The organism is Kitasatospora sp. NPDC088264 (assembly GCF_040685715.1).
Classification (GTDB): domain Bacteria; phylum Actinomycetota; class Actinomycetes; order Streptomycetales; family Streptomycetaceae; genus Kitasatospora.
Window position 1 is genome coordinate 1 of record NZ_JBFBIR010000056.1, and the last position, 54,614, is coordinate 54,614.

46 protein-coding genes, 1 tRNA gene, 1 other RNA gene, 2 pseudogenes and 1 riboswitch are annotated in these 54,614 nt (G+C 73.2%); of the genes and pseudogenes, 13 read left to right on the forward strand and 37 right to left on the reverse strand.

The features are described from left to right. Positions 1–126: 126 nt before the first annotated feature. The 4 genes from AB0O82_RS30695 to clpS all read right to left on the reverse strand — a co-directional run bounded on the left by AB0O82_RS30695 (position 127) and on the right by clpS (position 3,278). Positions 127–558 carry a M67 family metallopeptidase gene (locus AB0O82_RS30695; protein ID WP_363587180.1) on the reverse strand — a complete coding sequence of 144 codons (432 nt, stop codon included), beginning with the start codon at positions 556–558 and terminating at the stop codon, positions 127–129. Positions 559–658: 100 nt separating this feature from the next. After that, positions 659–2,101, reverse strand: a complete 1,443-nt coding sequence (locus AB0O82_RS30700) for an amino acid permease (RefSeq protein ID WP_363587181.1) — start codon at positions 2,099–2,101, stop codon at positions 659–661. A 187-nt stretch (positions 2,102–2,288) separates the two neighbouring features. Further along, positions 2,289–2,861: a DUF2017 domain-containing protein gene (locus AB0O82_RS30705; RefSeq protein ID WP_363587182.1), complete on the reverse strand. Its 573-nt coding sequence runs from the start codon at positions 2,859–2,861 to the stop codon at positions 2,289–2,291. Positions 2,862–2,984: 123 nt separating this feature from the next. After that, positions 2,985–3,278, reverse strand: coding sequence for an ATP-dependent Clp protease adapter ClpS (gene clpS / locus AB0O82_RS30710; protein WP_063351371.1), 294 nt, complete (start codon positions 3,276–3,278; stop codon positions 2,985–2,987). Positions 3,279–3,419: 141 nt separating this feature from the next. On the opposite strand from clpS, the gene AB0O82_RS30715 reads away from it, so the two are divergent. Both AB0O82_RS30715 and AB0O82_RS30720 read left to right on the forward strand, forming a co-directional pair. Then, positions 3,420–4,736 carry a nicotinate phosphoribosyltransferase gene (locus AB0O82_RS30715; protein ID WP_363587183.1) on the forward strand — a complete coding sequence of 439 codons (1,317 nt, stop codon included), beginning with the start codon at positions 3,420–3,422 and terminating at the stop codon, positions 4,734–4,736. 284 nt (positions 4,737–5,020) lie between these two features. Further along, positions 5,021–5,611, forward strand: a complete 591-nt coding sequence (locus tag AB0O82_RS30720) for an isochorismatase family protein (protein ID WP_363587184.1) — start codon at positions 5,021–5,023, stop codon at positions 5,609–5,611. Between the two features lie 81 nt (positions 5,612–5,692). Here the strand turns inward: AB0O82_RS30720 and AB0O82_RS30725 are convergent, their stop codons facing one another. Then, entirely contained in the window at positions 5,693–6,700 is a 1,008-nt protein-coding gene (locus AB0O82_RS30725; RefSeq protein ID WP_363587185.1) for a hypothetical protein, read from the reverse strand. 256 nt (positions 6,701–6,956) lie between these two features. Between AB0O82_RS30725 and AB0O82_RS30730 the strand changes: the two genes are divergently transcribed. Together AB0O82_RS30730 and AB0O82_RS30735 are read left to right on the forward strand one after the other, a co-directional pair. Continuing rightward, positions 6,957–7,553, forward strand: coding sequence for a hypothetical protein (locus AB0O82_RS30730; RefSeq protein ID WP_363587186.1), 597 nt, complete (start codon positions 6,957–6,959; stop codon positions 7,551–7,553). A 714-nt stretch (positions 7,554–8,267) separates the two neighbouring features. Further along, positions 8,268–8,708 carry a hypothetical protein gene (locus tag AB0O82_RS30735; protein ID WP_063349204.1) on the forward strand — a complete coding sequence of 147 codons (441 nt, stop codon included), beginning with the start codon at positions 8,268–8,270 and terminating at the stop codon, positions 8,706–8,708. Positions 8,709–8,714: 6 nt separating this feature from the next. Here AB0O82_RS30735 and AB0O82_RS30740 read toward each other — a convergent pair whose 3' ends face one another. The 5 genes from AB0O82_RS30740 to AB0O82_RS30760 form a co-directional block, all read right to left on the reverse strand. Beyond that, on the reverse strand, positions 8,715–9,281 hold the full coding sequence (locus tag AB0O82_RS30740; RefSeq protein WP_363587187.1) for a DinB family protein: 567 nt from the start codon (positions 9,279–9,281) through the stop codon (positions 8,715–8,717). An 87-nt stretch (positions 9,282–9,368) separates the two neighbouring features. After that, positions 9,369–10,646, reverse strand: a complete 1,278-nt coding sequence (locus tag AB0O82_RS30745; protein WP_363587188.1) for a S8 family serine peptidase — start codon at positions 10,644–10,646, stop codon at positions 9,369–9,371. 13 nt (positions 10,647–10,659) lie between these two features. Continuing rightward, positions 10,660–12,099 (reverse strand): hypothetical protein, encoded by a 1,440-nt coding sequence (locus AB0O82_RS30750; RefSeq protein WP_363587189.1) that lies wholly within the window; start codon positions 12,097–12,099, stop codon positions 10,660–10,662. Positions 12,100–12,143: 44 nt separating this feature from the next. Further along, positions 12,144–12,569, reverse strand: coding sequence for a hypothetical protein (locus tag AB0O82_RS30755; RefSeq protein WP_363587190.1), 426 nt, complete (start codon positions 12,567–12,569; stop codon positions 12,144–12,146). A gap of 97 nt (positions 12,570–12,666) precedes the next feature. Next, positions 12,667–13,413, reverse strand: coding sequence for an endonuclease V (locus AB0O82_RS30760; RefSeq protein ID WP_363587191.1), 747 nt, complete (start codon positions 13,411–13,413; stop codon positions 12,667–12,669). Between the two features lie 202 nt (positions 13,414–13,615). Between AB0O82_RS30760 and AB0O82_RS30765 the strand changes: the two genes are divergently transcribed. Then, a complete protein-coding gene (locus AB0O82_RS30765) occupies positions 13,616–13,858 on the forward strand; it encodes a hypothetical protein (RefSeq protein ID WP_363587192.1) in 243 nt (80 codons plus the stop codon). 42 nt (positions 13,859–13,900) lie between these two features. Here AB0O82_RS30765 and AB0O82_RS30770 read toward each other — a convergent pair whose 3' ends face one another. Then, positions 13,901–14,656, reverse strand: a complete 756-nt coding sequence (locus AB0O82_RS30770; RefSeq protein WP_363587193.1) for an RDD family protein — start codon at positions 14,654–14,656, stop codon at positions 13,901–13,903. A 128-nt stretch (positions 14,657–14,784) separates the two neighbouring features. Continuing rightward, positions 14,785–16,431: an RDD family protein gene (locus tag AB0O82_RS30775; RefSeq protein WP_363587194.1), complete on the reverse strand. Its 1,647-nt coding sequence runs from the start codon at positions 16,429–16,431 to the stop codon at positions 14,785–14,787. A 446-nt stretch (positions 16,432–16,877) separates the two neighbouring features. Between AB0O82_RS30775 and AB0O82_RS30780 the strand changes: the two genes are divergently transcribed. Next, positions 16,878–17,294 carry an SsgA family sporulation/cell division regulator gene (locus tag AB0O82_RS30780; RefSeq protein WP_063349195.1) on the forward strand — a complete coding sequence of 139 codons (417 nt, stop codon included), beginning with the start codon at positions 16,878–16,880 and terminating at the stop codon, positions 17,292–17,294. A gap of 107 nt (positions 17,295–17,401) precedes the next feature. Here the strand turns inward: AB0O82_RS30780 and AB0O82_RS30785 are convergent, their stop codons facing one another. The 4 genes from AB0O82_RS30785 to AB0O82_RS30800 all read right to left on the reverse strand — a co-directional run bounded on the left by AB0O82_RS30785 (position 17,402) and on the right by AB0O82_RS30800 (position 23,158). Beyond that, complete coding sequence (locus tag AB0O82_RS30785) at positions 17,402–18,802, reverse strand: glycosyltransferase 87 family protein (RefSeq protein WP_363587195.1); 1,401 nt, start codon at positions 18,800–18,802, stop codon at positions 17,402–17,404. Positions 18,803–19,059: 257 nt separating this feature from the next. After that, positions 19,060–20,685 (reverse strand): cellulose binding domain-containing protein, encoded by a 1,626-nt coding sequence (locus AB0O82_RS30790; RefSeq protein WP_363587196.1) that lies wholly within the window; start codon positions 20,683–20,685, stop codon positions 19,060–19,062. A gap of 335 nt (positions 20,686–21,020) precedes the next feature. Beyond that, a complete protein-coding gene (locus tag AB0O82_RS30795) occupies positions 21,021–22,436 on the reverse strand; it encodes a HAMP domain-containing sensor histidine kinase (RefSeq protein WP_363587209.1) in 1,416 nt (471 codons plus the stop codon). 17 nt (positions 22,437–22,453) lie between these two features. After that, positions 22,454–23,158 (reverse strand): response regulator transcription factor, encoded by a 705-nt coding sequence (locus tag AB0O82_RS30800; RefSeq protein WP_350881149.1) that lies wholly within the window; start codon positions 23,156–23,158, stop codon positions 22,454–22,456. Between the two features lie 133 nt (positions 23,159–23,291). Between AB0O82_RS30800 and AB0O82_RS30805 the strand changes: the two genes are divergently transcribed. Further along, positions 23,292–23,849, forward strand: a complete 558-nt coding sequence (locus AB0O82_RS30805) for a hypothetical protein (protein ID WP_363587197.1) — start codon at positions 23,292–23,294, stop codon at positions 23,847–23,849. Positions 23,850–23,856: 7 nt separating this feature from the next. Here AB0O82_RS30805 and AB0O82_RS30810 read toward each other — a convergent pair whose 3' ends face one another. Then, positions 23,857–24,387: a VOC family protein gene (locus AB0O82_RS30810; protein ID WP_363587198.1), complete on the reverse strand. Its 531-nt coding sequence runs from the start codon at positions 24,385–24,387 to the stop codon at positions 23,857–23,859. Between the two features lie 203 nt (positions 24,388–24,590). Here AB0O82_RS30810 and AB0O82_RS30815 point away from each other — a divergent pair, with 203 nt between their 5' ends. Next, a complete protein-coding gene (locus AB0O82_RS30815) occupies positions 24,591–25,151 on the forward strand; it encodes an Lrp/AsnC family transcriptional regulator (RefSeq protein WP_350881144.1) in 561 nt (186 codons plus the stop codon). A 32-nt stretch (positions 25,152–25,183) separates the two neighbouring features. Here AB0O82_RS30815 and AB0O82_RS30820 read toward each other — a convergent pair whose 3' ends face one another. The 3 genes from AB0O82_RS30820 to AB0O82_RS30830 form a co-directional block, all read right to left on the reverse strand. Then, positions 25,184–25,990 carry a S16 family serine protease gene (locus AB0O82_RS30820; RefSeq protein ID WP_363587199.1) on the reverse strand — a complete coding sequence of 269 codons (807 nt, stop codon included), beginning with the start codon at positions 25,988–25,990 and terminating at the stop codon, positions 25,184–25,186. A 35-nt stretch (positions 25,991–26,025) separates the two neighbouring features. After that, entirely contained in the window at positions 26,026–26,676 is a 651-nt protein-coding gene (locus tag AB0O82_RS30825; protein ID WP_350881140.1) for a helix-turn-helix domain-containing protein, read from the reverse strand. Between the two features lie 454 nt (positions 26,677–27,130). Beyond that, positions 27,131–28,963 carry a DEAD/DEAH box helicase gene (locus AB0O82_RS30830; protein WP_363587210.1) on the reverse strand — a complete coding sequence of 611 codons (1,833 nt, stop codon included), beginning with the start codon at positions 28,961–28,963 and terminating at the stop codon, positions 27,131–27,133. Between the two features lie 310 nt (positions 28,964–29,273). Here AB0O82_RS30830 and AB0O82_RS30835 point away from each other — a divergent pair, with 310 nt between their 5' ends. Beyond that, positions 29,274–29,714: an SsgA family sporulation/cell division regulator gene (locus AB0O82_RS30835; RefSeq protein ID WP_350881138.1), complete on the forward strand. Its 441-nt coding sequence runs from the start codon at positions 29,274–29,276 to the stop codon at positions 29,712–29,714. A 74-nt stretch (positions 29,715–29,788) separates the two neighbouring features. Here the strand turns inward: AB0O82_RS30835 and AB0O82_RS30840 are convergent, their stop codons facing one another. From AB0O82_RS30840 to AB0O82_RS30850, 3 genes are read right to left on the reverse strand one after another with little or no spacing between them, the layout of a single operon-like run. Next, entirely contained in the window at positions 29,789–32,329 is a 2,541-nt protein-coding gene (locus AB0O82_RS30840; protein ID WP_363587200.1) for a phosphatidylglycerol lysyltransferase domain-containing protein, read from the reverse strand. Then, a complete protein-coding gene (locus AB0O82_RS30845) occupies positions 32,326–33,642 on the reverse strand; it encodes an alpha/beta hydrolase-fold protein (RefSeq protein WP_363587201.1) in 1,317 nt (438 codons plus the stop codon). Before AB0O82_RS30845 ends, AB0O82_RS30840 begins: the two co-directional genes overlap by 4 nt. Beyond that, positions 33,639–34,283, reverse strand: coding sequence for a class F sortase (locus AB0O82_RS30850; protein WP_363587202.1), 645 nt, complete (start codon positions 34,281–34,283; stop codon positions 33,639–33,641). The genes AB0O82_RS30845 and AB0O82_RS30850 overlap by 4 nt, the downstream gene beginning before the upstream one ends. Positions 34,284–34,687: 404 nt before the next feature. On the opposite strand from AB0O82_RS30850, the gene AB0O82_RS30855 reads away from it, so the two are divergent. Beyond that, positions 34,688–35,980 carry a hypothetical protein gene (locus AB0O82_RS30855; RefSeq protein WP_363587203.1) on the forward strand — a complete coding sequence of 431 codons (1,293 nt, stop codon included), beginning with the start codon at positions 34,688–34,690 and terminating at the stop codon, positions 35,978–35,980. A gap of 3 nt (positions 35,981–35,983) precedes the next feature. On the opposite strand, the gene AB0O82_RS30860 is transcribed toward AB0O82_RS30855, so the two are convergent. Continuing rightward, positions 35,984–37,441, reverse strand: coding sequence for an MFS transporter (locus AB0O82_RS30860; RefSeq protein ID WP_363587204.1), 1,458 nt, complete (start codon positions 37,439–37,441; stop codon positions 35,984–35,986). Positions 37,442–37,557: 116 nt separating this feature from the next. Continuing rightward, positions 37,558–37,872 carry an SMR family transporter gene (locus AB0O82_RS30865; RefSeq protein WP_350881126.1) on the reverse strand — a complete coding sequence of 105 codons (315 nt, stop codon included), beginning with the start codon at positions 37,870–37,872 and terminating at the stop codon, positions 37,558–37,560. 43 nt (positions 37,873–37,915) lie between these two features. Next, a riboswitch (guanidine-III (ykkC-III) riboswitch) is annotated at positions 37,916–37,982 on the reverse strand. A gap of 85 nt (positions 37,983–38,067) precedes the next feature. On the opposite strand from AB0O82_RS30865, the gene AB0O82_RS30870 reads away from it, so the two are divergent. Next, positions 38,068–38,139: transfer RNA gene (locus AB0O82_RS30870), tRNA-Cys, on the forward strand. Positions 38,140–38,235: 96 nt separating this feature from the next. Here the strand turns inward: AB0O82_RS30870 and AB0O82_RS30875 are convergent. The 6 genes and pseudogenes from AB0O82_RS30875 to AB0O82_RS30900 all read right to left on the reverse strand — a co-directional run bounded on the left by AB0O82_RS30875 (position 38,236) and on the right by AB0O82_RS30900 (position 45,570). Further along, positions 38,236–40,563, reverse strand: a complete 2,328-nt coding sequence (locus tag AB0O82_RS30875; RefSeq protein ID WP_079135849.1) for a xanthine dehydrogenase family protein molybdopterin-binding subunit — start codon at positions 40,561–40,563, stop codon at positions 38,236–38,238. 635 nt (positions 40,564–41,198) lie between these two features. Beyond that, positions 41,199–41,645, reverse strand: a pseudogene (locus tag AB0O82_RS30880) ((2Fe-2S)-binding protein); the annotation flags it as partial. A 77-nt stretch (positions 41,646–41,722) separates the two neighbouring features. Further along, a complete protein-coding gene (locus AB0O82_RS30885; RefSeq protein ID WP_363587211.1) occupies positions 41,723–42,589 on the reverse strand; it encodes an FAD binding domain-containing protein in 867 nt (288 codons plus the stop codon). A gap of 310 nt (positions 42,590–42,899) precedes the next feature. Then, positions 42,900–44,510 (reverse strand): beta-N-acetylhexosaminidase, encoded by a 1,611-nt coding sequence (locus AB0O82_RS30890; protein WP_363587205.1) that lies wholly within the window; start codon positions 44,508–44,510, stop codon positions 42,900–42,902. Positions 44,511–44,639: 129 nt separating this feature from the next. Continuing rightward, positions 44,640–44,924, reverse strand: a complete 285-nt coding sequence (locus AB0O82_RS30895) for a DUF3039 domain-containing protein (RefSeq protein ID WP_063349181.1) — start codon at positions 44,922–44,924, stop codon at positions 44,640–44,642. Between the two features lie 61 nt (positions 44,925–44,985). Further along, positions 44,986–45,570 carry a YqgE/AlgH family protein gene (locus tag AB0O82_RS30900; protein WP_063349180.1) on the reverse strand — a complete coding sequence of 195 codons (585 nt, stop codon included), beginning with the start codon at positions 45,568–45,570 and terminating at the stop codon, positions 44,986–44,988. A 299-nt stretch (positions 45,571–45,869) separates the two neighbouring features. Here AB0O82_RS30900 and murA point away from each other — a divergent pair, with 299 nt between their 5' ends. Continuing rightward, entirely contained in the window at positions 45,870–47,210 is a 1,341-nt protein-coding gene (murA, locus tag AB0O82_RS30905) for a UDP-N-acetylglucosamine 1-carboxyvinyltransferase (protein WP_363587206.1), read from the forward strand. A 97-nt stretch (positions 47,211–47,307) separates the two neighbouring features. Here the strand turns inward: murA and AB0O82_RS30910 are convergent, their stop codons facing one another. From AB0O82_RS30910 to AB0O82_RS30935, 6 genes are all read right to left on the reverse strand, one after another. Continuing rightward, the gene (locus tag AB0O82_RS30910) at positions 47,308–47,589 is read right to left on the reverse strand and encodes an HU family DNA-binding protein (protein ID WP_030059737.1); all 282 of its coding nucleotides are present in this window, start codon (positions 47,587–47,589) and stop codon (positions 47,308–47,310) included. Positions 47,590–48,098: 509 nt separating this feature from the next. After that, positions 48,099–49,571, reverse strand: coding sequence for an NAD-dependent malic enzyme (locus AB0O82_RS30915; RefSeq protein WP_063349178.1), 1,473 nt, complete (start codon positions 49,569–49,571; stop codon positions 48,099–48,101). A 323-nt stretch (positions 49,572–49,894) separates the two neighbouring features. Continuing rightward, a complete protein-coding gene (locus AB0O82_RS30920; RefSeq protein WP_363587207.1) occupies positions 49,895–52,198 on the reverse strand; it encodes a UvrD-helicase domain-containing protein in 2,304 nt (767 codons plus the stop codon). A gap of 128 nt (positions 52,199–52,326) precedes the next feature. Further along, positions 52,327–52,708, reverse strand: a transfer-messenger RNA (tmRNA) gene (ssrA, locus tag AB0O82_RS30925). Positions 52,709–52,793: 85 nt separating this feature from the next. Further along, positions 52,794–53,270: an SsrA-binding protein SmpB gene (smpB, locus tag AB0O82_RS30930; protein ID WP_350881115.1), complete on the reverse strand. Its 477-nt coding sequence runs from the start codon at positions 53,268–53,270 to the stop codon at positions 52,794–52,796. A gap of 43 nt (positions 53,271–53,313) precedes the next feature. Further along, on the reverse strand, positions 53,314–54,450 hold the full coding sequence (locus AB0O82_RS30935; protein WP_363587208.1) for a S41 family peptidase: 1,137 nt from the start codon (positions 54,448–54,450) through the stop codon (positions 53,314–53,316). A gap of 72 nt (positions 54,451–54,522) precedes the next feature. On the opposite strand from AB0O82_RS30935, the pseudogene AB0O82_RS30940 reads away from it, so the two are divergent. Next, a pseudogene (locus tag AB0O82_RS30940) lies at positions 54,523–54,614 on the forward strand (AMP-binding protein); the annotation flags it as partial.

A 54,614-nucleotide genomic window follows, 5' to 3' on the forward strand; every position in this document is an offset into this window, starting at 1 on the left:
CGCTCCCGCGGCCCCCCCCCCCGCGCCGGCCTGCGGACCCGGTTGGCGCGGTTACGGGGGGGGGGCCCCCCGGCCCCCCCCCCCCCCCCGGGGGGGGGGGGCGGGCCGCGCCCAGGTGGGTGCTGGTCAGGCCGGGTGGGCCTCGACGACCTGGACGTCTTCCTCTGTGATCTCGCCGTCCACGATGCGGAACGAGCGGAACTGGAACGGGTCGTCCTCGCCGTTGCCGTCGGCGGTGGAGACCAGGACGTAGTGGGCGAACGGCTCGGAGGCGTAGCTCACGTCGGTGCGCGAGGGGTAGGCCTCGGTGGCGGTGTGCGAGTGGTAGACGATCACCGGCTCCTCGTCGCGGTCGTCCATCTCGCGGTAGAGCTTGAGCAGGTCGCCCGAGTCGAACTCGTAGAAGGTGGGCGAGCGGGCCGCGTTGAGCATCGGGACGAACCGCTCGGGCCGTCCGCTGCCGGCCGGTCCGGCGACCACGCCGCAGGCCTCGTCCGGGTGGTCGGCGCGGGCGTGGGCCACGATCCGGTCGCGGAGTTCTCGGGTGATGGTCAGCATGCGGTCAGGATAGCCACGCCCCGGCGGGTGTCCGCCGGGGCGTCCGGAGCGCGGTCACCGGGTGTCCGCCACCTGGGCGCGGCGGCCCGGTCCCGGCGGTTCAGCCGCCGTTGCGCACGTGCAGGTGGTCGTGGGCGACGCCGTGGGCGGCCCTCGGGTTGCGGCGCTTGAGCACCTGGTAGCCGATCACCAGCAGGACGGCCCAGCCCGGGAAGACGTACAGCGAGATCCGGTTGTCCGCGTCGAACGCGATCAGCACCACGACCAGGGCGAGGAAGGCGAGCGCGGTCCAGCTGGTCCAGGCGCCGCCGGGCGCCTTGAAGGTGGGCGGCGGCAGGTGGCCGGCCCGCCAGGCCTTGCGGTAGCGGATCTGGCAGATCAGGATCATCGCCCAGGTCCACAGGCCGCAGACGGTGGCGACGGAGGTGATGTACTCGAACGCCTTGGCCGGGACGAGGTAGTTGAGCACCACGCCGACGCCCATCAGCAGGCAGGAGAGGGTGATCGCGAAGGCCGGGGTGCGGTGGGTGTTGAGCTTGGTGAGCTGCCCCGGGGCCTGGCCGCGCAGGGCGAGGTCGCGCAGCATCCGGCCGGTGGAGTACATGCCGGAGTTGCAGGAGGAGAGCGCGGCGGTGAGCACCACGAAGTTGATGATGCCGGCCGCGGCCGGGATGCCGATCTTGCCGAAGGCGGCCACGAACGGGCTGACGCCGGGCTGGAACTCGGTCCACGGCACGAGCGAGAGGATGATCACCAGCGCGCCGATGTAGAACAGCATGATGCGCCAGGGCAGGGTGTTGATGGCCCGCGGCAGGGTCTTCTCGGGGTTCTCGCTCTCCCCGGCGGTGACGCCGACGAGTTCGACGCCCAGGTAGGCGAACATGACGATCTGCAGCGTCATCACGGTGGCGCCGATGCCCTTGGGGAAGAAGCCGCCGTCCTGCCACAGGTGGGTGATCGACGCGGTGTCACCGGCCTTGCTGAAGCCGAGGGTGAGCACCCCGATGCCGATCAGGATCATGCCGATGATGGCGGTGACCTTGACCATCGAGAACCAGAACTCGATCTCGCCGAACAGCTTCACCGAGATCAGGTTGGCCGCGTAGAGGATCACCAGGAAGGTCAGTGCACTGGCCCACTGCGGGATGTCGGGCGCCCAGAACCTCACGTACACGGCGGCGGCGGTGGTCTCCGCCATGCCGGTGACCACCCAGAACAGCCAGTACGTCCAGCCGGTCACGTAGCCGGCGAAGGGGCCGAGGAACTCGCGTGCGTACTCGGCGAAGCTGCCGGAGACCGGGCGGTAGGTGAGGAGTTCGCCGAGGGCGCGCATGATCACGAAGATCGCCACGCCGGCGACGGCGTAGGAGAGGATCAGGCTCGGGCCGGACCGGGAGATCGCGGTGCCCGCGCCGAGGAAGAGGCCGGTGCCGATGGCACCGCCGATCGCGATCATCTGGATCTGGCGGCTTCCCAGCCCCCGGTGATAGCCCTCCTCGTCCGGTTTCGCGTCGACCACGTCGTCGTACAGCTGCTCGGCCATGGTGCACCGTCCTGGGTGGGTCTCGTGGGGTGGAGAAGTCGTACCACGCAGGGTTCGGATAGCGGTGTTCATCTGAGCGTTATTTGAGCATGACCTGCTATGTTTTGCCCGATTTAAAGAGAAATGCCCCGGCCGTCCGTCCACATATTGGACGAATCGACCGGGGCCTGCCCGGAAGCGGGCACGATCAGTCCGCGATCGCCTCCAGGAGCGTCTCCTGGAGCGCCCCCAGCCAGACGTACGCCATCACCAGCGGCTTGCGGTCGTCCTCGTCCGGCAGCTCGTAGAGCTCCTCGTCGTCCTCGCTGACCTCCAGCTGGACACCCAGGGTCAGCCGCAGGTCGTTGAGCGCGCCCAGCCAGCGCAGGCCGTCGGCGGGGTCCAGCTTGACCACCCCGCCCTCACCGCCGAGCCGGTCGAGCATCCGGACGACGTGCAGGGCGTCCTCGCGCTTGCGGGTCCGCAGGTCCACCTCGGTGTAGCGGCGGAACTCGCCCGAGGCGGCCCGGCTCTCCTCGCTCTCCGGCCCGGCCGGGTCGCCGTAGGCGTCCGGGAAGAGCCGGGCGAGCATCGGGTTGGCCGGCGCCTCGGTCGGGCCCTCGGCGAACAGCGCGGCCAGCGGATCGCCGCCGTCCCCGCCCGGGCCGGGCCCGATCAGCTGCAGGATCCCCACCTCCAGGGAGCGCAGGATGGAGGCCTCCACCTCGTCCAGCGCGATCGCCGCGCTCCCGCCGCCGGCACTCTCGAACAACCCAGCCATGTCTATCGGTCAGCCCGTCTTCGTCGTCTCGGGTGGGGTACCGGCTCCGCGGCCGGTCGCGCCGCGGTCCGCACTGCGCCGGTCGCACTGCGGTCAGTCGTGCTGCGGTCAGTCGTGCTGCGGTCAGTCGTGTTGCAGCGTCGCCCAGAGGCCGTAGCCGTGCATCGCCTGGACGTCGCGCTCCATCTCCTCGCGGGAGCCGCTGGAGACCACCGTCCGGCCCTTGGTGTGCACCTCCATCATCAGCTTCCTGGCCTTGTCCTTCGGGTAGCCGAAGTAGGCCTGGAAGACGTACTGGACGTAGCTCATCAGGTTCACCGGGTCGTTGTGCACGATGGTCACCCAGGGCGTGTCCGGCTCCACCACCGGTAGTCCTTCGACCTCCGGGCGCTCGATCTCCACGGGCGCGACACTCACCGCCGGATCCTCCTCGCTGCGCAGTCCGTCCACGCCTCTTCAGCCCCATGCTGCCATCCGGGGGATCCCCGGGCGATTCCGGCCCGGCTCGCAGCACGAGAAATCGTCACTCTGACGCTAAGTGGTAGTAGCATCATCCGCATGGACGCCACTTCAGTGCGCGCGGCCGGTTCGACCGCGCTCCTCACCGACCGCTACGAGCTCACCATGCTGCAGGCCGCCCTGCGCAGCGGGGCCGCGCACCGCCGCTCCGTGTTCGAGGTGTTCACCCGCCGCCTGCCCAGCGGCCGCCGCTACGGCGTCATGGCCGGCACCGGCCGGGTGCTCGACGCCATCGAGGACTTCCGCTTCACCACCCCGCAGCTCGACTGGCTGGCCGGCCAGGGCGTGGTCGACGACGACACCCTGCGCTACCTCGCCGACTACCGCTTCGCCGGCGACATCCACGGCTACCCCGAGGGCGAGGTCTACTTCCCCGGCTCGCCGCTGCTCACCGTCGAGGGCAGCTTCGCCGAGGCGGTGATCCTGGAGACGGTGATCCTCTCGATCCTCAACCACGACTCCGCGATCGCGGCCGCCGCCTCCCGGATGACCGCCTCGGCCGGCGGCCGCCCGGTGATCGAGATGGGCGCCCGGCGCGCCCACGAGCAGGCCGCCGTCGCCGCCGCCCGGGCCGCGTACGTCGCCGGCTTCGCCGCCACCTCCGACCTGGAGGCCGGCTTCACCCACGGCATCCCGACCACCGGCACCGCCGCCCACGCCTTCACCCTCGTCCACGACAGCGAGCGGGACGCCTTCCGCGCGCAGATCGCCTCCATGGGCAAGGGCACCACGCTCCTGGTCGACACCTTCGACCTGCGCGAGGCCGTCCGCACCGCCGTCGAGGTGGCCGGCCCCGAACTGGGCGCCGTCCGGATCGACTCCGGCGACCTCACCCTGCTGGCCCACCGGGTCCGCCGCCAGCTGGACGACCTCGGCGCCACGAAGACCCGGATCATCGTCACCTCCGACCTCGACGAGTACGCCATCGCCGCGCTCGCCGCCGCCCCGGTGGACGGCTACGGCGTCGGCACCAGCCTGGTCACCGGCAGCGGCCACCCGACCTGCGCGATGGTCTACAAGCTGGTCGCCCGCGCCGAGAGCGCGGACGGGCCGCTGGTGCCGGTGGCCAAGCGCGCGGCCAGCGGCAAGACCAGCATCGGAGGCCGCAAGTGGGCCGCCCGCCGGCCCGACGCCGACGGCGTCGCCGAGGCCGAGGTGGTCGGCACCGGAGCGGTCCCCGCCGACCTGGAGCCGCACCTGATGCAGGTGCCGCTGGTGCGGGCCGGCCGGGCCGTCGGCCGCGAACCGCTCACCGCCGCGCGCGAACGGCACATCCGGGCCCGGGCCGCACTGCCGCTGTCGGCCACCCAGCTCTCCAAGGGCGACCCGGTGCTGCCGACCGAACTCGTGCTCTGACCCCGCCCCGGCCGACCCGCGCGGACCGGCGGTCCGCCGCAGATCGCCGGTTCGCCGGTCCGCCGTGGTTCACCGGTTCACCGCGGTTCGCCGGTTCGCGCCGGGCGCCGGCCCGGGGTCCGCCCCAGGCCTTCCGCCCCCGCACGCCACTCCCTAGAGTCAGCCGTAGAGTTCCCCCGGAGCTCCCCGAGAACCCCCGAGCCCCGCCGCGGGCCGAGTACTCCCGAGGGCTCCCCCCACCAGGGCGCCACCACGGCCGCCCCCCACATCCGAGGATGCGAGCCATGCACCGGGCACTGATCGTCGTCGACGTGCAGAACGACTTCTGCGAGGGCGGCAGTCTGGCCGTCGCCGGCGGCGCCGAGGTGGCCGCCGCCATCACCGACCTGATCGCCGAGTCCTCCCCCGGCTACCAGCACATCCTCGCCACCCGCGACCACCACATCGACCCGGGCGACCACTTCTCCACCGAGCCCGACTACGTCACCAGCTGGCCGGTGCACTGCGTGGCCGGCACCGAAGGCGTGGGCTTCCACCCCAACTTCGCCCCGTCCGTCATCTCCGGTGCGGTCGAGGCGGTCTTCGACAAGGGCGCCTACTCGGCGGCGTACAGCGGTTTCGAGGGGCTGGACGAGAACAACCGCGGTCTGGTGGAGTGGCTGAGCGAACGGCAGGTCGACGAGATCGACGTGGTCGGCATCGCCACCGACCACTGCGTCCGGGCCACCGCCCTGGACGCCGCCCGGGCCGGCTTCACCACCCGCGTCCTGCTCGACCTCACCGCCGGGGTCGCGCCGGCGACCACCACCGCCGCGCTCGCCGAACTGCGGGCCGCCGGGGTCGAGTTGGTCGGCGCCCCGGTGGTTCGGGCGTAGCACCGGCTCCGGTTCGGGAGCGGCCCCGGGCGCGGCTCGGGCGCGGCCCCGGATCCGGGGGCGGACGGATCCGGCCCGGAGCTAACCGACCATCAACTCCACCACGTCCGAACCGCCCACCCGGTGGGCCTCGCGCAGTTCGGCGCCGACCGCGTCCCGGTCGGCCGCGAGCCGGGCGCCGGAGACGTACACCACCCGGATCCCCAGGTACTCCATCCGGTGCTGGCCGCCGCGCACCCAGGCGGCCTCGCCCTCGCTGACGCAGCGCAGGTCCGAGTCCACCTCCACGGCGACGCCCTGCTCCGGCCAGTAGAGGTCCGGGACGGCGATGTACGTGCCGCCGCGCATCCGCAGCTCGGGGCCGACCAGCGGGACGGGCAGCAGGCACTCGTCCACCAGTTCGCCGACCCGCTCCAGGACGAAGTCCCGCTCACCGGCCAGCAGTTCGTCCAGGGCCGCGCGCACCCGGGGCTCGCCGGTCAGCCCGGAATCGGTCAGCTCGGACGCCAACTCCCGTACGGTGCACGGGCCGTCGGGCCGCGAGACGGCCTCGCGCAGCAGCGCCCGCACCGGCGCCGGGGTGCCACCCTCCTCCGCGGTCCACTCGCACAGCGCGTCCGCGACCGCCCGGGCGACCGGCGCGCAGGCCAGGCCGTGCACCGAGCGGGCCACCAACTCCCTTTCGGTGCGCCGGATCCGCACCTCCCCGGCGTCCTTCAGCCGACGCTGGCGGGGCACCAGGACGTCCACCCCGGTCACCGCCGGCAGCCGGGGCACCGCGGCGAATCCGTACAGCGCGAGCGCGGCCGCACCGGTGATCACCGCGCCCTCGCGGCGGCCCTCCTCGCGACCGTTCTGCGCCGCGTACAGCAGGGCGGCCCACATCCGCTGCTCCGGGGTCGGCTCGTCGGACTGCAGCAGGTACACCCGGGGCAGCAGCCGCCGCCAGGGCCCGCCGCGACGGCAGTGCTCGGTGATGACCCGGGCCGGCACGCCCCGGGCGCGCAACTGGCTCGCGGTGACGACGTTCTGTTGACGCTTCGCCAGCTCCTCCAGGGACGGCGGCGGCGTGGGAATCCGGTAGCTCATGCGGACACCATCCCCAACCGCTCCGACCCGCCACCGGCCACCTGACGCACTGTTACCCAACCGTCGCGAAACCGGGATCAGCTCGCACTAAAGTCCCCATACCCTCACTCAATCGGAGTAATTGACGGTCGTCAGGTTGTCATATCTGATCGAACCCGATCGCCCACCAGGCCGCCTGACCCAGAGTGACCAAAGGCATACGCCGGGAGACCCTTCAGGCGTCAAACCCGCCCCGGGAATTGCCTAGGCTTGCGTCATGTCACGTGACGAGACCGCCGGCCTCCGCGCGGCCCAGCTCCGCCTTGGCCGTCTGCCCGGATACGTCCGCCGCCCGGACCCGGCCCGCCGCAGCGGCGAACAGGGCCATACGTACAAGAAGGGCTGGGAGGTCCGCTTCACCGCCCGCAGCGAGGCCGAGATAGCCGAGATCCGCGACCTCGTGGTCGCCGCCGGGTTCGCCCCGGCCAGACCCTTCTTCAAAGGCCACCAGCTCATCCAGCCGGTCTACGGCATGGCCGCCGTCCAGGCCTACCTGGCCGCGAGACAGGCGGCCGAGGAACACGCCGCCCGCACCGCGCTCGGCCGCCGCCGACGAACCGCCGGCGGACACCCCGCCACCGGACACCCCACCGGCACCGCACACCCTGCCACCGCCGGGCACCCCAGCGGCGCCGCGCACCGGCGCGAACGCGAGGAGGCTGCCACCGAGGCCGCTGCGGCGACTGCGGTCGCAGCCGCCACCGCCGCCCAACTCGCCCGGCGGCTGGCCATCGAGTCCTTCCCCGCCCAGGTCGAACGGAGCAGCGCCGTCGACGACCGCCTCTCCCCGACGGAGGCCCGACCGCAGTCCTGACGGCAGACCACCCCACCCGCGCCTCGACCCCCGGGCCGGACGGCCCCAGGCCGCCGAGGCGTGGCCGACGTGCACGGTGGCGGCCAGCAGGCGCGGGACCGTCCGGATCAGCGCCTGCTCCGCCCCCTCGGCCACCCGGTGCGCCGCCGCCGCGGCGAGCGCACCGCCCACCCACCACCCCTGCCGCCACGCCCGCCTCGGCGCGCAGCGCGGCCACCTCGCATCCACCGCGCGCATCCACCGTCCGTACCCACCGCCCGCACCCGGGCTGCGCGCCCCCGGTGGAGACATGCACGTCGGAGTCCACCCGGCCCGTCACGCCACGCCGGAACGGGCGCGACCGAAGGTGTGGTTGCGCGGACGGTTGTGCGGCCGCAGCTTCGCGCCGTGGGCGTGGACGCCAGCCTCCATAAGCCCTACGGTGGCACATCAACCGTCCTGCAACCACGGCCCTTCTGCACCCCCTGACCAGCCGCGACGCGCTCGCAACTACACCCCCCGCACCACTGCGCCACCCTCCCCCACCGATCCCCCGCCCGGCCGCCCCACCACCGCCGCACCACCACGCCCCACCGGTCGACACCGGAACCGGCCGAGCGGCGGCGGGTTCCGGGCATTCAATCCGATTGGTAACCCAGCGCACCGAGGGCATATCGTAGAGTGAGCGCAGATGATCGACCGTCAGCCACCCATCTCCCTTTCCGAGAAGCCGAGATGACCAACCGTCACGCGAGTTCCGCCGAGCCGCCCCCGAGGCCCGGTGAACCGGAGGACGTACCACTGGAGTTCGCCGCCTTCTGCGAACTCCACCGCCCCCGGTACCTCAGCTACGCCCGGGTGTGGCTGACCGAGCACAGCAGCGCGGCCACCGCCGTCCAACAGGCGTTCGCCGAAATCGCCGTCCAATGGCGCGAATTGCTGGGCAGCTCCAACCCCACCGCGAACGCCTGGCAGATCCTGCGCAGCACCGTCGCCGACCACACCCGGCACGTGCCCGCCGCACCGGACCGCCACCCCGCCGACGACGACCTGGCGATCCTGCACTACGTCGTCGGCCTCGCCGCCCCCGAGATCGCCGACGTCATCGGCACCGACACCGCCAGCGTCGCCGGCCGGCTCCGGCGCACCATGCTGTGGGAGGCCTCCGGCTGGTGAGCCCCCTCAGACCCGCTCACCCGTCACGTCGAACAAGTGATGCACCGGGTCGTGGATCAGATAACGGGCGAACGACTCCACCGTGAACCGTGCCCCGTCACTACGGCCCCCGGTCCGCCCCCACTGCTCGCCCGCCACCCGCCCGAACGCCGCCGCCAGCGCCTCCGCGGCCGCCGCCAGCTCCCCGGCCACCACCGCCGGCACCTGCTCCCCGTACCGCTCGGCGACCGCCGTCTCGTCCTGGTCCCAGTTCGGGAACAGCGGGTCGTCCTCGGCCAGCATCAGGTCCAACCGGACCCGGAACAGCCGGAACACGTCCCGGACATGGCACGCGTACTCCAGCCCCGACCACACCCCCGGCCGCGGCCGCCGACGCAAACCCTCCTCGGCCCCGGCCAACAACGCCACCCAGGCCTCCGCATTGGCCCGGACCATCCCCGCGACGTCCTCCCGCACCACCGCCGGAACGTCCAGCCCACAATCCGGACACGGGCGTTCCAACACCCACGTCCAGTCCTTGCCGTCCGGCACGACCACACCCACCGGATCCACGCCACGCTCAGAAGCACTCATGACCCCAGCATGGCCACCCCACCACCCGCCCCACCAGCGGCAAGGACGCCAACCGCCACCAAAATGCTGCCACCCCGCCCGCAGCCCTCAGCCACCCGCACCCCTGCGCCGCCGCACCCGCACCACCCACACCACGACCGCCACCACCCCGCCGACCAGCACCCCCCACAACGCCACCCCCACCGCAACCCCGACCCCGAACCAGCCGCCCCCGCCGGCCCCAGCCGCAGGCACCACGGCCTCGCCACCCGGCGGCTCCGTCACCCCGTCCCCCGCAGCCCCCCGCGACTCCGCCCGCCCCACCAACGGATTCTCCCGAGACCCGCCGTCCACCCCCGGATCGGCCTCCAACGCCTTCGCCGGCGCCAGCACCCCGAAGCCGTACCTGCTCCCCGGCACCGCCGACCCGTCCTGCGGCGGCGTGGCAGTCCTGATCATCCGATTGATCACCTGCCCCGCCGAAAGCTCCGGATACTTCGCCCGGATCAACGCGGCGGTGGCGGAGACGTAGGCCACGCCATCGGAGGTCCCCTGGCTGATGCCATAGCTCGAAGTGGACTTCACCGACGCGTGGTAGATCTCCACTCCTGGGGCTGCCAGTGTGGTTTCGGGTCCAGCAGTCGCTTTACTCCACAGCTTCCCCTGCTCGTCGACCGCGGTCACGGCGACCACACCTGGGAATGCGGCAGGGTACTCAACGGAATCGCTTTCGCCGTTCCCGGTGGCTCCGACGAGGACGACGTCCTTGGACATCGCATAGTCGATCGCCGCGCGGGCCTGTGAATCGAGCCCTGAGTATCCGCCGATCGACATGTTGATGACCTTCGCGCCATGGTCGGTCGCATACCGCACGGCAAGCGCGATGTCGGACTGGTCGAGTTGCGGAGATTCGCCATTGGTCCTGATCCGCACTGGAAGAATCTTGGACTTCGGCGCAAGACCTACGACTCCAGCCTGGTTTCCATGCCCGTGACCCGCGATAAGACTTGCGATACCGGTCCCATGGCCGAGCGAGTCAGTCCTACCATCGGACCTCGCCCCGGAGAAGTCGGCACCTGGCAAAACTTGTCCCGTCAGGTCTTGGTGATCCGGCATCACCCCGCTGTCGACAACCGCGACGACAACACCCTCACCCTGGCTCTGGGGCCAGATCCGTCGCTCGACGTCGAAGGTGCGCAGCACCCACTGCGAGTCCCGGACCTGGTCAGCCGCCGCAGGAGAAGCGGCTACCCCCCACAGCACCGCCCCGGCAATCAGTACGCCCGCGCTGCGTACCAGTCGGCCACTCGACAAGTTCACCCCAGTCAGCGATTCGCCCCCAGGCTCTCCGTCCTCCGGGACATCTGGATCGTTCTTTCGGCACATCGGCGGAGATCATTCATTCCACCACGTTCGGATTGACCTGCTTGTCCGACTCCCAGGTCTCGGCGTCTTCGACAAGGTAGTCGGGCCGTTTGCCGCCCTTCTCCTTGTCGCTCCTACTGCGCCGGCCGTCTCCCATACCCACCAGCGGGCCCATAGCGCCCGTCGTTCCCGACCCGGGCTCAGCCCTGACCCGGTTCCGCGCTCCGAGCCCGGAGCCTCCTTCGGTGAAGGCCTGTCGACCACCCTCACGGTCTCCTGGACGACCACCTCCCCCGACGACGCCACCGGACCTACCTGGGAATCTGCTTTCGAACCTACCGTCCGGAGCCGCTCGACCGACCGCTCCGAGGCGGCCCTCCACTTCACCTGTGCTTGGAGGCCTCCCTGTTCGCTGTGCTGGACCGGCCATCTCGTTCTCCCGGCCAATCACGCCCTTGGCAGCGGCCTCACGACCGATCTCGTAGCCACCCGCACCGACGACCTGCCCTTGGGGGCCCTTCGGCACTCCAGGAGCGCCGCCTGACGTCACGGGGAGCGAACTGTTGGGAGGTGCGCCACCCGCACTCGGGGCCGTTCCCGTTGGTGTGGCATCAATACCGGTTCCGATTCCAGGTCCAACACCCGATCCCAGAACTTCCCCACTCGCGGCACCGGAAACAGCATGGTGCCCGGATAGCAGCGGCCTGGGCTCCGCTTGCGCGGTTCCTCCCCTGATCCCGGAGTCGGTCGGTACCACCGTCCTGATCACGTTCGAACGTGGTGCCGTGGGCTTCCCGACGGACTTCCGCGTCTGCGGCGCCGAACCAGCCCCCCTCGCCGAAGCCACACGGTCGCCGGAGACGATCGCGCTGGCCATCGCGGCGCCCACCGCTGCGGCCGAACCATCGGGCTCGGAATTGGTTGGCGCATCTCTGTCCTCGTTGCGAACAGGACTTTTCGACGGGGTTCCCGGTGGGGGTGGCGGCTTCAGGGTGGGGGTGGCGATGCGGTAGTGCATGGCGAGGGTTTGCATGACGGTGGCGGCTTCGGCTTTTCGGCGGTCGGCGACGGGGATGTGTTCGTCGTCGCCGCCGAAGACGGAGGAGACGCCGTCGCCGACGGTGTCCTTGACCTTTTCCCAGGTGCTGGGTTCCTCGGGCATGTCGCGCTTGGCCTTGGCGATGGCCTCGGACATGTTGTGGAGGGTGTTGGCCGCGTCGTTGGCGTAGGAGGCGGCGTTGTTGATGCTGTCGGCGAGGTGGAGCATGCGGGTGTGGAAGGCGTCGCTGGTGGTGCCTTCCCAGGTGACGGCGGCTTCGGTGCTGGCGCGGGTGAGGGTGGTGCGGATGGCCTTGAGGGTGTCGGCGGCGTGGCGCCAGGGGTCGCCGGCGGCCATGACTTCGCCGGGGTTGAGGGCCTGGGCCATGGTGCGGAGTTGGGCGTGGCTGTAGGTGGTGAAGTCGGTGTAGGCCATGGGGGGGTCGCCTCCGTTCGGGCTCGGCCGGTGGTGGCCGGGGGTCAGGGGGCGGGTGGGGCGACGGTGTGCTCGTAGGCGGCCTTGCTGCTGGCGGAGGGGTCGGCGACGGACCAGCCGTCGTCGCCGAGTTTGAGTTTCTTCGCGGTGTGCTGGTCGTGTTCTTCGTAGGTGGTGGCGGTGAGTTCGGCGTTCTTCTGGGCTTCGTCGACGGCTTGTTGGAGTTGGTTGAGGACGTCGCGCAGGCCGTCGCGCATGGTGTTGTAGCGGTTGTGGATCTCGGTGGCTTCGGCGAAGGTACCGAAGGCGGTCCTGCCGATGCCGCTGCGCCCGTGGGTGCCGGTGCCGTCGGCGTGGTGCTGGAATTCGGCGAGGAGGAGCCGGACTTGGGCGGCGAAGGCGCGGAGTTGTTCGACCTCGACGCGGTAGCCCCGGCCGGCACCTCCGGTCGTACCGGTTCCTGTTGCCATTTCGGCGCCTCCCCCGTGCGTCCGTGGGTCGCTGCCGGGGTTGGGCCCCGGTGTCTCATGTCTAACACACGGGGCCCGAATTCCGCCTGGTACCTGGTCAGTTCGCAGGCGTCCTCGCGTGGAGGGCGTCGGCGAGGGCGCGGCGGCAGAGGGAGTCGGCGTGCCGGGTGGTTTCGGGGAGCCGGTAGTGGGGGGCGAGTTGGAGGGTGGTGCGGACGGCGGTGTCGAGGCTGATGCGGTGGCCGATGGAGACGTAGACGGGTTTGACGCCGGGCCGGGTGCGGAGGGCGCGCCCGACTTCTTCGCCGGTGGCGGGGTCGGTGAGCGGGGTGGTGGAGCCGCGGGGGGTGTCGGGGTCGTGGTGGTGGAAGGTGAAGGGGGTTTTGGCGACGCCGAGGGTGCGCAGGCCGGTGAGGACGCCGAGGTGGCTGGCGAGGCCGAGGCGGCGGGGGTGGGCGAGGCCGTAGCCGTCGCAGACGACGGTGTCGGGGGTGCGGGTGAGGGCGGCGAGGGCGTCGAGGACGGCGGGGAGTTCGCGGAAGGCGAGCAGTCCGGGGGTGTAGGGGAAGGGGATGCGGCCGACGGCGGTGGACTGTTCGACGACGGCGAGGGTGTCGTGGTCGAGGAGGACGGCTGCGGCGGCGACGAGGTCGTGTTCGTCGTCGTAGGCGACGTCGACGCCGGCGATGAGCCGCCCGACCCCGCCACCGCCGGAGCCGGAACCGGAACCTGAGCCGGAACCGTCGGGGTCGTCGGAGTCATGGGTCTGGACGAGGGGGCGCAGGCGTTCCTGTTCGGCGAGTGCCTGGGCTTCGGTGGTGGGCCAGTCGGCGGGGATGGGCACGGGTGTTCCCCCGGGTGGGTGGGGCGGGCGCGGTCGGGTTCACCGTACCGAGGGGCGGACGACCCCGGGGTGAGCCTGTGCGCCCCCCGTGCTCCCGGTCCGGCGGGTTAGCCTGGACTTACCGAACTCCCTTGCCGGGCAGTACTTCTGGGACCGGCGCCATTCCCGCTCGTTCCCCCCGACGTGCGAAGGACCCCCCGCCATGCCTCGTCCGTCCGCCGCCCAGTACTGCCTCGGCTCGTTCACCGTCGTCGCCGCCACTGTGGCGCTGCTGGCCGTTTCGGGCGCCTCGGGCGTCCTGGAGGTCGCGGTGCTGGAGGGGTTCGCCCTGGCGCTCGGCACCGTGGTGACGGTGTTGTCGCTCGCCGTGTCCGGCCGGTCGGCGGCGAGGGCGGGAGCGGCCTCCCCGGCCCCGGCCGGACACGAGTACGCCCGGCAGCGCTAGCAACGCCAGTCCGCCGCCGGGCGTCGCAGCCCGCTCGGCCGGTCAGTCGGTGGTGACCACCACGGTCTTCGCGGCCTTGTCGTGGATGCACTGCCGGTAGGGCTTGTCGAAGACGCCGAACATCCCGTCGATGATCCACCAGAAGGCGGCGCAGCAGATCACGGCCGGGAGGATGTAGACGGCCGCGCGGGTCCAGGCGGCGCCCTGGGTGGGCTTGTTGCCGTCGATCAGCATGGCGACGCGGACGTGCATCGCCTTCTTGCCGAGGGTCTGGCCGTCCCGGCCGAGCATCAGGCCCTCGTAGAGGAGGTAGATGCCGCAGCCGAGCCAGAACGCGCCGACCTCGCCGGAGCGGTTGCCGAAGTCGGCGAAGGGGGCCACCACGATCACGGCGACGGCCTGGACGAGGAGGTAGTCGATCAGGCGGGCGAGGATGCGCCTGGGCCAGCTGCCGATCGGCGGCATGCCGGGGACGGGCCCGGCGCCGGGGGTTCCGTAGCCGGTGGGGCCGTAGCCGGGCGGGGGCTGGTCGTAGGGGTTCCGGCCGTAGGGGCTGCCGCCGGGCGGGCTCTGGCCGGCGGTCGGGCCGCCGTAGGTGCCGCCGTACGCGCCGGGGCCGTCGGACGGGGTGCCGGAGGTGCCGTCGGACGGGCCTTCGGCGGGCGGCGGGGCGGGCGGTGGGTTCGGGTCCGACGGCCGGTCTTCCGGCGTGCCGCCGCCCGGCTGCGGGGACTGCTTGTCGAAGGAGGGCTGGCCGCCCCCCTCCGGCTGGGAGCCTGAGGGGTCGTGAGTGCTCATCCGTCGAGTAGAACATCACACATTCTCGCCGTTTGGGACATTCTGTCCGTTTTGCCGCCAGGGCCGGACGACGCCTCCGCTCCGGATGATGCCTCCGCGCCGGGAGCCGACCGCCACGCCGGGAGGCCTCAGTCGCGGACCACCCGGGTGCGGGCGGCCCGGTCCTGCCAGCCGCGCCGGGCCGGGCGGTCGAACACGGGCCAGACCAGGCCGACGAGCAGCAGCAGGCCGAGCTGCCTCACTGCCCACCGGAGCAGCGAGCGGCCGAGGCTCAACCTGGTCCGGGCGCCGGGGGCGGCGGCGTCCGCCACCCGGATCCGGGCCAGCCGTTTGCCGAAGGTCTGGCCGGTGCGGGCGGTCGGCAGCACCTCGTAGAGCAGGCTGACGAAGAGCAGGATGCCGAGCAGGACCGCGACCTTCCCCAGCACCACGTCGTCCACCAGCCAGACCTGGACCTGGCGCCGGGTGAGGGAACTGGCCATCCTGGCCTGATCGAGCTTCTGCTGGAGGTGCTCGGACGCCGAGCGGCCGAGCGGGATTCCGGCGGCGACGGCGACCACGAGGAGTACGACGGTGTCCACGGCGCGCGCGGCCAGCCGACGTCCGAGTCCGGCGGGCGTCACGGAGGCGGGCACGGTGGGGGCAGGCGCGGCCGGGGCGGGTCGGCGCCGCGCGACGGCCTCCCGGGCCGGGCGCACGACCGGCAGCGACCCGGCGGGCGCGGCAGGCGCGGGGGGTCGGCCCTGAGCCCGGACCGGAACCGCTCCGGCGGCGGCCGGGGCCGGGGCCGGTACGGCGGGCTCGGGCTCGGACGCGGACTCGGACTCGGACTCGACGGCACGCCCGGCCCCGCGCGCAGCCGCCGGAACGGACGCCGCGACGGGCGACGCAACGGGCGACGGCGCCTCCCGCACCGCCACCGCCGCCGGGACGGTCGCGGGCGCTCCGGAGGCGGCGGCCACCTCCACCCCGACCGAAGCGGCGGCCGGCCTTCCGGCCGAAGCCCCGGCCGGAACAGCAACCGAAGCGCGGACCTCCCTCACGCGCCCCTCCTCCCCGTCGGGCGCCCCCGAAAGCACCCCCCAGGAGACCCGGTGCGGCTCGCCACCCGTCTCCATCAGCCCCCGCTGCGCCTGCGGAACGACCTGCCAGCCGAGCTCCTCCACCTCGCCCTGGCCTGCCGCACCCCCGACCGCCGAAACCTCGACCACCGGCTCGCCCAGGACCGCTTCGCCCAGGACCGCCTCGCCGAAGACCGGCACCTCGACTTCCGCCATCTCCGGCCCGGACGCCCCAGCCACCCCGGGCACCCCAGCCATCCCGGACACCTCAGGGTTCTCGGACGCCTCCGGCTCCCCGACCGTCCGGAACACCGGCCCGCCGATCACCTCCGCCACCCGCGACCCGAGGACGAACTTCGCCCCGCCCGCGGTCTGGTCGAAGTACACCGGCCCGGTGTCCCCGCCCCCACCCCCGCCGTGCGCGGTCCCGCCCCAGGACGGCTCCGGGGACGCCGCCTCCGGAACGGCCGCCTCCGGCACCGCCGGTGGCGGCACCGCCCGCGCCGTCCCCGCCGCGCCGGCGGCGGGCCGCCGGGACGCGAACCGGGGCGGATCCAGCACCTCGCCCTCGGCGGGTGCGAGCCGGCTGGTGCCCGGCACCCAGGCCGAGCCGCCCCAGTACCGGACGAAGCCGGGGATGGAGGGGTCGGGGTAGTAACCCGGCTCGGGTCCGACGGCCGAGTCGCCGGCGCCGGCGAAGGGGCGGTCCGTCATGGGGTCTTCTCTCCTGGCGGGTCCTGGCGGGGCCGACACGGCACGCCCGCCCGGCGCACCCGCGAGCCGTCCGGCGCGCGTGGGTGGGGGGCACCGCTGGTAGGCGGACAGTCGCCGGACAGTAACAAAGGGTAGTGCCTCGTCGAGGTGCCGACGGAAAGTTGGTCAATCACCGGACAGCGGAGGGCCCTCCGGGGTAAGGGCGGCCGAACCGTCCCGGCGCGCGGCGGGCGTCCGCGCGCCGCGGTCCCCACCGGTCACCACCCCGCGTCTCACCACCCGTCGCCTCACCACCCCGCGCCTCACCACCCGTCGCCTCACCACACCCCTCGTCGAACTTCCCGAAGAAATCCCGGAAACGTGTGTAAGAGCCGGCGTGGACCGCCCTCTCAAAGGTCACCGGGCCCGGAACCGGGCAGGAACCCAAGGCCGAGAGGAAAACGATCATGGAGCGCCCCACCAGCGTGGTCGAGCACGAACTGGAGCTGAACCTGGTGCTCTCCCCCGAGCACAGCGTCCCCGTCCCGGCCCGGCTGTCCTACGGCAGCCACGACCCGTACGCGGTGCACATCACCTTCCACCTGGACACCGGCTCCCCGGTGACCTGGGTGTTCGCCCGCGAGCTGCTGGTCGAGGGCACCTTCCGGCCGTGCGGCCAGGGCGACGTACGGATCTGGCCGACCCGCTCGGGCCGGCGCAGCGTGCTCTGCCTGGCGCTGAGCTCCCCGGCCGGCGACGCCCTGCTGGAGGCACCGCTGCCGGTCGTCGCGGCCTGGCTGGAGCGGGCCCACCGGCTGGTCCCGCCGGGCAGCGAGATGGCCGCGCTGGACATGGACGGCTCGCTCGCGGACCTGCTTGCGTGAGCACGCGCACGACCACCAGCACGCGCACGACCGCGAACGCACCGGCCGGCCACAGCACGCACCCGGCCGGGACCGCGCGACGCGACGGGAGCCGCGCCCCCGCCGGCTCAGCGGGCCGCGGGGGCCTGCTGACGGCCGCGGGTGGCGTCCGGGCCACCGCCGTCGCGCTGTCCGGGCAGCCGGACCAGCGGTGCCCCGGCGGAGCGTCGCCTGGCCCTTATCCGGATGGCGGCGGCGAGCAGGAAGCAGAGCCCGACCCACGGGTAGACCGAGGTCGGCAGCTGGCGCAGCGGCGCCATGTGGAGGACGGCCGGCCCGAGCGGCTTGGCGGCCCACATCGCGAAGGAGAGGAACGCGAGCAGTGTCGCCCAGAAGGCGGCCCGCCAGCGCAACCGGCGGACGCCGACCGGACGGGCGTGCTCGACGGAGGCCTCGGTGGCGAGCAGGACGAGCACCGGCACGCACCAGACCCAGTGGTGGGTCCAGCTGATCGGCGAGATCAGCACGGCGGTGACGGCGGCGCAGCAGACGCCCCAGGCCTCGGCCCGGGGCAGCCAGCGGGCGCTGCGGTGGGCCCAGGCGGCGACGGCGAGGCCGGCCACCGCGACCAGGCCGGCCGCGAGGGTGGCGAGGGTGCCGGGGTCGGCGGTGTGCAGCAGCCGGGCGAGGGCGCCGCGCAGCGACTGGTTGTCGACGATCTCGGTCTTGCCGACCCGGGAGGAGTCGTAGAGGTACTTGGTCCAGAAGCCCCAGGTGGCGTCGGGCAGGACGACGGCGCCGATCAGGAAGGTGCCGAGGAAGGTGAGGCCGGCCACGAAGGCGGCCCGGACCCGGCCGGTGATCAGCAGGTAGACGGCGAACAGGCCAGGGGTGAGCTTGAGGCCGGCGGCGATGCCGATCGCCATGCCCTTGCTGCGGCGGGCGTCCGAACGGGTGAGGTCCCAGAGGATCAGGCAGGCGAGCGCGAGGTTGATCTGGCCGTACCGGAGCGTGGTGAAGACGGGTTCGAGCCAGACGCCGAGGCCGGTCACCAGGATGACGCCGATCGGCCGCAGTTCGCGGCGCGGCCAGCCGACCAGCTTGAAGGACAGGTGGGTCAGCAGGGCGAGCAGCCCGAGGTTGCCGAGAGTGATCGCCACCCGGAGGAACGGGACCGGGAACCAGGTGGTGGGCACGAACAGCATGGCCGCGAACGGAGGGTAGGTCGCGGGCAGGTTCCACTCGGTGACGCGCAGTGCGTACAGGTCGGTGCCGTTGGCCACGGCGGCACCCTCGGCCCGGTAGACGATCATGTCGACCATCGAGGTGTTGACGAAGTGGCGGACCACCGCATACACGACCAGGGAGAGGAGCGCCAGGGCCGAGGCGGCCAGCAGCGGTCGACGGGGGGCCTCGCGCAGCGCGCGGACGGGGGCGCCGAGCACGGTCCGCAGCCGGTCCGACAGGGGGGCGGGCGCGGGGTCGGGTGCGGTCCGCACCGGGCTGCGCTCGTCTTGCACCGCTGTCACCAGTCCACTCCGTCCACCGCTCGACCAATCGCCGACGATACCGGATGCGGGCCGACCGGGCCTGGGCACAGGCAGTCACGCAGGGTGACGAATGGGCCCCGACCGGCCGTACTCCGTTGCGGGCGGAGCACGGACGGCCGAGGCCACCGGGGGGAGGCTCAGTGCCTCAGCGGCCTCAGCGGCCTCAGCGGCCCCAGGGGCTCAGGGCCTCAGTGCCTCAGGGGCTCAGCGGCCCCGTGCCTCAGCGGCCCCGTGCCTCAGCCCGTGTAGGCGCCGAGGGCCCGGGTGAAGTCCAGCGGCTGCTGGACGACGCTGCTGCAGCTGGCATCGGCGTAGGCCTTGGCCCCGCCGTCGCAGGCCTTGTCTCGGGTGCCGGACCACACGGCCAGCCACGCGAGGTGCCTGGACGTCGCGAAGTCGGCGAGCTGCTTGGCGTCGGCGACGGTGAAGACCTCGCTGGCGACGTCGTTGACGCCGATCATCGGGGTGACGGCGACCCTGCGCCAGGCGGCCGCGTCGTCCAGTCCGAGCACGCTCTTGACCTGGGCCTGGGTGGCGGTGGCCGCGGCGATCGCGTACTTGCCCATCTGGCCCTGCGGGTTCGGGGCGACGCCGTCGCCGAAGTCCATGGCCATGATGTTGACCGCACCGATCGCGACGCCGTTGTTCTTGGCGTCGGCGACCAGGTTGACGCCCTCCTGGGTCAGGCCGGAGGGCAGCGCGGGCAGTGTGAAGGAGACGTCGAGCGCCTTGCCCTTGGCGGCGGCGTTCTTCTGCAGCTGGGCGATGGCCTGGGCGCGGCGGGTGTTGGCGGCGGTGTTGGCGATCGCGCCGCCCTCGACGTCGAAGTCGAGCCTGGTCAGGCCGTAGGCGTCGACGGCCTTCTGGTAGACGGCGGCCAGGTCTGCGGTGGAGCCGCAGGCGAGGGCCAGCTCGCTGCCGTTGGCGCCGCCGAAGGAGACCCGGACGTCGCCGCCGATCGCCCGCAGGGCGCCGATCTGGGCGGCCACCGCGTCGGCGGACAGGTCGCTGACGCCGCCCCACTTGGGCTGGCAGCCACCGCCGGACACCACGAAGGCGAGGGTGTAGTTCTTGACCCCGGTGGCCTTGGCGGTGGCGACCAGGTCGTACGGCGGGTAGAGCGAGGTGTCGACGTACGGGGCGAAGCCGGCCCCGGCGCCGGCCGGGGGTACGGGCACACCGGTCGCCGTGGGGGTGGCGGTCGGGGTGGGGGTCGGCGCCGGGGTGGTCGGCTTCGCCGAGGGAGTGGCACTCGCGGTCCCCGTGGGGGAGGGGGCCTCGGTGGGGGTGCCGGTCCCGGTCGGCTTGGGAGCGGTCGACACCGGAGTGGTCGGCACGGGACCGGTCGACACCGGACTGGTCGGCGCGGTGGTGGTGGGGCGGCCCGAGGGGGTGGGTGCGGTGCCGTCACCGGCCTTGCAGGAGGTGTTGTCGATCAGGCAGTTTCCGGGTTCGGCCTGCGCGGCGCCGGCGCCCTGGGCGACGAAGCCGACCACCACGCTCTTGCCCGGCTCCAGCCGCTTGCTCCACGCCTCCGGCTTGACGGTGACGTGCTGGCCGGCGGCGGTGAAGGTGGCGTTCCAGAGCGAGTCGATCTTCGCCCCGGCCGGGAGGTCGAAGCTGAGCGTCCAGTCCTCGATCGGGCCGCTGTCCGGGTTGGTGACCAGGTACTGGCCGGTGTAGCCGGAGTCCCAGCTGCTGGTCCGGCTGTAGACGGCGCCGAGCGAGGCGGCGCTGGCCGAGGAGGCGAGGACGACGACACCGCCCGCGACCAGGGCGGCGGCGACCGCCGAGGCCCCGACGATCGCGCCCTTGCGGCTGCGCCTGCGGCGGCCTGGGCGGCGGTTGGGCTGGGTGGTCATGGCGCGTTACCTCCGGGGTGCCGTCGGTCGGCCGCGGTCCGGGCGCGGGTGCGTGCGGACGTCCGGGCGGCCGGCCCGGCTCGGTCGGGTGACCGGCGCGACCGACGCTAGCGGCGGCCGGGGGGCCGAACCGGCGGGCTGAGCGAGGGGAAGAACTCCCTTAGGCCGCGCTTAAGGAAGATCCCGAAGCCGGCAGGGCGTCAGGCGCGCACGAAGACCGGCCACCACGGTTCCCCGGGCCTCGGCCGAGGTCGAGGGAGCGATCGAGGAAACGGTCGAGGAAGTGGCTGAGGGAGCGATCGAGGAAGCGGCCGAGGCAACAGCCGAGGAAGCGGTCACTTCTGGAACAGCGCGCCCCGGCCGCGCCGCCGCCCCGCCCGCGCGGGGGTGCCGTCCGGGCGGGTCCGCAGCCGCAGCCGGACCTCGGCGCCGCCGAGCACGGCGGAGCGGCCGAGCCCCAGGTCGCCGCCGGTGGACTCGGCGAGTTTGCGGACGATGTCGAGACCGAGGCCGGTGGAGCCCTCGCCGCCGTGGCCCTCGCCGCGCTTGAGGGCGGCGGCCGGGTCGCTGAAGCCGGGGCCGGCGTCGCCGACCAGGACGATCACCGAGGTCTCGGTGGCGAGCACGTCCACCGAGAAGGCGGTGCCGACGGCGGTGTGCCGGAAGACGTTGCCGAGCAGCGCGTCGACGGTGGCGGCCAGGTCGGCGCGCTGGACCGGGACGGGCGTCACCCGGTCGGCACCGGCCAGTTGCCAGCAGCGGCCCTCGTCCTCGGCCAGCGCGGACCAGAAGCCGACCCGTTCGCGGACCACCTCGGCGACGTCGCAGCCGACCGCGACGGCGGGCGCGTCCTCGGGGTCGCGGCGGGCCGAGCGGATGATCTGGTCGACCTCGCGCTCCAGTTGGGAGACCGCGTGCCGGGTGGCGTCGGCGGCGTCGCCCTCGCCGAGCGAGGCGGCGTTGAGCCGCAGCACGGTCAGCGGGGTGCGCAGCCGGTGGGACAGGTCGGCGGCCAGTTCCCGTTCGGCGGCGAGGAGTTGGACCACCCGGTCGGCCATGGTGTTGAACGCGTGGGCGGCCTCGCGCAGTTCCTCGGGGCTGCCGGCGGCCTGCTTGCCGTCCACCGGGACCCGTACGGCGAGGTTGCCGGCGCCGAGCGAGCGGGCGGCGCCGGCGAGCCGCCGGGCGGAGGCCACGATCCGGCCGCCCATCCGGTCGGCGACCAGGACCGAGATGGCGACCAGGCCGAGCGCGACGCCCGAGAGCACCAGCCAGGCGGTGGAGACGCCCCGGGTGAGGTCGCCGTCGGCGACGAACACCTCGACCACGGCGGTGCGTCCGGTGTCCACCGCGACCGGCTGGAGCAGCGCGTAGCCGCCGGGCACCTCGACGGTGAAGGAGCGGCCCTGGCCTCCGGCGGTGGACACGTCGCCGGCGGCGGCCCGGGCCTCGCCGATGGTGGGCCCGCCGGGGCCGCCGGGGCCGGGGAGCGCGTCCGGGGCGGCCGGGGCGGGCAGGTGGACCGCCATCCTGCCCTGCCCGCCGGCGTCGGTGCTGGCCAGGGCTCGGTCGATGGCGATCTGGTCGGTGGTGATGGCGAGGGCCGGGCCGAGCGCGGCGGCCTGCCGCTCGGCGGCGGTGAAGGCGTGGTCCCGGGCGGTCTGCTGGACCATCAGGCCGAGCGGGATGAGGAAGGCCAGCGCGACCATGGTGGTCCCGGCGACGGCGGCCTTGATCAGGGCCCAGCGCAGCGAGCGCCCGAACCTCCTCATGTCCGGTGCTCCGCCAGTCCCCCGGCGGCCTCCAGCCGGACCCCGACTCCCCGGACGGTGTGCAGGTAGCGGGGGCTGGAGGCGGTCTCACCGAGCTTGCGGCGCAGCCAGGACAGGTGGACGTCGATGGTCTGGTCGCCGCCGTAGGTCTGCTGCCAGACCTCGGCCAGGATCTCCTTGCGCGGCACCACCACGCCGGGGCGTCCGGCCAGGAAGGCCAGCAGGTCGAACTCACGGCGGGTCAGGTCGAGCAGCCGCCCGTCCAGCGAGGCCTCGCGGCGCTGGAGGTCGATGGCGAGGCCGCCGACCCGCAGCACCTGGGCGACGGGGGCGGCGCCGCCGCCGAGCCGGCGCAGCACGGCGGCCATCCGGGCGCTGAGGTGTTCCCCGGAGAAAGGTTTCACCAGATAGTCGTCGGCGCCGTCGTTGAGCAGCCGGACGATCTCGGCCTCGTCGTCGCGGGCGGTCGAGATGATCACCGGCACATTGGTCAGGCCCCGGATCATCTTGAGTGCCTCGCTGCCGTCCAGGTCCGGCAGTCCCAGGTCGAGGATCACCAGGTCACAGCCGACCTGGGCAACCTCCCGCAGCGCCTCAAGTGCCGTGCCCACGCTGCGGACCGCATGACCGGTGTCGGTCAGGTGCCGGATGAGGGCGGAGCGTACGAAAGGGTCGTCCTCGACCACGAGCACTGTTGCCATGGCCCTGCACGGTACGCCATCGACGGGCAGTGGTCTGTACCTCGGGGTGGCCTCCGGACATTGTGCAACTCCCCTGACTAATAACGGGGCTGCCCGGCTGCGCAGGCCCGGAATACGGCAGGATGAGCGGACGATGCGGAACGGACTGGTACAGCTCGGCGCCTGGGCGGCGGCCACCGGGGCGGCGGTGGCGCTGTCCTGGCTCGGCGTGCACGCGGTGCTGACCGGTGCCGCGTTCGAGCAGCCCACGGCCCTGCCGCTGCCCTCGCCGAGGGCCGACGGCACGCCGCACACCGCGACCGTCACCCCCGACCAGGCGCGGTCGGCCACCCAGACCGGGACCCCGACCCCACCACCGGCCTCCCCGACCGCCGCCACGACGACGCGCGGGCCGGCCCCCGCCACCACCCTCGCCGCCGCCTCTTCGCCGGCCACCCGCCGCCCCGCTCCCGCCACCGCCACGGCGGTGTCCTCTGTGAAGAGCTACCCGGTGCCGGGCGGCAAGGTCGCCCTGGACATCCGCCCCGACAAGGCCTCGCTGGTCTCCGCCACTCCCGACCCCGGCTGGCAGATGCAGGTGTGGAACGGCGACCAGTGGATGCGGGTGGACTTCACCAAGGGCGAGCAGGCCAACTCGGTCTTCGTCTACTGGAACGGCCACCCGCCGGTGGTCGAGACGGCCATCCGCTGAGCCCCCCTCACCAGGTCTCGAACGGCAGGTACCCCGGCAGGTACGGCCCGGCGTAGCCGGACCGGTCGACCAGGGTGTGCCTGGTCCCGCCCGGCACCCCGATCGTCGCGAGCACCGCCGTGCCGAAGCGGTCCCGCGCCTCGTACGGCTCGGCCAGCGACAGGGCGCCCCGGTCCACCGCGTAGTCGTAGGCGTAGAAGACGTCCGGCACGCTCACCGCGAGGTCCAGCACCCCGTCCCCGTGCCGGGCCAGGTGCGCGGCCAGCTCCCGGCCGCGCGGGCCGATCACCTGGACCAGCGAGGTGAGCACGATCCTGGTCCCGGGCGCGTCCAGCACGTACGAGACCGTCTCCGGCTCCCCGGTCTCCGGCCCGGCGTACGCGGTACAGCGCAGTCCGAGCGCGGCGGTGTAGCGGCGGGCGGCCCGCTCGGCGTCGCCGACCGCGAAGACCACCGCGTCGGCGCGGCCCATCGGGAGGGGGCCGGACTGTCCGGGTCCTGCGGCGAGCAGGACGGGTTCGGCGGCGGTGTCGGTCATGACGGCCCTCCCGGTAGGCGTGCGGACCACGGCGGGTGCGACCGTGCGCCGGTGTGGGGCCCGGCGCACGGCGTTGTGGCTGGAGGGTGGCGCCGAGCCGACCGGCGCGCAACTGTTCCGTTTCCTCCTGGTCAAGCTGTGCGTCGGGGCGGGAGAATCGGCGGCGCCGCTGTACAGAATGCCCACCGGAGGACGGAGCCGCGATGCCCCCCGCCCAGTCCCCGAGCTCCCCCGGCTCGCCCAACTCCCCCGCCCCGCCGGGCGCTTCGGCCGCCCCCGGGACGGGCGGCGGGAACGACTCGATCGACGCGCTGGACGGCCGGCTGATCCGGCTGCTCGCCGAGGAGCCCCGGATCGGGGTGCTGGAGTGCTCGCGCCGGCTCCAGGTCGCCCGGGGCACCGTGCAGGCCCGGCTGGACCGGTTGCAGGCCAAGGGGGTGATCGGCGGCTTCGGCCCGGAGGTCGACCCGGCGGCGCTCGGCTACCCGGTGACGGCCTTCGCCACCCTGGAGATCTCCCAGGGCCAGGGCGCCGACGTCCGGACGCACCTGGCGAACGTGCCGGAGGTGCTGGAACTGCACACCATCACCGGGGCCGGGGACATGATGGTGCGGATCGTGGCCCGCTCCAACGCCGATCTGCAACGGGTGATCGACCGGGTGGTGGGCTTCGACGGGATCGTCCGCTCGGCGACCGCGATCGCGCTGGAGAACCCGGTGCCGTACCGCATCCTGCCGCTGGTGGACCAGGCCGCCGCCGAGTAGGGCCCGCGCGACGGCAGAGGCCTCCGCCCCCGTCAGCAGCTGGGGACGCCGCCGCCGCTCTTCAGCGCCTCCAGCGCCGAGACCGCCTCGCCGAGCGTACCGACCGGTACCAGGCGCAGCGTCTTGGGCGTGTTGACCTTGGCGTCCGTGCACTCGTCCTTGGGCAGCAGGAACACCGTCGCGCCGTCCCGGGCGGCCGCCTGGGTCTTGAGCGGGACGCCGCCGACCGCGCCGACGACGCCCTGGTCGTCGATGGTGCCGGTGCCCGCGATCGTGAGCCCGCCGGTGAGGTCGCCGCCCTTGCCGTCGCCGGCGAGCTTGTCGATGATGCCCAGCGCCAGCATCTGCCCGGCGCTCGGGCCGCCGACGTCACCCAGGTCGACCTTCACCTTGACCTGGTCCGGCGAGAGGTGGAGGTAGCCGAGCGCGGCGGCGGTGGCGCTGTTCTGCGACTCGGCCATCTGCTGGGCGGTCTGCTCCTCGGCCTTGGCCGGGTTGCCCGGCGGGTAGACCGTGTCGGTCGGGCGCACCGCCTCGTCCTGGTCGAACCAGGCCTGGAGCGCGCGCCAGAAGGTGGTCTTCTCCCCCGGGTTGGTGGCCGAGATGGTGACCATCCGCAGCTCGCCCTCGGTGGTGCGCAGCGGCGCCCCGGTCACGGTGAGGACCGGCTTGTCCTTGTACGTGCCGAGGGTGTCCGCGGTCAGGCCCGGCCAGGTCAGCGTGTACGGCAGCGGGACGAAGGCGGCCACGCCGAACAGCGCGGCGACCAGCACCCCGCAGAGCGTGAGCACGCGGGTCCGCGGGGAGGTGAGGGCCTTGGGCAGCTTGGTGTCGGACACAAGGGGAATCCAAACACACCGGGGCCCGTGCCGGCCTACCGCAGCGCGTCGGCCACCTCGGTCGCCGCCTCCACCACCCGGGGGCCGACCCGCTCGGGGACCAGCCCGTTCAGCATCACCACGCCGACGCTGCCCTCGATGCCGCTCAGTCCGATCAGCGCGGCGGCCGCGCCGCAGGCCCCGGACTGCTCCTCCGCACGGGTGATGACGAACCCCTGCTCCGGCCGGCGCTGGCTGGGGAAGGTGCGCGCCTCCAGGATGGCCCGGCCGGCCGCGCTCTCGCCGAGCGGGTGGCGCAGCCCGGTGCGGTAGGCGACGTGGAAGTCGGTCCAGCTCGGCTCGACCACGGCGACGGCCAGCGCCTCGTTGCCGTCCACCAGGGTGAGGTGGGCGGTGGCGCCGAGGTCCTCGGCCAGGCTGCGCAGGGCCGGCAGCGCGGCCTCGCGCAGCAGCGGGTGCACCCGGTGGGCCAGGCGCAGGACGCCCAGGCCGACCCGGGCGCGGCCGCCGATGTCCCGGCGGACCAGGCCGTGCTGTTCCAGGGTGGCCAGCAGCCGGTAGACGACGGTGCGGTTGACGGCCAGTCGGGCGGCCAGCTCGGTGACGGTGAGCCCGCGCTCGGAGTCGGCGAGGAGTTTGAGGACCCGGACGCCACGGTCCAGGGTCTGGGAGGTCTCGGCAGTCACGACGGGCATCCTTTCCGCGGCGCTCGCGGGGCAGGCGGCGCCGGACCGGGTTCGGTGTCGCGCGCAGGTGGGGTGGCCGCGCTCGGACCGCTCGCGGTGTCGTCCTTGACGTGCGTGCGGTCCTGCGGCGCCCGTCCTGTGGGGGTTGCCCGGTGGAAGAGCGTGGGGGAAAGGTAGTGAAGGAAATGTCGCGACGGAAGTGGTTGTCCAAAATTCGGGCGTGATCGACTTCAACAGCGCGACGGAACCGGGACAAATGCCCGCATTTCTCCGGGCCCGCCGGCGCGCGGGTCCGGCCGCGCTCCGGAGTCCGGACACGCGGGAACGGAGCGGCCGGCCCGCGGCCGCGCGCCGTGCCGTTCCCGCGCCTGATTCCGCGGCTGACTCCAAGCCCGTTTCCGAGCCCGTTCCCGAACCCGCCTGCCCGGCCCGCCTGCCCGCCTGCCCGCCGCGGCTACTTCGCCCACTCGCGGATCTTGGCGATCCGCGCCTTCAGCTGGTTGGCCGTGGCCTGCGCGGTCAGCGGGCCGCCGCACTGGCGGCGCAGCTCGTTGTGGACGGTGCCGTGCGGCTGGTCGGTGCGGTGGTGCCAGGCGGCCACCAGCGCGTTCAGCTCCTTGCGCAGCTCCCGGAGTTCCTGGTGGGTGACGACCGGCCGCTGCTCGGCCGGCAGCTCCAGCAGGTCGGCCTCCTCGGCGGGCTTGCCCTTGCTGCGCTGGATCTGCCGGTGCTGGCGCTTCTGCAGCAGCATCTGCACCTGGTCCGGCTCCAGCAGGCCCGGGATGCCGAGGTAGTCGTCCTCCTCCTCGCTCCCCGGGTGGGCCTGCATGCCGAACTCCATGGAGTTGTACAGCACCCGGTCGAAGACCGCGTCGGAGCCGATCGCCTCGTAGGAGAACTCGTCGCCGCCCGCGCCGTCCGGCCCGTCGTTGGCCCGCTCGGCCTCGGCGAGCAGCCGGTCCTCCTCGTCGAAGAGGCCCTCGCCCTCCTTCTTCGGCCGGTCCAGCACGTGGTCGCGCTGGACCTCCATCTCGTTGGCGAAGCCGAGCAGCGTCGGGATGGTGGGCAGGAACACCGAGGCGGTCTCGCCGCGCTTGCGGGCTCGCACGAAGCGGCCGACGGCCTGGGCGAAGAACAGCGGGGTGGAGATCGAGGTGGCGTACACCCCGACGCACAGCCGGGGCACGTCGACGCCTTCGGACACCATCCGGACCGCGACCATCCAGCGCGAGTCCCCGGCCGCGTAGTCGGAGATCCGCTGGGAGGCCTCGGTCTCGTCGGAGAGCACCACGGTGGCCTTCTCGCCGGAGATCTCGCGCAGGATCTTGGCGTAGGCGCGCGCGGTGTTCTGGTCGGTGGCGATGACCAGCCCGCCGGCGTCCGGGATCGCCTTGCGGACCTCGGACAGCCGCCGGTCGGCAGCCTGCAGCACGGACGGGATCCACTCGCCCTGCGGGGCCAGCGCGGTGCGCCAGGCCTGGGCGATCAGGTCCTTGGTCATCGGCTCGCCGAGCCGGGCCTCCAGCTCGTCACCGGACTTGGTGCGCCAGCGCATGTTGCCGCTGTAGCTGAGGAAGATCACCGGGCGGACGACGTGGTCGGCGAGCGCGTGCCCGTAGCCGTAGGTGTAGTCGGCGACGGACTTGCGGATGCCGTCGCCGCCGGCCTCGTACTGGACGAACGGGATCGGGTTGGTGTCGGAGCGGAACGGCGTCCCGGTCAGCGCCAGCCGGCGGGTGGCCGGCTCGAAGGCCTCGAAGCAGGCCTCGCCCCAGGACTTGGAGTCGCCGGCGTGGTGGATCTCGTCCATGATCACGAGGGTCTTGCGCGCCTCGGTCCGGTTGCGGTGCAGCATCGGGTTGACCCCGACGCCCGCGTAGGTGACCACGATGCCGTGGTAGTCCCGGGAGAGCGGGCCGGAGGAGTAGGCCGGGTCGAGCCGGATGCCTATCCGCGCGGCGGCCTCGGCCCACTGCTTCTTCAGGTGCTCGGTCGGCGCGATGACGGTCACCTGCTGCACCAGGTGGTTGTGCAGCAGGTACGAGGCCAGGGTGAGCGCGAAGGTGGTCTTACCGGCGCCCGGGGTGGCGACCGCGAGGAAGTCGCGCGGCTGCGTCTCGATGTACCTGTCCAGCGCGCCCTGCTGCCAGGCCCGCAGCTTGCCCGCGGTGCCCCAGGGGGCGCGGCCGGGGAAGGCCGGCGAGAGGTGGTGCGAGGCGGCGGACGCGGCGGGTCCGGCGCCCCGGGCGGGCGCCTGCGGCTCCGGCACGTCGGAGAACAGCGGCATCGAGGAGGCGGCGGCAGTACTCACGGTCTCCGAGGGGGGATCATCGCAGGTCAGGGGCGGTTTCTCAGCCCCGCCCCGCGGAAGGGCGGCGATCGGACAACCCGCCCAGCGTACCGGCCCGGCGCCGTCGGGGCGGCCAGGCGAGGCTCCGCGCCGGGCCCGGGCGGCCGGAAATCGACGTGACCCGGATCACATCCGATCGATTCCGAAACCGAGTAATCACGGCCGGTCCCGGGACTCTCACCAGGGTGAGGCCGCCCCAACCCTCCCCCTTGTCGACCGGCCTCACACCGACCCGAAGGGACTCGCCGTGCACACCGCCGCCGAAGAGACCGTCCAGGCCCGTCTGATCCTCTCGCTGCACCGCTCCGTCCGGCTGCGGGTGCTCCTGAGCTACCTGCCGGAGGACCCGCTCGCCGTCCGGATGGCCTTTCCCGCCGAGTTCTCGCTGGACGAACCGGCGGACGGCGGCGCGGGCTCGGACGGCGCCGACGACATCGTCTGGGTCTTCGCCCGCCAGCTGCTCTCGGCCGGCCTGGAGCTGCCGGCCGGCGTCGGCGACGTCCACGTCCGGCCCGCGGTCGGCCGGCGCACCATGGTCGAGCTGCGGGCGCCGGAGGGCACCGCGCTGCTCCAGTTCGACACCACCGACCTGCGCCGCTTCCTGTGGCGCAGCCGGCTGCTCGTCCCCGAGGGCGAGGAGCACCTGCACCTGGACGCCGACCGCGCGCTCGCCGAGCTGCTCGGCTGAGCGGCGCGCGGGGCCGGCGTCCGGGGGCGTCAGCGCGCTTCCGGCCGTCACCCGGGTCCGGGGCCCGGGGCGCCTCAGCCCGACAGCCTGCGCATCAGCCGGACGCCCTGCGCCGGCGTCAGGTGCGGCAGGTACGCCTTGCCGATCGCCCTGGTGATGCTCGGCAGCGCGGCGGGGTCGGGGTAGGCCATGTACATCGGCCGGTACTCCGGCTGGAACTTCGCCTTGAACGCGAGCAGCGAGCGGAAGCCGTACACCGGCTCCAGCACCCGTCCCATCCAGTCCAGCATCCGCTGCAGGCCGGAGGGCTCCTCGTCCTGCCCGGAGCGGGCCAGCGGCGCGCCGGACAGCGACAGGAAGCGCGCGCCCTCCTCCTTGAAGCCCAGCGCGGCCGAGGCGATCAGGAACTCGTTGACGCCGCGGAAGCCGTCCGAGCGCCGGCGCATGAAGTCCAGCGTCCAGCCGACCGGCACGCCGTTCTCGTACACCGGCATCCAGCTGGTCAGGCCGTGCACGACACGCTGCTCGTCCACCGCGATCAGCACCCGCACGTCCGGGTCGTCCAGCTCCTCCAGTCCGCCGAGCGTGAAGCCCATCTCGGGCAGGCCCTTCTCGGAGACCCACTCCTCGGAGATCGCCCGGATCTGGTCCCGCAGCGCGCGCGGCGCCTCGTGGTGGGACCACCACTCGGCGGTGATGCCCTGCTTGCCGGCCTTGTTCAGCGCGGTCCGGATGTCCTGCCACTTGCGGCCGGTGAAGGCCAGCTCGGGCAGCGCCACCACGGTGTCCTCGGCGACCTGCACCGAGCGCCAGCCGAGCTGCGCGGCGGCCTCCCGGGTCTGCGGGGAGACGCTGTAGAAGCACGGGGTCCAGCCGCGCTGGTCGCAGAACCGGGCGAACCCGGCCACCGCCCGGGCCCGGGCCTCCGGCGCGCCGAACGGGTCGCCGGTGGTCAGCGCCACCGTGTTGTGCACCCGGTAGGCGACGGCCGCCCGGCCCTCCTCGTCGAACCAGTAGTGGTTGCCGTCCCAGGTGGTGATGAAGGACAGCGTCCCGCCGCCGTACGCGGTGAGCAGCGCCCTGGCCCGGGCGGCCGCCTCCGCGTCGGTGTGCAGCACCGGCCGGCGGAAGGCCAGCAGCAGCGCGGTCAGCGCGACCACCCAGAAGGCCAGCCCGCAGTACGTCTCCAGGAACAGCGCCACCGGGCCGACCGCGATCGGGTAGTCCGGCAGCAGGTCGTTGTAGGCGGGCGGCAGGAACTGCGCGGGCAGCCCGTGCAGTAGCCGGCGGATGTTCGCCCCCGGCTCGAACTGGTCGGCCGCGAGGCGCCCGAGCCCCACGTACGCGGCCGAGGCCGCCAGGGCGGCGCCGCCGAGCAGCGCGCCCAGCCGCAGCACCGCCCGGCCGGCCAGCCGCAGCCGGAAGCGCTGCCGGGTGGCCAGCAGCAGGCCGAGGGTGAGCAGCGGCAGCAGCAGCGCCTCGACGAAGTACTGGACCACGTCGCCGCTGACCGGGCCGGAGTCGAGGTACAGCCAGCCCAGCAACGCCGCCCAGAGCAGCTCGGTGGCGACGGTGATCCGCCAGGCGAGCCGCAGCCCCCGGCGCAGCCCCTCGGCCAGGACCAGCAGCAGCGCCGGGAACAGCGCGGCCATCAGCCGGCCCGGGGTGTCGAAGATCCGCTCGACGGCGTGCGCGCGGGCGCAGTCGTGCGCCGACAGCGCGCAGAAGTCGGCCACCTCCTCCGGGCTGAGCCGGTGCGAGAAGTACAGCTCGGAGAAGGTGTTGAACGGCCCGCTGGCGTTGTCGTACAGCGAGGCGATCAGCGGGCCGAGGGCGGCGGCGACCAGGCAGAGCGCCACCAGCACCCGGGTCTCGGAGTGCGAGGAGCGGTGGGTGCGCAGGTGCAGCCCGCCCCGGGCGAGCAGCGCGCCGGCGCCCAGCCCGACGAGCGCGGCGGCGCACCGCTGGACGCTCTGCAGGTGGCCCACGTACAGCGTCATGACCAGCGGGGCGAGCAGCACCAGCAGGTGCAGCCGGCGGCGCCAGAGCACGGTGAGCCGGTAGCCGAGCACCCCGGCCAGCGCGAACAGGCCGACACCGGGGCCAACCGAGGTCTGGTCGGCCACCGAGACGGTCCACTGCTCGCCGACCCGGGAGCCGACCGCGATCAGCCCGGTGCCGAGCAGGGTGCCCGCCAGCTGCCCGCCGACCAGCACCGCGAGCGTGCGCAGCCACCCGAGCCGGTGCTCGGCGGCCGGGCCGACCAGGACCAGCAGCAGGCTGGTGAACACGTACGAGCCCAGGCCGGAGCACCAGAACAGCGAGGTGAACGGCGTCCACCAGTGGCCCTCGGCGAGCGTGGGCACGCCGGCCCCGACCCGGTCGAGCAGCCGCTCGGACGGCCCGTGGGCCAGGCTGCCGGTGGCCGCGCCGAGCGCCCAGAGCCCGGCCAGCAGCACCAGGGTGAGCGGCGCCGAGCGCAGCCACACGCCGAACGTCCGGGTCGCCCGCCAGGCCCGCTGCGGGCGCGGCTCCGGCGTCCCGGCGACCGGCGCGCGGTCCGACGGCCACTCCTGCTCCTTGGCCGGCGCGGGGGCCGCGGGGAGCCGGATCACCGGATCAGCCCGGTCTGCTGGGAGAGCCAGGCCAGGTTCTGTTCGAAGGCCTGGCGGAACACGACCCAGCTGTGCCAGCCGGGGATGGTCTGGTAGCCGACCTTCATTCCGGCCGCCTGTGCCGCCGCATAGGCCTTCTCCTGCATGGGTCGGAAGTCCGGGTCGTTGGCGCCGACCACGAACATGCCTGCGGTGTCGGGGAACTTCTGCCGGGCCATGACGTGCACCGGGTCGACGGCGTCGAACGCGGCCTCGTCGCCGCCGAAGGCCTTGTCGACGGTCTCGCCGCGGTCGCCCAGGGTCGGCTCGTCCTGGCCGGAGATGTCCAGGAAGGTGCCGTAGACCCCCGGCGCGTTGACGGCCAGCTGGAGCGAGCAGGTGCCGCCGAGCGAGAGCCCGCCGATGGCGAAGGCGCCCCGGCCGGTGGCGGTCTGCAGGTTGTGGTGGATCCAGTCCGGGACGTCGGTGGCCAGGTAGGTGTGCGCCTTGGCGATCCGGGAGTCCATGCAGAGCGTGTTGGTGAACGGGCTGCCGGTGGGGTCGGCGACCACCACGATCGGGGCGAGGCCCTGGTGGTCGGCGGCGAAGGCGTCCAGGGTCTCCTGGATGGCCCCGGAGGTGATCCAGTCCACCGGGGCGCCGGGCTGGCCGGGCAGCAGCACCACGACGGGCAGCAGCGGCCGGGGGTTGGCCTGGTAGGCGGGCGGCAGGTAGACGTACCCGTCGCGGGCCGTGAAGCCGGACTTGGTGCCGGGGATGGTCACCGTGGAGAGGGTGCCCTTCGCGGGCAGGCCGGGCGGCGCGTGCCAGAGCTCCTCGACGGGCTTGCCTGGCGTGGCGGCGACGGTGCTGGCCACCTTGCCCGTGGTCAGCGCCTGGACCCCGGGCACCAGCATGGCCCGGGCGGTCGGGTACTGGTCGAAGCCCCGGTTGACCTGCGAGGCGGCCATCAGCAGCACCAGGACGGCGGCGCCGGTCGCCAGCAGCCGGCGGCGGACGGCGAGCAGCGGCGCGCGGAAGCAGACCAGGGATATCGCGGACAGCGCGACGGCTATCCAGCGCAGGACGAAGTCCGGGGTTCCCTCCGGGAAGGGGTGCCACCAGCCGTCGACGCCGAGCTTCACCAGGGCGGTGAGCGTTCCGGCCAGCATCAGGGCGCCGAAGAGGCGCGGGGCCCGCCAGCGTTCGTGGCGGGAGAACGCGAGCAGGACCAGCGACCCCCAGCCCGCGGCGAGCACGGCGTACGGGATCGGGCCGTGGGTGAGCGGCCAGTCGATCGGGTTCCAGCGGGTGGCGAGGGTCAGCGTGGTCATGCGGCTTTGCCCGGCCGGGTGGTGTCGGCCAGGAAGCCGTAGGCGACGACGTTGCCCTCGTAGCCGTGCTCGGCGCTGTACGCGCCGCCGCAGGTGATGACCCGCAGCTGAGCGTCGGCGGCCTGGCGGTAGACCCGGTCGTCCGGGAAGTCCTTTCGGTCGTGCACTTCGATGGCGTACAGCTGGTAGACGGCGACGGCGCCGTCCGCGCGGGCGATCTCGATCCGGTCTCCGCGCCGGAGCGCCCCCAGGTTGTAGAAGACGGCCGGGCCGGCCTTGTTGTCGACGTGCCCGGCCAGGATGGCGGTGCCGCGCTGCCCGGGGCTGGCTCCGCCGCGGTACCAGCCGGCCAGGTTGCGGTCCGCCTCGGGCGGGGCCTGGAGGTGGCCGTCGGGGTCGAGCCCGAGCGCGGTGACCGGGGCGTCCAGCCGGACGGCCGGGATGCGGATGCGGATGGGGTCGGAGGGGCCCAGCGGCGGGACGACGGAGACCGGGGCGAAGCCGGACAGCGTCTGCGTGCTGCCGGGGGCGGGCGGCAGCGCGCCCTGCCCGCCGTCGTGCAGCAGCCAGGCACCGAGCACCAGCGCGGCACCGGCCGCCAGGGTGCCCGGCCACGGGCTCCTGCTCTGCTGGACGCCCACGGGCGCTCCCCTCTACCGACGGATTCCCGATCCTGGGAGTTTCCTGGGAAACAATTCAATCGGATCGGACCTTAAAGCACGTCCACACGATGGGCGTAATGACACCCCCCGATCGGCAGGGCAACCGCCCGAATCCGTGCGCCCAGTGGGCATCCAGTGACGGAACGCGACGGCCGTTTCCCAGGTGACGGCGCCACCGGAACGCCTCGGTACGAGCTTCGACGGCGCGGGGGGTCGGTCCGGTTGCGTCAATCGGGCGATCGATGAAGACCGCCAGTGGCGCCTGGCCGACCGATCGAGCCCAGCTGCCATGCTGACCCGGTCACGGGTTCTATCACCCCACTTGTCCGACCGGATTTCCGCACGCCTGTACGCCTGCCGAACGCCTCATGAACGGAGTGACCATGGCCGCTCTCTCCCGCCGCACCCTGCTGGCCGCCGGTGCGGCCTCCGCCGCCACCCTGGCGACCGGCTGCGGAAGCAACAGCGCCGACAGCAAGAAGCCGATGATCGGCTCGGCCGTCCCTCCCACCGGCGCGGCCGTCGACCAGAGTGCCGGCCCCACGGACGCCGCCGAGCCGCAGGCCGTCCTGATCGGCGACGGCTCCACCTCCGACACCGGGGCCCAGCCCCACCAGCCCACCCCCGAGCGGCTCAAGGCCGGCGAACGGCCGCCGCAGTTCGTGGTCTTCTCCTGGGACGGCGCCGGCGAACTCGACAACGGCCTGTTCGCCCGCTTCCGCCGGCTGGCGCAGGAGCACAACGCCTCGATGACCTTCTTCCTCAGCGGCCTCTACCTGCTGCCCGAGTCCAAGAAGGACCTCTACCGCCCCCCGCAGCACAAGGTCGGCGCCTCCGAGATCGGCTACCTCACCGACCAGCACATCCACGACACCCTGGAGAACGTGCACGCGGCCTGGCTGGAGGGCCACGAGATCGGCACCCACTTCAACGGCCACTTCTGCGGCGCCACCGGCGTCGGCAAGTGGTCCCCGGAGGAGTGGGACAGCGAGATCCAGCAGGCCATGGACTTCGTGACGAACTGGCGCACCAACACCGGCTTCACCGACCTGCCGGCCCTGCCCTTCGACTACCGCAGGGAGCTGATCGGCAGCCGCACCCCCTGCCTGGAGGGCCAGCGCAACCTGCTGCCCACCGCGGTCAAGCGCGGCTGGCGCTACGACAGCAGCGGCAACGGCACCCAGGTGTGGCCGCAGAAGATCCAGGGCGGTGCGCTCTGGGACCTCCCGCTGCAGTCCATCCCCTTCCCCGGGCACACCTTCCAGGTGCTGTCGATGGACTACAACATCATGTACAACCAGTGCGGCCCCAACACCAAGGCCGACCCGGCGCTCTACCCGGGCTTCCAGGCCCAGGCCCGCGACTCCTACCTGCTGGGATTCGACCGCACCTACAACGGCAACCGGGCGCCGTACGTCATCGGCAACCACTTCGAGGAGTGGAACGGCGGCATCTACATGAACGCCGTCGAGGACGTGCTCCGGACGATCGCGGACAAGCCGGAGGTCCGGCTGGTCTCGTTCCGCCAACTGGTGGACTGGCTGGACGCCCAGGACCCGGCGGTGCTGCGCAAGCTCCAGGGCCTCGCCCCGGGCCAGGCGCCGACCGGCGGCTGGGAGGCCTTCCTCGGCACCCCCGGGGCACCGCCGGTGCCCTCCGCCGCCGCTGCCGGCTGACCCTCAGGACCTGGCCCGGACCCGGCCGGCGAGCAGCGCCCCCAGCAGCGCCACGCCGGCCATGGCCAGCAGGATCACCGCGAAGGCCCCGGGCGAGCCGGCGGCCCCGGGCGAGGCGGTGGCCCCGGCGCCCTCGTGGGCGGCGGCGAGCGAGCCGCCGCCCAGCACCGCGAACATCACCCCCGCCAGGCCCGTCAGCAGGACGTTGCCCAGCGCGTCGCTCATCTGCAGGGCCGCCGAGTTCACCCCGGCGTCCTCCGGCGCGGAGAGCTTCATCATCAGCACGCTGACGCTCGCGACCGTCAGTCCCATCCCGATGCCGCCGACGCCCCAGGCCACCGCCGCCACCCAGGCCGGCACCGCCGGGACCAGCACCAGCGCGGCGCCCGCGATCGCCACCGCGGTCAGCACGAACCCGCCCCGGATCATCGCCTCGCGGTAGCGCTCGGCTCCCGGCCGCCCCTGTAGCCAGGAGCCCAGCGCCCAGGTGAGCCCGCCGCTGGTCAGGGTGAGCCCCGACATCGTCGGCGAGAGGCCGCGCTCGGTGGTCATCATCAGCGGGACGAAGGCCTCGGCCCCGAGGAACGCCCCGGCCGCCAGTCCGCGCAGCAGGATCACCGCCGGCAGCCCCCGCCCGGCCCGCAGGGTCCGCTCGGGCAACAGCCCCAGGACGGCCGGCACCAGCAGCGCCGCCCCGACGATCCCGGGGAGCAGCCCGATCAGGTCGTGCCGCCCGCCCGCGTACTGCAGCAGGCCGGCACCGAGCGCCGCCATCGCGGCCAGCAGGGTGCGCCGGCGGTCGAAGTCCGAGCCCCTGGCCACCGGGTGCTCCCGCTCGGAGCGGGTCAGCGCGGGGCCCATCACGGCCAGCGGCAGCAGGATCAGCACCGGCACGGCCAGGAACACCCAGCGCCAGCCGAGGTGCTGGGTGATCGCGCCGGAGACCAGCGGCCCGATGATCGAGGGCAGCACCCAGGCCGAGGAGAAGGCCGCGAACACCGCCGGCCGCAGCCGCTCCGGGTAGGCCCGGCCGACCACCACGTACAGCGCGACGATCACCAGCCCGCCGCCCAGGCCCTGGATCGCCCGCCCGGCCACGAACACCCACATGCCCGGCGCCGTCCCGGCCACCACCAGGCCCACACCGAACACCGCGATGCCGGTGAACAGCGGCTGCATCGGCCCGCGCCGGTCGCACCACTGCCCGGAGACGACCAGCGCGAACAGCGTGGTGGTGAAGTAGCCGGAGAAGGCGAAGGCGTACAGCCCGATGCCGTTCAGCTGGCGGGCCGCGGTCGGCATCGCGGTGTTGACGGCGGTCGCCTCGAAGGCGATCACCAGGACCACCGACACGATCCCCAGCGTCAGAGCGCGGTAGCGGCCGCTGAGGACCCCGCCACCTGGGTCGAGTTCGGAGGGTATCGAGGCGGAGTCGACCGAGGTGGGGGAGGCAGTGGTCATACGTAACATCGTAAGGGCCGTCTGCCTTCATGACCCCTGACCCGAGTCGGTGACCAGCTAGGTCGCTGGGCCTAGGACCGGGGTCGGGGGAAGGGCGGGCGAAGCTCAGGCGGCGGTCAGTGGAGCACCTTCAGGCCGACCACGCCGGAGACGATGAGCAGCAGGCAGCCGATCCGGGCCGCCGTCACCGCGTCCCCCAGGACGGCCATGCCGTAGAGCGCGGTGCCGACCGCACCGATGCCGACCCAGACCGCGTAGCCGGTGCCGATCGGAATGGTGCGCATCGCGTACGCCAGCCCGCCCATGCTCAGCAGCAGGGCCACACCGAAGACGAGGCTGGGGGTGAGCCGGGAAAAGCCCTTGGACGACTCCAGGGCCACCGCCCACACGGTCTCCAGGACACCCGAGATGATCAGAACGAGCCATGCCATGACGGCCTACCTCCGCAGTCCACAGCGGCCGGATTGCCGCTGAACTGCGCCGTCTTGTCGTCACCGGGTACGACGCGCTCGTCCGGGGCGGCCGGGCAACCGACCACCTGGTTCCGACCGTAGCACAAGCCGCCATACAGAATTTACATTCCGCCGTTGACGGCCCCCCGCGCATTCCGCCACTATGAATTCACTGGCCGTGTGCCCGAGTGGCTTAGGGAACCGTCTGCAAAGCGGTGTACACGGGTTCGATTCCCGTCATGGCCTCGCCGGAAATGGAATTGCCGGTCGACATTCCGTCGACCGGCAATTCCTGTTTCCGGTATTTCCGGGGCGGTCGGCCGAAGCCGCCGCCCCCGCCCGTCAGACCGCGACCGCGTCCTCCGGCCGGATCGGCAGCCGGCCGACCGGCAGGCCGGTGGCCGCCCGGACGGCGGCGGCCACGGCCGCCGGGGCGACCACCGCGGGGGCGGCGCTGACCGCCTTGGCCCCGAAGGTGGCGACCACGTCCCGCTCCTCCAGCAGGGCGGCGATGCGCACCTGCGGGGTGTCCAGCGCGGTGGGCAGCCGGTAGCCGGTGAGCGAGGGGTTCAGCAGCACGCCGCCCTCGGTGCGCAGGTCCTCCAGCAGCGCCAGGCCGACGCCCTGGGCCACGCCCGCCTCGATCCGGTCCTCGATCTGCCGCGGGTTCAGCGCCCGGCCGACGTCCTGGGCGACCGTCATCTCGACCACCCGGACGGCGCCCAGCTCGATGTCCACGTCCACCACCGCGCGCATCGCGCAGAACGCGATCGACACGAAGGCGTCGCCCTGCCCGGACTCGTCCAGCGGCTCGGTGGGGTGCGGGCGGCACTGGGCCGTCGCCCAGAGCTCCTTGCCCTCCAGCGCCTCGGCGACCGGCATGCCGAGCACCCCGTCGTACGAGGTGATCTTGCCGTCGGCGATCTGCAGCAGTTCCACCGACATCCCGAAGTTGGCGGCGATCGGCTGGAGCAGCTGGTGGCGGACCATCAGCGCGGCGCGCTCGACGGCGCCGCCGGAGACCCAGGTGTGCCGGCCACGGGCGGAGGGACCGGCGATGGACTGGTCGCTGTCGGCCGGCGCGATGTACACCTCGCTGACGCCCAGCACGGTCTGCACGATCTGCCGGGCCAGCGTGGCGAAGCCCTGTCCGGAGTCGACGGCCGCGCAGATCACCGTGGCGTGGTCGCCGCTGACCCGCACGGTGGCGGTGGAGACCTCGTCCTCGCCCTCGGCGCCGAGCATGTGCACCATGCCGACGGCGTAGCCGATCCCGCGCCGCACCGCCGCCGGGTCGCCGGCCCCACCGGGCCCGCCCGGCAGCAGCCACTCGGCGTCCGGGTCGTCCACCGGCAGGGCCGGCAGCGGCTCGGCCGCGACGGCCTCCAGCAGCGCGCCGACCGGCGCCGGGCAGGTGACGGCCTGTCCGGTGGGCATCGGGTCGCCGGTGGCCATCGCGTTGCGGCGGCGGATCTCCACCGGGTCCACGCCGATCCGGGCGGCCAGCTGGTCCAGCTGCGACTCGTAGGCGAAGCAGGCCTGCAACGCGCCCTCGCCGCGCATCCGCCCGGCCGGCGGGTTGTTGGTGCGCACCGCCCAGGCGTCCACGAAGACGTTCGGGCAGACGTACGGGCCGACCGAGAAGGCGGTGGCGGCGGCCAGCGCCTCGGCGGAGACGTCCGCGTACGCGCCGCCGTCCAGCAGGATCTGCGCCTCGACCTTCACCAGGGTGCCCTCGGCGTCGGCGTGGTGGCGGTAGCGCAGCAGCGCGGGGTGGCGCGAGGGGTGGGTGTGGAAGGACTCCTCGCGGGTGAGGGTCATCTTCACCGGGCGGCCGGTGCGCAGCGCCAGCAGCGCCAGGGTGACCTGGAAGGAGAGGTCCTCGCGGTCCGTGGTGGCCCCGGGCACGCCGGTGACCACCAGCCGGACCCGGTCGGGCTCCAGGCCGAGGCAGGCGGCGGTGCGGTCGCGGTCGCCGTGCGGGTCGGTGGAGGACAGGTGCAGTTCGACGCCGCCGTCCGGGCGCGGCACGGCCAGCCCGGCCTCGGCCCCGAGCGGGGCCGGGTCCTGACGGCCGACCTGGTAGAGGCCCTCGATGATGATCTCGCCGGCCGCGTCCGGGTCCCCGGTGCGCAGCGGCAGGTGGCGGAACAGGTTGCCGTCCGGGTGCAGCGACGGGGCGGTGAAGGCCTGCTCGGGGTCGGTGACGGCCTCCAGCGGCTCGTAGTCGACCGCGATCAGACCGACCGCCAGCCGGGCGGTGTCCGGGTGGTCGGCGGCCACCGCGGCGATCGGCTCGCCGTGGTGGCGCACCACGCCCGCGGCCAGCACCGGCCGGTCGGCGACGATCGGCCCGGCCGGGGCGCCGTCCGGGGTTCCGTCCGGGCCGGGCGGCAGGTCGGCGGCGGTGACCACGGCGTGCACGCCGGGCAGCGCGAGCGCGGCCGCGGTGTCGATGCCCCTGATCCGGGCGTGCGGGTGCGGCGAGCGCAGCACCGCGCCCCAGAGCAGCCCCTCGGCCCACAGGTCGGCCGCGTACGGGTAGATGCCGAGCGCCTTGGGCAGCGCGTCGCTGCGCAGCGGTGAGCTGCCCAGGCCGAACGGCTCCGGTGCGCCGCCCTCGCCGCCGTCCTGCTGGAGTGCTGCGCCGATGTCGGTAGGCGACGTCATGATGCGTGGTCGTCCTCGGGGAGCCGGATGCCGTGGGCGGGGGTGGCGCCGTACGGGACGCCGGCCGGGGCGGTGCCGCCGGCCGGAGCGCCGTGCGGGGGCGTGGCGACGTACGGCGTGCCGTGCGGGGGCGTGCCGTCGAAGGCGGCCCCGGGCAGCGGCGTGCCGTGCGCGGGGGTGGGTTCGTAGACCGGGGCGTCGTACCCGGCGTCGTAGCCGTTCTGCTGCGGGTAGCCGCCGGGCACGTAGGTGCCGTGGGCGGGGGTGCCCTGGTACGGCTGCTCGGGGTAGCCCTGGGGCGGGTAGTACACCTGGTCGTCGGCGGTCTGGGCGGGGATGCCCTGGACCGGCGTCAGGACGGCGGTGTCGTACACGCCGGTGTCGTAGCCGCCCTGGCCGTCGCCGTACGGCTGGTCGGTGCCGGCCGGGGGCTGCTCGGCGGGCGGCTGCGGGACGTGCTCGATCCAGGCGTCGGCGTCGGCGTAGACCGGCGGTTCGGCGGCCGGCTCCGGTCCGGCGGCCGCTTCCCCGGCGGGCTGTTCGGCGGGCTGTCCCGCGACCGGGGCGGCGGCCTGGGCGGCGACCGGAGAGGCCGCTTCCTCCGTCTCCTCGGCGTCCTCGGCGCGCGCGTCGGCGATGCTCTGGACGGCGGCCAGCACGCCGCGGTAGCCGGTGCAGCGGCAGAGGTTGCCGCAGAGCGCCTGGCGGGCCTCGACCTCGGTCGGGCGGTGGTTGCGCTGGAGCAGGTCGTGCACCGCCATCGCCATGCCGGGGGTGCAGTAGCCGCACTGCACCGCGCCGGACTCGGCCAGCGCCTGCTGGACGTCGCTCGCGCCGCCGGCGGCCGACAGGCCCTCGACGGTGTTGATCTCGCTGTCGGCGGCCAGCGCGGCGGGCACCAGGCAGCCGGCCACCAGCTGGCCGTCCACCTGCACCGAGCAGGCCCCGCACTCGCCCTGCTCGCAGCCGTCCTTGGCACCGGCCAGGCCGAGCCGCTCGCGCAGCACGTAGAGCAGGCTCTCGCCGATCCAGGCGTCGGTGACGGGCCGTTCGAAACCGTTGACCCGCAAGGTGTACGAGGCGCACGGGCGCAGCTCGCGGCTGACCTGCGGGGTGAGGCCGAGCGGGTCGGCGTCGAGGGTCTCGATGGGGTCTGTGGTCACTTCAGCGCCCTTCCCAGTGCCCGTCGGGCCAGCACCGATACGGTACGCCGCAGCCGAACGGCGGCCGCGCTCGGCCCCTCGGTCACGGCCTCCCAGGCGCCTTCGGCGCCGTAGCTGTCGGGGACGCAGGCGGTGGCCACGTACTCGCCGAAGGCGGCGGTCGCGGCCGGGTCGATCTCCCGGCTGCCGTCCCAGTCGATGCAGCCGGCGACCCAGGCCTCGGCCTCCAGCGGGCGCAGCGGCACCGGTGCGACGGCGCCGACCGCGCAGCGCACGGCGCGCCGGGCGGGGTCGAGGACCAGCGCGACGGAGGCGGTGGCGCGGGCCGGGCCGCTGCGGCCGGTGGCCTTGAGGAAGACCTGCGGGGCGTGCAGCAGCGGGACGCGCACCCAGGTGAGGAGTTCGCCGGGGCGCACCGGGTCGAGGCCGGTGAGCAGGTGACTGACCGGCACCTCGCGGCTGGCGCCGGCCCGGGCGAGGGTGACGCTGGCCTCCAGGGCGGTGAGCACCGGGAGGGTGTCGCCGGCCGGGGCGGCGGTGACGATGTTGCCGCCGAGGGTGCCGACGTTGCGGACCTGCGGCGGGCCGGCGGTGCGGGCGGCGTCCGCGAGCGCGGGGATGAGCGCGGCGAAGTCGGGGCGGTCCATCCGGGCGTGGGTGAGTCCGGCGCCGAGGACGGCGGTGCCGCCGTCCTCGTAGCGCCAGCCGCGCAGTTCGGTGATCCGGCCGAGGCCGACCAGGGCGGCGGGGCGTAGCCGTCCGGCGTTGACGGCTTCCATCAGGTCGGTGGCTCCGGCCACCGGTACCGCGGCCGGGGTGGCGGCCAGCGCGTCGACGGCCTCGTCGAGGGAGGCCGGCAGCATGATCGTCCGGTTCACCTGGGTCCCACCGTGCTCCACTTGCTCATCGATCGGCTGCCGCCCGCGGCCTTCGGCCGTGGTGTCCGCGTCAGCAGCCCGGCCTGGCCCGTAGGGTACGGGCGATCGGGCCGGGTTGGGCAACTCTGGCACACAATGCTCGATGATCATTTCGGGGCAGGTGAACGGGACTGCCCGATTGGGACGGATACCGGGCGGTATCTGCCCCGGCCCGAACCGGACCAGGGCAGATGTTCATCTGTTCTTGACGTCAGATGACCACTCAGAAGTTCCCGCCGGAACGAGTCCGTCGCGCTCAGCGCACCGGCGGCGGGCCCTCGATCGGCCGGCCGGCCACCCCGGGCCAGCGCTGCCAGGGATGCGGGCCGTCCGCCGGGCGGTACTCCACGCCGAGCGCGTCCAGCACCTTCAGGTGCGCCTCCAGCCGGTGCTGGAAGCCGGCGTAGTCGCGCTCGGCCGGATCGGTGGGCAGGTCGGACCAGGCGACCTCGGCGAAGGCCACCAACCGGGGGAAGGCCCGGTAGTCGATGTCCCGGGCGCTGTCCATGAACTCGCTCCACAGGTTGGCCTGGGTGCCGATCACGTGCCGGGCCGCGGTCTCGTCCAGCTGCCCGGGCACCGGCTCGAAGCGGTACACGTCCTCCAGCGTGCGCACGAAGCCGACCGGGATCGGCTCGTCCGGGCCGTCGGCCTGCCGGTGGTCGAAGTAGACGTGCTGCTCGGGGCACATCACCACGTCGTGCCCGGCCTTGGCCGCGGCGATCCCGCCACCGAACCCGCGCCAGGAGGAGACGGCGGCGCCCGGGGCGAGCCCGCCCTCCAGGATCTCGTCCCAGCCGATCAGCCGGCGGCCGCGCTCGGCCAGCCAGCGGTCGAAGTGCCGGATCACGAAGCTCTGCAGCTCGTCCTCGTTGGCCAGGCCGAGCTCGCGGATCCGCGCCTGGGCGGCCGCGCTGTCCTTCCACTGCTCCTTGGGGCACTCGTCGCCGCCGAGGTGGATGAACTCGGACGGGAAGAGTTCCAGGACCTCCTCCAGCACGCCCTCGAAGAAGCGCAGGGTGTCCTCGGAGGCGTTGAGCACGTTGTGGCTGACGCCCCAGTCCGTCCAGACGCCGAGCGCCGCGGTGTCCACCACGTCGGTGTTGCCCAGCTCGGGGTAGGCCGCGACGGCGGCCTGGGTGTGCCCGGGCAGGTCGACCTCCGGGACGACGGTGACCCCGCGCGCGGCCGCGTAGGCGACGATCTCGCGCAGGTCGTCCTGGGTGTAGTAGCCGCCGTGCGGGCGGTCGTCGCGGCGCTGGCCGGCCCGGTAGCCGACCATCGAGCGGTCCCGCCAGGCGCCGCGCTCGGTCAGGCCGGGGTAGCGCTTGATCTCCACCCGCCAGCCCTGGTCGTCGGTCAGGTGCAGGTGCAACACGTTGAGCTTGTGCGCGGCCAGCAGGTCGACGAAGCGCAGCACGTCCGACTTGGGCAGGAAGTGCCGGGCGACGTCGAGCAGCGCACCGCGCCAGCCGAACCGCGGGGCGTCCTCGATGTCCGCACCGGGCAGCACCCAGCCGGTGCCGCGCAGCGGGGAACGGCGGAAGGCGTCCGGGCCGAGCAGCTGCCGCAGGGTCTGCGCCCCCCACAGCGCACCGGCCGGCCCGCCCGCGGCTATCAGGGCGTGGCCGGGGCGCACCGTGATCCGGTACGCCTCGGCGGCCAGCGCGTCGTCCTGGACCAGTTCGATGCCCGCGCCCGGCCGGCCCGGGCCGAGCGGCAGCCCGGTGGCCGCGGACAGCGCGGTGCGCAGCCACCGCTCGGCGTCGGCCAGCCCGGGCGGCGCGGTCAGCGTGGTGGCGTCGTCGAGGGGGAAGTCCTCGTCCGGGCGGCGGACGGCACTCGAAGGCACGGGAATGAGGTCCATTCCGACATCCTGCCCCCGCCCCGGACGACTGGCATAGACCACTTCGGAAACGCGGCACTATGCAAAACGGCGCTGTGCACAACCACACCGTGCACAACGGCGCCGGGCACCGGCCCGCGGCGGTCGGTGCTACTTGCCGCCGTTGTTGTCGTCGCCGCCCTGCGGCTTGCCGATGCCGTCGTAGATCTCCTTGCACATCGGGCAGACCGGGTACTTCTTCGGGTCGCGCCCGGGCACCCAGACCTTGCCGCAGAGCGCCACCACGGGCGAGCCGGAGAGCGCGCTCTCCATGATCTTGTCCTTCTGGACGTAGTGCGCGAAGCGCTCGTGGTCGCCGTCCCCGTGGGACACCTGGGGGACTGGCTCGACCAGGGTGCCGGTGCCGAGGCCGCGCTCGGGCTCAAGAGTGCTCATAGGTGCCAAGTCTATGGGCGCCCCGCGAAACCCGGCCAGTATCGCGACGGCGGCCCGTACGTCAGTTCAGCGTCGGGTCGTCCGGATAGGTCGCGAGCAGCGCCAGCGGGCCGCGCTGGCGGCGCAGCACCGAGCGCCACAGCCGCTCCGGTTCCGGGCTGGAGATGTCCCCCGGCTCGCAGTCCACCAGGTACCAGGCGCCGCTCCCCAGCTCCGTCTCCAGCTGGCCCGGCGACCAGCCGGCGTACCCGGCGAAGATCCGCAGCGCGCCCAGCTCGCCGGCCAGCACCTCGGGCGGCGCCTCCAGGTCCACCAGGCCGATCGCGCCGTGCACCCGCCGCCAGCCGAGCGGCTCGCCGGTGCCCGGCTCCCCCGGCGCCACGGCGAGGCCGAGCGCCGAGTCCAGCGCCACCGGTCCGCCCTGGAACACCACGGCGGGCTGCCCGACCAGCCGCCCCCAGCCGTCCAGCACGCTGCCCACCTCGACCGGCGTCGGCCGGTTGAGGACCACGCCGAGCGCCCCCTCGACGTCGTGGTCGAGGAGCAGCACCACCGCCCGGGCGAAGTTCGGGTCGGTGAGCAGGGGCGTCGCGACGAGCAGACGGCCGGTGTGGGACCGTCCTGCGTGCGAGTGGGCCGCCGTCATGCCCACATGATCCCGCAGAACGGCCGGGGTCGGACACCTCAACGATCGAAACCCCGCCACGCCGGACAAACACCCGAACGGCCCCTCCGGCGGGCGGGAGCGAGCCCGGAGAGAGGACCATCACGGGAGAGGCTCACGGGAACCATCGGCACGCCCACTACCATCTACGGATGGTGGACGCCCTTCTACGGTGCCGACTCGGTTTTGCCGGGGGCCCGAGCGCGCCCGTACCAACCGGTCCACCACCGGCTCTCTACCGGAGCCTTCCCACTCCTCTGGCACCCCGGATTGCGAGAACGATGACCGACGACGTCCTGCTGGTCCACGGCGGAAACCCGCTCGAAGGCGAGATCCGCGTCCGCGGTGCGAAGAACCTGGTGCCCAAGGCCATGGTCGCCGCCCTCCTCGGCCAGGGCCCCAGCAGACTGCGCAACGTCCCGGACATCCGCGACGTCAAGGTGGTCCGCGGACTGCTCCAGCTGCACGGGGTCACCGTGCGGACCGGCGACGAGGACGGCGAGCTGATCCTCGACCCGTCGCACGTGGAGAGTGCGAACGTCACCGACATCGACGCGCACGCGGGCTCCTCGCGGATCCCGATCCTGTTCTGCGGCCCGCTGCTGCACCGCCTCGGCCACGCCTTCATCCCGGGCCTGGGCGGCTGCGACATCGGCGGCCGTCCGGTCGACTTCCACTTCGAGGTGCTGCGCCAGTTCGGCGCCACCATCGAGAAGCACCCGCAGGGCACCTACCTGGTCGCCCAGCAGCGCCTGCGCGGCACCAAGATCGAGCTGCCCTACCCCTCGGTCGGCGCGACCGAGCAGGTGCTGCTCACCGCCGTCCTCGCCGAGGGCGTCACCGAGCTGCGCAACGCGGCCATCGAGCCGGAGATCGTCGACCTGATCTGCGTGCTGCAGAAGATGGGCGCGATCATCACCCTGGGCACCGACCGGACCATCCTGATCACCGGCGTCGACGAGCTGGGCGGCTACACCCACCGCGCGCTGCCGGACCGCCTGGAGGCCGCTTCCTGGGCCTGCGCGGCGCTGGCCACCAGGGGCGACATCTACGTCCGCGGCGCCCGCCAGCTGGAGATGATGACCTTCCTGAACACCTTCCGGAAGGTCGGCGGCGCCTTCGAGGTGGAGGACGAGGGCATCCGTTTCTGGCACCCGGGCGGCGAGCTCAAGGCGATCGCCCTGGAGACCGACGTGCACCCGGGCTTCCAGACCGACTGGCAGCAGCCGCTGGTCGTCGCCCTGACCCAGGCCACCGGCCTGTCCATCGTCCACGAGACGGTGTACGAGTCGCGGCTCGGATTCACCGGCGCGCTCAACCAGATGGGTGCACACATCCAGCTGTACCGCGAGTGCCTGGGCGCCACCCCGTGCCGCTTCGGCGCGCGCAACTTCCTGCACTCGGCGGTCGTCTCCGGCCCGTCCAAGCTGATGGGCGCCGAGCTGGTCATCCCCGACCTGCGCGGCGGCTTCTCGTACCTGATCGCGGCGCTGGCGGCCGAGGGCACCTCGACCGTGCACGGCATCGACCTGATCAACCGCGGCTACGAGAACTTCATGGACAAGCTGCGCGACCTGGGCGCCCACGTCGAGCTGCCGTCCGAGCAGCTGGTCGACGCCTGATCCGCAGGGCCCACCGGGCCACGGGCCCGCGGGCCCACGACGAGAGGCCGGGCTCCCCAGAAGGGGAGCCCGGCCTCTCGGGCGTTCAAGGGGTGGTTCAGGCGCCCTTGGCGGCTTCCTTCAGCTTGGAGCCGGCGCTCACCTTGGCGCTGTAGCCGGCCGCGATCTGGATCGGCTCACCGGTCTGCGGGTTGCGGGCGGTGCGGGCGGCGCGGTGGGTGCGCTCGAAGGTCAGGAAACCGGGGATGGTGACCTTCTCGTCGCCCTTGGCGACGACCTCGCCGACGATCTCGGCGAAGGCGGCCAGAACGGCGTCGGCGTCCTTGCGGGTCACCTCGGCGCGCTCGGACAGCGCGGCCACCAGCTCACTGCGGTTCATGTGTACTCCTGTGGTCTGTTCGCTTGCGGTGTGCGGGGGCCCATCGGTACTCCCACCGGGGGGCACCCGGATAGGCCGCAGGTCCGCACACTGTGCTCATGCAGGCAATGCGTGGTCGCAGGCCGGGTCCGTACCCGATGCCGCGCGCCGGTGCCGTCGAAGGCCCGTCCGCCTGCCTGGATACGAATCCTGCCCCGACCAGCCCCGAGAAAGCCAATCGGGCCCCGGCCACGACACCCGAACGAACCCCACCCGTTGGAGGTGTGACGCTCCGTCGGCTCCGGCGGACCGGGCCCGGGCGGCGGTCGGGATGACGCGCCGGAAGACCAGGGGGACGTTCCGTACTTGTCGGACACGCCTGCCCCGTGCAGGGCTACCGTACGCCCTAGGCACGACAAGCCCAAACACGCCCCTCGCCCTTGTGTCGCAAGGGTTCGGGGCGGGCTCGGGCGGGTAAGGCCGCTATTCGGACATTTGACCGATCAGCGACACGTCGGCCGCCTCGCCGGTCAGAGCTTGACGGTGGGGAAGGAGGAGGCGTCGAGCGTGCCGACGATTCCCGGGGTCGGACGGGCCGGCTCCGTGCTCTCCTGGACGCCCGCCAGCGCCGCCTCGCGCACCGCCGAGGCGACCGTCTTGGCGACGTCCTTGTGGAAGACGCTCGGGATGATGTAGTTGGCGTTCAACTCGTCGTCGGCGACGGTGGTGGCCAGCGCCCGGGCGGCGGCGATCATCATCTCGGTGTTGACGGTGCGGCTCTGGGCGTCCAGGAGGCCGCGGAAGACACCCGGGAAGACCAGCACGTTGTTGATCTGGTTGGGGAAGTCGCTGCGGCCGGTGGCGACCACGGCGGCGGTCTGCCGGGCGATGGCCGGGTCGACCTCCGGGTCCGGGTTGGCCAGCGCGAAGACGATCGAGTCCTCGGCCATGGTGGCCAGGTCGTCGCCGTCCAGGACGTTCGGGGCCGAGACGCCGATGAAGACGTCGGCGTCCGCCACGGCCTCCTTGAGGCTGCCCGTGCGGCCCGAGCGGTTGGTGTGCTCGGCGATCCAGCGCAGGCTGTCGTTGAGGTCCTCCCGGCCCTGGTGGACCACACCGCGCACGTCCGCCACGGTGGCGTGCTCGACGCCGGCCGCCAGCAGCAGCTTGAGGATCGCGGTACCGGCGGCGCCGGCGCCCGACATCACCACCCGGATGTCGCTGATCTCCTTGCCGACCACCTTCAGCGCGTTGGTGAGGGCGGCCAGCACCACGATCGCGGTGCCGTGCTGGTCGTCGTGGAAGACCGGGATGTCCAGGGCCTCGCGCAGCCGGGCCTCGATCTCGAAGCAGCGCGGCGCGGAGATGTCCTCCAGGTTGATGCCCGCGAAGCCGGGGGCGATCGCCTTGACGATGGCCACGATCTCGTCGGTGTCCTGGGTGTCCAGGCAGATCGGCCAGGCGTCGATCCCGGCGAAGCGCTTGAACAGGGCCGCCTTGCCCTCCATGACCGGCAGCGCGGCGGCCGGGCCGATGTTGCCCAGGCCCAGCACCGCCGAGCCGTCGGTGACCACGGCGACGCTGTTGCGCTTGATGGTGAGGCGGCGGGCGTCCTCGGGGTTCTCGGCGATCGCCATGCAGACCCGGGCGACGCCCGGGGTGTAGATCATGCTGAGGTCGTCACGGTTGCGGATCGGGAGCTTGGACGACATCTCGATCTTGCCGCCGAGGTGCATCAGGAAGGTGCGGTCCGAGACCTTGCCGATCGACACACCGTCGATCGCCCGCAGCTTCTCGACGATCTCCTCGCCGTGCGCGACCGAGGAGGCCGCCACCGTCACGTCGATCCGCAGCGCCTCCAGGCCGGAGGCGGTGACGTCGAGACCGGTCACCGAACCGCCGGAGGACTCCACGGCCGTGGTGATCGCACTGACGGCGTTGCCCCGGGCCGGGACCTCCAGCCGCACCGTGATCGAGTTGGAGACACTGGGCACCGTCGCCATCGACGCTTCCTTCTTCCGTCCGTGCGGCAGGTTCAACATTTTATTGAAGGCATCGCCTGCGCATGCTAGACCTCGATCGTCGCACCTTCCAAGGGATAGCCAGAAATAACGTTCATTGAGTGTGCGGACCCGACAACTTCTTGCCTCTCCGGGCCGATGCGTTACATTGGACGGGACACCGGCTCGATCCAAGCCCCCGGGCCCAACCTTCGTCCCTTCGAGGGACCACTTGCCGCGAGGCGAGCATGGCGGGTCGGTGTCACTAACGTCTGAAGGCCCCTCACCATCCGGTGAGGGGCCTTCTTCGTCCGGCGGACCGGCCGTCAGCCGTGCAGCAGCGCGGGCACGCCGGCCGCGTCCGGCAGGTCGTCCGGACCGGACAGCACGGTCAGCCGCTGGGTCGCCCGGGTGAGCGCCACGTACAGCACCCGCAGGCCGGCCTCCGACTCGCCGGCGATGCCGGTCGGGTCGGCCACCACGGTCGCGTCGTACTCCAGACCCTTCGCCTCCAGGCTGCCCAGCACCACCGCCCGCTCGCCCAGGCCCTCGGCCCAGCCGGCCGCCTCGGCCCGGCGGTCCATCGGCACCACGATCGCCACGGTGCCGTCCACCTCGCCCAGCAGCCGCTCCAGCTCCGCCCGGGCCGCCGCGCCGAAGGCCTCCGGGGCGGGGTCCACGACGGCCGCGAAGCGCGGCTCGACGCCGACCCGGCGCACCGCGGTCGGCGACGGGGTGCCCGGCGCGGCCAGCGCCAGCACCTTGGCCGCGACCTCGGCGATCTCCGCCGGGTTGCGGTAGTTGACGGTCAGCGTGAAGCGGCGGCGCGGCTTGCCGGACAGCACCTCGTCCAGCGCGGCCTGCGCCTCCTGCGGGAACGGCCAGGAGGACTGCGCCGGGTCGCCGACGATCGTCCAGGTCGCCATCCGGGCCCGGCGGCCGATCATCCGCCACTGCATCGGGGTGAGGTCCTGCGCCTCGTCCACGATCACGTGCGCGTACTCGGTGCGCTCGACGGGGACGCGCTCGCGCTGGCGGGAGCTGCGGTCGGCGAAGGTGGTGACCTCCTCCAGCCCGCTCAGCAGGTCCACCGCGTCCACCTCGCGCACCTTCGGCCGGGCCGCCTCGCCGAGCAGCACCTGGAGCTCGTCCACCAGCGCGACGTCGTGCGCGGACAGCGCGCCCTCGCCGTTCGGGGACAGCCGGCGCCAGGACGCCGCCAGCAGCCTCGCCTCGTCCGGGGAGACGGCGCGGCGGGCGATCCGGTTGATGTGCCGGTGCTGCTTGAGCGTGCCGAGCACCCGGCGCGGGGTCACGGCGGGCCACCAGGCGTCCAGGAAGTCCAGGAACGACGCCTCGTCCGAGACGTACTCGTCGAAGGACTCCTTCTCCTCCTGGCGCTGCTCGCGGGCGTAGTGGTCGGTCGGCTTCGGCAGGTGCCGGGTGACCTCCTGCCACAGGGCGTCCAGCAGCAGGCGGCGGGCGCGCGGGCGCAGCAGGTTCAGCGGGGTGCCGCCGGAGCCGATCACGTTGCCGCGCACGGCCTTGAGTCGGCCCGCGTCCAGCTTGAGCACCTCGCCGCGGGCGACCACCTTCAGCTCCTGCGGCGCGCCCAGCTCCAGCGCGGCCCGGGCCGCCCGGCGCAGCAGCTGAACCATCCGGCCCGAGCCCTTGACCCGGGCCGCCTCCGGACTGTCGTAGGTGCCCGCCTCGATGCCGTCCACCAGCGAGCCGACCGCGCGGATGGCGACCTGCCCCTCCTCGCCGAGCGAGGGCAGCACGCCCTCGGTGTAGGAGACCAGCAGCGGGGTCGGCGAGACCACCAGGATGCCCCCGGCGTAGCGGCGGCGGTCCTGGTACAGCAGGTACGCGGCGCGGTGCAGGGCCACGGCGGTCTTGCCGGTGCCCGGGCCGCCGGTGACGAGCGTGGCGCCGGCGGCGGCCGCCCGGATCACCTCGTCCTGCTCCTTCTGGATGGAGGAGACGATGTCGCGCATCGAGTGGCTGCGGGCGCGGCCGAGCGAGGCCATCAGCGCGCCGTCGCCGACCACCGCCAGCTCCCGGCCGTTCAGGGTCGGGGTGAGGTCGGGACGCAGCAGGTCGTCCTCGACGCCGATCACCCGGCGCCCCTTGGACCGGATCACCCGGCGGCGGACCACCCGGCCCGGCTCGACCGGGGTGGCGCGGTAGAACGGCGCGGCGGCGGGCGCCCGCCAGTCGATCACCAGCGGACCGTACTCGGCATCCAGCACGCCCAGACGGCCGATGTGCAGGGTCTCGGCGACGGCCGGGTCGGCCGGGTCGAGCGGCGTGTCGGAGGGGATGCCGTGTTCCTCCGGGGCGTCCGCCCGCTGGAGGTCGATCCGGCCGAACAGGAAGTCCTCGAACTCGTTGTTCAGGCGCTGGAGGTGGGCGCCGGCCCGGTAGACCTGGGCGTCGCGCTCGGCGAGCGCGCCGGGGGTGCCGACGTGGACCCGCTTGGCGGCGTCCTCCAGGATGTACTCGGCCTCGGCGAGTTTCTCCTCCAGCCGGCGGTAGACGGTGTCGAGGTGCTGCTGCTCACCGGCGATCTCGCGCTCGCGCGCGGTCTCGCGGTCGGTGGCGGCGGTGGTGTCCGTGTTGCTCTGCATGGCCTCGGTGGTAGCGGCGGAATCCGGCTCCGGAAAACGAGCGGACGGATGATCCTACGCCCCAACCGGGGTAAACGTGAAGGCCGCCCACCGCAAAGCGGTGGACGGCCTTCACTGTCAACATGGGGTGGTGGAGATGCCGGGAATCGAACCCGGGTCCAGTGGAGTTAATTCAGGGCTTCTCCGAGCGCAGTCCGCTGTGATTTTCTCGGCCCTGGCAGTCACACGGACAAGCCGCCAACAGGCCCAGCTGCTGTTTGATTTCCCATCCACCCTCGCAGCCCGGGTGAACGGTTGAGTTCCCTAGATTATGCCAGGGTCCGGGTCGGGAACTCCCCGGTCTGACACCCAAGCGCTATCGGTGCTTATTAGGCAGCGAGAGCGAACTGCTGGGAATCGCGCTTAGAGTTGGCGATTATTTTTTTGCGACACGTGGTTAACGAGATCATTGCCGCGTTCCTCGGCTCGCTTCCCCTGTTTCAACATCCCCTGTCGAAACCGATCATCCCCATGTTTTGTTGAGAAACAGCCGGACGGTGACCGTCCGTGTTGCTGCCGCCATAGTACGCGAGGCAGCGGGTGAGGGTCCAGCGGATTAACGCTGGCGCCGCCGGGCGGCCGCCACCGCACGGGCCGTCTCGCGGGTGTCCTGCTTCTCGCGCAGCGTCTGCCGCTTGTCGTACAGCTTCTTGCCGACCGCGAGCGCCAGTTCGAGCTTCACCCGGCCGTCCTTGAAGTACAGCGAGAGCGGGACGAGCGTGTGGCCCGCGTCGCGGACCGTGCTCTCGATCTTGCGGATCTCCAGCCGGTGCAGCAGCAGCTTGCGCTTGCGCCGGGCCGCGTGGTTGGTCCACGTCCCCTGGGTGTACTCGGGGATGAACACGTTGTCGATCCAGGCCTCGTGGTTCTGGATGTAGGCGTAGCCGTCGACCAGGTTGGCCCGCCCCTCGCGCAGTGACTTCACCTCCGTACCGGTGAGCACGAGGCCGCACTCGTAGGTGTCGAGGATCGTGTACTCGTGTCGCGCCTTCTTGTTCTGCGCGATCAGCTTCTGTCCGGTTTCCTTTGCCATAGCGCGGCCATTCTCGCACTTCGGCCGGTTCGGGGCAGCCCCTTTAGGCCCGGGTACCGAGCCCGGCCAGCACCCGCAGGGCGAGCGCGTCGGCGTCCTCGCCGGCCGCCGCCGGGACGTCCGGGGTCAGGCCGGTGCCCTCCGGGGAGCGGCCGGCCGGGGTGTAGTAGCGGCCGACGGTCAGCTCCAGCACGGCGCCGTCGGCGAGCCGGCTGGGCTGCTGGACGGTGCCCTTGCCGAAGGTCCGGGAGCCGACCACCACGGCGCGGCTGCGGTCCTGGAGCGCGCCGGTGAGCAGTTCGGCGGCGCTCATCGTGCCGCCGTCGACCAGCACCACCAGCGGGGTGCGCTGGTCGCCCCCGGGCGGGGCGGTCAACTCCCGGGTCTCGCCGCGCTCCTGGTACGAGCCGACCGCTCCGCCGTCCAGGAAGATCCCGGCAGTGCCGGCGGCCTCCTCGACCAACCCGCCCGAGTTGCCGCGCAGATCGAGCACCACACCGGTGTGCGGGGCGCGCAGCGCGGCGCGCACCTGATCGGTCACGCCGCTGGTGAAGGCCCGCACGGCGATCCGCAGCACGCCCTTCTCCAACTGCTCGGCGGTGACCTGCTGGCTGTCCAACAGGGCCCGCCGCAGCCGCAGTTCGCGGACCTCGCCGACACCGCGCCGCACGGCGAGGGTGACCTCGGAGCCCACCCCGCGCTCGCCGTCGCGCCCGCGCAGCCGGGCCACCACCTCGGTGACCGGCAGGTGGTCGGCCTGGTCCTGGTCGATCCGCAGCAGCCGGTCGCCGGCCTCGATCCCGGCCGTGGCGGCGGGCCCTGCGGGCGCCACCTGGGAGATCGCGGTGACGCCGTCCTGGCCGCGGCCGACCGAGAGCCCGACGCCCAGGTAGCGGCCGTCCAGTCCCTGGCTGAACGCGGCATACTCCTGGGCGCTGTAGTAGGCGCCCCAGCGGTCGCCGTTGGCCCCGAGCAGGTGCTCGGCCTGCTGCTCGGACAGGGCGGTGCCGGCCGGGTCCGCCGGGAGGCCCGGGGCGGCGCCCGCGACCGGGGCGGCACCGGCGGCCGGGCGCCGCGGCGGGTCGCCCCAGGCGCCGGTGGCGGCCCCGGCGATCAGCACGACGCCGAACACCAGGCTGAGGGTGGCCACCTGACGTGCCCTGCGCGGAGTTTCCAGCATGGCACCGGAGTGTAGACACCGCGTCGGGCGCGACGGGCCGCAACGACGGGCGAAACGGCGGCGGCCCCGCCCGAGGGCTCGACGGCCGACACGCTCAGCGCGCTGATCTACACCTCGGGGAGCACTGGCACCCCCAAGGGCGCCGTGTACACCGAGCGTCTCGT

Bases quoted from the DNA above. Each gene is read 5' to 3' on its own strand.
- AB0O82_RS30695 (WP_363587180.1), bottom strand. From the start codon at position 558: ATGCTGACCATCACCCGAGAACTCCGCGACCGGATCGTGGCCCACGCC.
- AB0O82_RS30700 (WP_363587181.1), bottom strand. From the start codon at position 2,101: ATGGCCGAGCAGCTGTACGACGACGTGGTCGACGCGAAACCGGACGAG.
- AB0O82_RS30705 (WP_363587182.1), bottom strand. From the start codon at position 2,861: ATGGCTGGGTTGTTCGAGAGTGCCGGCGGCGGGAGCGCGGCGATCGCG.
- AB0O82_RS30715 (WP_363587183.1), top strand. From the start codon at position 3,420: ATGGACGCCACTTCAGTGCGCGCGGCCGGTTCGACCGCGCTCCTCACC.
- AB0O82_RS30720 (WP_363587184.1), top strand. From the start codon at position 5,021: ATGCACCGGGCACTGATCGTCGTCGACGTGCAGAACGACTTCTGCGAG.
- AB0O82_RS30725 (WP_363587185.1), bottom strand. From the start codon at position 6,700: ATGAGCTACCGGATTCCCACGCCGCCGCCGTCCCTGGAGGAGCTGGCG.
- AB0O82_RS30730 (WP_363587186.1), top strand. From the start codon at position 6,957: ATGTCACGTGACGAGACCGCCGGCCTCCGCGCGGCCCAGCTCCGCCTT.
- AB0O82_RS30735 (WP_063349204.1), top strand. From the start codon at position 8,268: ATGACCAACCGTCACGCGAGTTCCGCCGAGCCGCCCCCGAGGCCCGGT.
- AB0O82_RS30740 (WP_363587187.1), bottom strand. From the start codon at position 9,281: ATGAGTGCTTCTGAGCGTGGCGTGGATCCGGTGGGTGTGGTCGTGCCG.
- AB0O82_RS30745 (WP_363587188.1), bottom strand. From the start codon at position 10,646: ATGTGCCGAAAGAACGATCCAGATGTCCCGGAGGACGGAGAGCCTGGG.
- AB0O82_RS30750 (WP_363587189.1), bottom strand. From the start codon at position 12,099: ATGGCCTACACCGACTTCACCACCTACAGCCACGCCCAACTCCGCACC.
- AB0O82_RS30755 (WP_363587190.1), bottom strand. From the start codon at position 12,569: ATGGCAACAGGAACCGGTACGACCGGAGGTGCCGGCCGGGGCTACCGC.
- AB0O82_RS30765 (WP_363587192.1), top strand. From the start codon at position 13,616: ATGCCTCGTCCGTCCGCCGCCCAGTACTGCCTCGGCTCGTTCACCGTC.
- AB0O82_RS30770 (WP_363587193.1), bottom strand. From the start codon at position 14,656: ATGAGCACTCACGACCCCTCAGGCTCCCAGCCGGAGGGGGGCGGCCAG.
- AB0O82_RS30775 (WP_363587194.1), bottom strand. From the start codon at position 16,431: ATGACGGACCGCCCCTTCGCCGGCGCCGGCGACTCGGCCGTCGGACCC.
- AB0O82_RS30780 (WP_063349195.1), top strand. From the start codon at position 16,878: ATGGAGCGCCCCACCAGCGTGGTCGAGCACGAACTGGAGCTGAACCTG.
- AB0O82_RS30790 (WP_363587196.1), bottom strand. From the start codon at position 20,685: ATGACCACCCAGCCCAACCGCCGCCCAGGCCGCCGCAGGCGCAGCCGC.
- AB0O82_RS30800 (WP_350881149.1), bottom strand. From the start codon at position 23,158: ATGGCAACAGTGCTCGTGGTCGAGGACGACCCTTTCGTACGCTCCGCC.
- AB0O82_RS30805 (WP_363587197.1), top strand. From the start codon at position 23,292: ATGCGGAACGGACTGGTACAGCTCGGCGCCTGGGCGGCGGCCACCGGG.
- AB0O82_RS30810 (WP_363587198.1), bottom strand. From the start codon at position 24,387: ATGACCGACACCGCCGCCGAACCCGTCCTGCTCGCCGCAGGACCCGGA.
- AB0O82_RS30815 (WP_350881144.1), top strand. From the start codon at position 24,591: ATGCCCCCCGCCCAGTCCCCGAGCTCCCCCGGCTCGCCCAACTCCCCC.
- AB0O82_RS30830 (WP_363587210.1), bottom strand. From the start codon at position 28,963: ATGCCGCTGTTCTCCGACGTGCCGGAGCCGCAGGCGCCCGCCCGGGGC.
- AB0O82_RS30845 (WP_363587201.1), bottom strand. From the start codon at position 33,642: ATGACCACGCTGACCCTCGCCACCCGCTGGAACCCGATCGACTGGCCG.
- AB0O82_RS30855 (WP_363587203.1), top strand. From the start codon at position 34,688: ATGGCCGCTCTCTCCCGCCGCACCCTGCTGGCCGCCGGTGCGGCCTCC.
- AB0O82_RS30860 (WP_363587204.1), bottom strand. From the start codon at position 37,441: ATGACCACTGCCTCCCCCACCTCGGTCGACTCCGCCTCGATACCCTCC.
- AB0O82_RS30865 (WP_350881126.1), bottom strand. From the start codon at position 37,872: ATGGCATGGCTCGTTCTGATCATCTCGGGTGTCCTGGAGACCGTGTGG.
- AB0O82_RS30875 (WP_079135849.1), bottom strand. From the start codon at position 40,563: ATGACGTCGCCTACCGACATCGGCGCAGCACTCCAGCAGGACGGCGGC.
- AB0O82_RS30885 (WP_363587211.1), bottom strand. From the start codon at position 42,589: ATGCTGCCGGCCTCCCTCGACGAGGCCGTCGACGCGCTGGCCGCCACC.
- AB0O82_RS30890 (WP_363587205.1), bottom strand. From the start codon at position 44,510: ATGGACCTCATTCCCGTGCCTTCGAGTGCCGTCCGCCGCCCGGACGAG.
- AB0O82_RS30895 (WP_063349181.1), bottom strand. From the start codon at position 44,924: ATGAGCACTCTTGAGCCCGAGCGCGGCCTCGGCACCGGCACCCTGGTC.
- AB0O82_RS30900 (WP_063349180.1), bottom strand. From the start codon at position 45,570: ATGACGGCGGCCCACTCGCACGCAGGACGGTCCCACACCGGCCGTCTG.
- murA (WP_363587206.1), top strand. From the start codon at position 45,870: ATGACCGACGACGTCCTGCTGGTCCACGGCGGAAACCCGCTCGAAGGC.
- AB0O82_RS30910 (WP_030059737.1), bottom strand. From the start codon at position 47,589: ATGAACCGCAGTGAGCTGGTGGCCGCGCTGTCCGAGCGCGCCGAGGTG.
- AB0O82_RS30915 (WP_063349178.1), bottom strand. From the start codon at position 49,571: ATGGCGACGGTGCCCAGTGTCTCCAACTCGATCACGGTGCGGCTGGAG.
- AB0O82_RS30920 (WP_363587207.1), bottom strand. From the start codon at position 52,198: ATGCAGAGCAACACGGACACCACCGCCGCCACCGACCGCGAGACCGCG.
- smpB (WP_350881115.1), bottom strand. From the start codon at position 53,270: ATGGCAAAGGAAACCGGACAGAAGCTGATCGCGCAGAACAAGAAGGCG.
- AB0O82_RS30935 (WP_363587208.1), bottom strand. From the start codon at position 54,450: ATGCTGGAAACTCCGCGCAGGGCACGTCAGGTGGCCACCCTCAGCCTG.